Origin of the sequence: Edaphobacter sp. HDX4 (assembly GCF_036877565.1) — a bacterium.
Taxonomy (GTDB): domain Bacteria; phylum Acidobacteriota; class Terriglobia; order Terriglobales; family Acidobacteriaceae; genus Edaphobacter.
Map to the genome: position 1 here is coordinate 1 of NZ_JAEDXW010000021.1, position 57,671 is coordinate 57,671.

General features: G+C 58.1%; 51 protein-coding genes (1 of these 51 running past the window's edge). 23 read left to right on the top strand and 28 right to left on the bottom strand.

Annotated elements, in window-relative coordinates:
* Both JAO29_RS17920 and JAO29_RS17925 read right to left on the bottom strand, forming a co-directional pair.
* On the bottom strand, positions 1 to 1,702 hold a 1,702-nt coding region (locus JAO29_RS17920), incomplete at its 3' end, for a TonB-dependent receptor (protein WP_334269630.1).
* A 212-nt stretch (positions 1,703 to 1,914) separates the two neighbouring features.
* Complete coding sequence (locus tag JAO29_RS17925) at positions 1,915 to 2,334, bottom strand: helix-turn-helix domain-containing protein (RefSeq protein ID WP_334269631.1); 420 nt, start codon at positions 2,332 to 2,334, stop codon at positions 1,915 to 1,917.
* A gap of 393 nt (positions 2,335 to 2,727) precedes the next feature.
* Here JAO29_RS17925 and JAO29_RS17930 point away from each other — a divergent pair, with 393 nt between their 5' ends.
* From JAO29_RS17930 to JAO29_RS17965, 8 genes are all read left to right on the top strand, one after another.
* Entirely contained in the window at positions 2,728 to 4,176 is a 1,449-nt protein-coding gene (locus JAO29_RS17930) for a hypothetical protein (RefSeq protein ID WP_334269632.1), read from the top strand.
* Between the two features lie 42 nt (positions 4,177 to 4,218).
* Complete coding sequence (locus JAO29_RS17935; protein ID WP_334269633.1) at positions 4,219 to 5,310, top strand: ABC transporter permease; 1,092 nt, start codon at positions 4,219 to 4,221, stop codon at positions 5,308 to 5,310.
* A gap of 213 nt (positions 5,311 to 5,523) precedes the next feature.
* A complete protein-coding gene (locus JAO29_RS17940) occupies positions 5,524 to 7,125 on the top strand; it encodes an ArnT family glycosyltransferase (RefSeq protein ID WP_334269634.1) in 1,602 nt (533 codons plus the stop codon).
* 169 nt (positions 7,126 to 7,294) lie between these two features.
* The gene (locus JAO29_RS17945) at positions 7,295 to 8,380 is read left to right on the top strand and encodes an MlaD family protein (protein ID WP_334269635.1); all 1,086 of its coding nucleotides are present in this window, start codon (positions 7,295 to 7,297) and stop codon (positions 8,378 to 8,380) included.
* 108 nt (positions 8,381 to 8,488) lie between these two features.
* On the top strand, positions 8,489 to 10,549 hold the full coding sequence (locus JAO29_RS17950; protein WP_334269636.1) for a M13 family metallopeptidase: 2,061 nt from the start codon (positions 8,489 to 8,491) through the stop codon (positions 10,547 to 10,549).
* A 220-nt stretch (positions 10,550 to 10,769) separates the two neighbouring features.
* Positions 10,770 to 12,008, top strand: coding sequence for a lactonase family protein (locus tag JAO29_RS17955; RefSeq protein WP_334269637.1), 1,239 nt, complete (start codon positions 10,770 to 10,772; stop codon positions 12,006 to 12,008).
* A 120-nt stretch (positions 12,009 to 12,128) separates the two neighbouring features.
* On the top strand, positions 12,129 to 13,352 hold the full coding sequence (locus JAO29_RS17960) for a lactonase family protein (protein ID WP_334269638.1): 1,224 nt from the start codon (positions 12,129 to 12,131) through the stop codon (positions 13,350 to 13,352).
* 65 nt (positions 13,353 to 13,417) lie between these two features.
* Positions 13,418 to 14,683, top strand: coding sequence for a lactonase family protein (locus JAO29_RS17965; protein ID WP_334269639.1), 1,266 nt, complete (start codon positions 13,418 to 13,420; stop codon positions 14,681 to 14,683).
* A gap of 54 nt (positions 14,684 to 14,737) precedes the next feature.
* Here the strand turns inward: JAO29_RS17965 and JAO29_RS17970 are convergent, their stop codons facing one another.
* The 13 genes from JAO29_RS17970 to acpS form a co-directional block, all read right to left on the bottom strand.
* On the bottom strand, positions 14,738 to 15,877 hold the full coding sequence (locus tag JAO29_RS17970; protein WP_334269640.1) for an acyltransferase family protein: 1,140 nt from the start codon (positions 15,875 to 15,877) through the stop codon (positions 14,738 to 14,740).
* A 67-nt stretch (positions 15,878 to 15,944) separates the two neighbouring features.
* Positions 15,945 to 16,649, bottom strand: a complete 705-nt coding sequence (gene pyrH, locus JAO29_RS17975) for a UMP kinase (RefSeq protein WP_334269641.1) — start codon at positions 16,647 to 16,649, stop codon at positions 15,945 to 15,947.
* Between the two features lie 707 nt (positions 16,650 to 17,356).
* Complete coding sequence (locus tag JAO29_RS17980) at positions 17,357 to 18,202, bottom strand: M12 family metallopeptidase (protein ID WP_334269642.1); 846 nt, start codon at positions 18,200 to 18,202, stop codon at positions 17,357 to 17,359.
* Positions 18,203 to 18,382: 180 nt separating this feature from the next.
* Entirely contained in the window at positions 18,383 to 20,269 is a 1,887-nt protein-coding gene (locus JAO29_RS17985) for a RecQ family ATP-dependent DNA helicase (RefSeq protein ID WP_334269643.1), read from the bottom strand.
* 168 nt (positions 20,270 to 20,437) lie between these two features.
* Entirely contained in the window at positions 20,438 to 20,809 is a 372-nt protein-coding gene (locus tag JAO29_RS17990; RefSeq protein ID WP_334269644.1) for a hypothetical protein, read from the bottom strand.
* Between the two features lie 116 nt (positions 20,810 to 20,925).
* Positions 20,926 to 21,078, bottom strand: a complete 153-nt coding sequence (locus JAO29_RS17995) for a hypothetical protein (protein WP_334269645.1) — start codon at positions 21,076 to 21,078, stop codon at positions 20,926 to 20,928.
* Entirely contained in the window at positions 21,071 to 21,808 is a 738-nt protein-coding gene (ccsA, locus tag JAO29_RS18000) for a cytochrome c biogenesis protein CcsA (RefSeq protein ID WP_334269646.1), read from the bottom strand. The genes JAO29_RS17995 and ccsA overlap by 8 nt, the downstream gene beginning before the upstream one ends.
* A gap of 253 nt (positions 21,809 to 22,061) precedes the next feature.
* Entirely contained in the window at positions 22,062 to 22,982 is a 921-nt protein-coding gene (locus JAO29_RS18005; RefSeq protein ID WP_334269647.1) for a transporter, read from the bottom strand.
* Positions 22,983 to 23,088: 106 nt separating this feature from the next.
* Positions 23,089 to 23,751 carry a translation elongation factor Ts gene (gene tsf, locus JAO29_RS18010; protein WP_334269648.1) on the bottom strand — a complete coding sequence of 221 codons (663 nt, stop codon included), beginning with the start codon at positions 23,749 to 23,751 and terminating at the stop codon, positions 23,089 to 23,091.
* Between the two features lie 137 nt (positions 23,752 to 23,888).
* Positions 23,889 to 24,806: a 30S ribosomal protein S2 gene (gene rpsB, locus JAO29_RS18015; RefSeq protein WP_334269649.1), complete on the bottom strand. Its 918-nt coding sequence runs from the start codon at positions 24,804 to 24,806 to the stop codon at positions 23,889 to 23,891.
* 226 nt (positions 24,807 to 25,032) lie between these two features.
* A complete protein-coding gene (gene rpsI, locus JAO29_RS18020) occupies positions 25,033 to 25,428 on the bottom strand; it encodes a 30S ribosomal protein S9 (protein ID WP_334269650.1) in 396 nt (131 codons plus the stop codon).
* Between the two features lie 135 nt (positions 25,429 to 25,563).
* Positions 25,564 to 25,998, bottom strand: coding sequence for a 50S ribosomal protein L13 (gene rplM, locus JAO29_RS18025; RefSeq protein WP_334269651.1), 435 nt, complete (start codon positions 25,996 to 25,998; stop codon positions 25,564 to 25,566).
* A 536-nt stretch (positions 25,999 to 26,534) separates the two neighbouring features.
* Positions 26,535 to 26,924, bottom strand: coding sequence for a holo-ACP synthase (gene acpS / locus JAO29_RS18030; protein WP_334269652.1), 390 nt, complete (start codon positions 26,922 to 26,924; stop codon positions 26,535 to 26,537).
* An 87-nt stretch (positions 26,925 to 27,011) separates the two neighbouring features.
* On the opposite strand from acpS, the gene JAO29_RS18035 reads away from it, so the two are divergent.
* Positions 27,012 to 27,413 (top strand): hypothetical protein, encoded by a 402-nt coding sequence (locus tag JAO29_RS18035; RefSeq protein ID WP_334269653.1) that lies wholly within the window; start codon positions 27,012 to 27,014, stop codon positions 27,411 to 27,413.
* Positions 27,414 to 27,669: 256 nt separating this feature from the next.
* Here the strand turns inward: JAO29_RS18035 and JAO29_RS18040 are convergent, their stop codons facing one another.
* From JAO29_RS18040 to JAO29_RS18060, 5 genes are all read right to left on the bottom strand, one after another.
* A complete protein-coding gene (locus JAO29_RS18040; protein WP_334269654.1) occupies positions 27,670 to 29,013 on the bottom strand; it encodes a transporter in 1,344 nt (447 codons plus the stop codon).
* A gap of 71 nt (positions 29,014 to 29,084) precedes the next feature.
* Positions 29,085 to 29,786, bottom strand: a complete 702-nt coding sequence (locus JAO29_RS18045) for a C39 family peptidase (RefSeq protein WP_334269655.1) — start codon at positions 29,784 to 29,786, stop codon at positions 29,085 to 29,087.
* On the bottom strand, positions 29,786 to 30,229 hold the full coding sequence (locus JAO29_RS18050; protein ID WP_334269656.1) for a hypothetical protein: 444 nt from the start codon (positions 30,227 to 30,229) through the stop codon (positions 29,786 to 29,788). The genes JAO29_RS18045 and JAO29_RS18050 overlap by 1 nt, the downstream gene beginning before the upstream one ends.
* A 97-nt stretch (positions 30,230 to 30,326) precedes the next feature.
* A complete protein-coding gene (locus tag JAO29_RS18055; RefSeq protein ID WP_334269657.1) occupies positions 30,327 to 32,150 on the bottom strand; it encodes a hypothetical protein in 1,824 nt (607 codons plus the stop codon).
* Positions 32,151 to 32,602: 452 nt separating this feature from the next.
* Positions 32,603 to 33,205, bottom strand: a complete 603-nt coding sequence (locus JAO29_RS18060) for a hypothetical protein (protein ID WP_334269658.1) — start codon at positions 33,203 to 33,205, stop codon at positions 32,603 to 32,605.
* A 43-nt stretch (positions 33,206 to 33,248) separates the two neighbouring features.
* Here JAO29_RS18060 and JAO29_RS18065 point away from each other — a divergent pair, with 43 nt between their 5' ends.
* Both JAO29_RS18065 and JAO29_RS18070 read left to right on the top strand, forming a co-directional pair.
* Positions 33,249 to 34,013, top strand: coding sequence for an ABC transporter ATP-binding protein (locus tag JAO29_RS18065; protein ID WP_334269659.1), 765 nt, complete (start codon positions 33,249 to 33,251; stop codon positions 34,011 to 34,013).
* A gap of 35 nt (positions 34,014 to 34,048) precedes the next feature.
* A complete protein-coding gene (locus JAO29_RS18070; protein ID WP_334269660.1) occupies positions 34,049 to 34,675 on the top strand; it encodes a DUF2007 domain-containing protein in 627 nt (208 codons plus the stop codon).
* 9 nt (positions 34,676 to 34,684) lie between these two features.
* Here the strand turns inward: JAO29_RS18070 and JAO29_RS18075 are convergent, their stop codons facing one another.
* Positions 34,685 to 36,664: a M1 family metallopeptidase gene (locus JAO29_RS18075; protein ID WP_334269661.1), complete on the bottom strand. Its 1,980-nt coding sequence runs from the start codon at positions 36,662 to 36,664 to the stop codon at positions 34,685 to 34,687.
* A gap of 145 nt (positions 36,665 to 36,809) precedes the next feature.
* Here JAO29_RS18075 and JAO29_RS18080 point away from each other — a divergent pair, with 145 nt between their 5' ends.
* Together JAO29_RS18080 and JAO29_RS18085 are read left to right on the top strand one after the other, a co-directional pair.
* Positions 36,810 to 37,694, top strand: coding sequence for a magnesium transporter CorA family protein (locus tag JAO29_RS18080; RefSeq protein ID WP_334269662.1), 885 nt, complete (start codon positions 36,810 to 36,812; stop codon positions 37,692 to 37,694).
* A 112-nt stretch (positions 37,695 to 37,806) separates the two neighbouring features.
* Positions 37,807 to 38,082, top strand: a complete 276-nt coding sequence (locus JAO29_RS18085; RefSeq protein ID WP_334269663.1) for a hypothetical protein — start codon at positions 37,807 to 37,809, stop codon at positions 38,080 to 38,082.
* Positions 38,083 to 38,119: 37 nt separating this feature from the next.
* Here JAO29_RS18085 and JAO29_RS18090 read toward each other — a convergent pair whose 3' ends face one another.
* Genes JAO29_RS18090 through JAO29_RS18100 form a run of 3 tightly spaced genes read right to left on the bottom strand, consistent with a single transcriptional unit; the run spans position 38,120 to position 40,259 of the window.
* A complete protein-coding gene (locus JAO29_RS18090) occupies positions 38,120 to 39,037 on the bottom strand; it encodes a bestrophin family protein (RefSeq protein WP_334269664.1) in 918 nt (305 codons plus the stop codon).
* Positions 39,034 to 39,678: a carbonic anhydrase gene (locus JAO29_RS18095; protein WP_334269665.1), complete on the bottom strand. Its 645-nt coding sequence runs from the start codon at positions 39,676 to 39,678 to the stop codon at positions 39,034 to 39,036. Before JAO29_RS18095 ends, JAO29_RS18090 begins: the two co-directional genes overlap by 4 nt.
* An 8-nt stretch (positions 39,679 to 39,686) precedes the next feature.
* On the bottom strand, positions 39,687 to 40,259 hold the full coding sequence (locus JAO29_RS18100; protein WP_334269666.1) for a thioredoxin family protein: 573 nt from the start codon (positions 40,257 to 40,259) through the stop codon (positions 39,687 to 39,689).
* Positions 40,260 to 40,323: 64 nt separating this feature from the next.
* Here JAO29_RS18100 and JAO29_RS18105 point away from each other — a divergent pair, with 64 nt between their 5' ends.
* The 5 genes from JAO29_RS18105 to JAO29_RS18125 all read left to right on the top strand — a co-directional run bounded on the left by JAO29_RS18105 (position 40,324) and on the right by JAO29_RS18125 (position 48,574).
* Positions 40,324 to 40,611, top strand: a complete 288-nt coding sequence (locus tag JAO29_RS18105) for a Dabb family protein (protein WP_334269667.1) — start codon at positions 40,324 to 40,326, stop codon at positions 40,609 to 40,611.
* Positions 40,612 to 40,641: 30 nt separating this feature from the next.
* Positions 40,642 to 41,136, top strand: coding sequence for an HNH endonuclease signature motif containing protein (locus JAO29_RS18110; protein WP_334269668.1), 495 nt, complete (start codon positions 40,642 to 40,644; stop codon positions 41,134 to 41,136).
* A gap of 138 nt (positions 41,137 to 41,274) precedes the next feature.
* Positions 41,275 to 44,547 (top strand): hypothetical protein, encoded by a 3,273-nt coding sequence (locus tag JAO29_RS18115; RefSeq protein WP_334269669.1) that lies wholly within the window; start codon positions 41,275 to 41,277, stop codon positions 44,545 to 44,547.
* 489 nt (positions 44,548 to 45,036) lie between these two features.
* Positions 45,037 to 48,318, top strand: a complete 3,282-nt coding sequence (locus JAO29_RS18120; protein ID WP_334269670.1) for a vitamin B12-dependent ribonucleotide reductase — start codon at positions 45,037 to 45,039, stop codon at positions 48,316 to 48,318.
* A gap of 109 nt (positions 48,319 to 48,427) precedes the next feature.
* Complete coding sequence (locus JAO29_RS18125; RefSeq protein ID WP_334269671.1) at positions 48,428 to 48,574, top strand: hypothetical protein; 147 nt, start codon at positions 48,428 to 48,430, stop codon at positions 48,572 to 48,574.
* 328 nt (positions 48,575 to 48,902) lie between these two features.
* On the opposite strand, the gene JAO29_RS18130 is transcribed toward JAO29_RS18125, so the two are convergent.
* Positions 48,903 to 49,451, bottom strand: coding sequence for a hypothetical protein (locus tag JAO29_RS18130; protein WP_334269672.1), 549 nt, complete (start codon positions 49,449 to 49,451; stop codon positions 48,903 to 48,905).
* A 521-nt stretch (positions 49,452 to 49,972) separates the two neighbouring features.
* On the opposite strand from JAO29_RS18130, the gene JAO29_RS18135 reads away from it, so the two are divergent.
* Positions 49,973 to 50,560, top strand: coding sequence for a PEP-CTERM sorting domain-containing protein (locus JAO29_RS18135; protein ID WP_334269673.1), 588 nt, complete (start codon positions 49,973 to 49,975; stop codon positions 50,558 to 50,560).
* 18 nt (positions 50,561 to 50,578) lie between these two features.
* On the opposite strand, the gene JAO29_RS18140 is transcribed toward JAO29_RS18135, so the two are convergent.
* Positions 50,579 to 51,391, bottom strand: coding sequence for a hypothetical protein (locus JAO29_RS18140; protein WP_334269674.1), 813 nt, complete (start codon positions 51,389 to 51,391; stop codon positions 50,579 to 50,581).
* A 546-nt stretch (positions 51,392 to 51,937) separates the two neighbouring features.
* Here JAO29_RS18140 and JAO29_RS18145 point away from each other — a divergent pair.
* Both JAO29_RS18145 and JAO29_RS18150 read left to right on the top strand, forming a co-directional pair.
* On the top strand, positions 51,938 to 52,876 hold the full coding sequence (locus tag JAO29_RS18145) for a hypothetical protein (RefSeq protein WP_334269675.1): 939 nt from the start codon (positions 51,938 to 51,940) through the stop codon (positions 52,874 to 52,876).
* A gap of 212 nt (positions 52,877 to 53,088) precedes the next feature.
* A complete protein-coding gene (locus JAO29_RS18150; protein WP_334269676.1) occupies positions 53,089 to 54,405 on the top strand; it encodes a hypothetical protein in 1,317 nt (438 codons plus the stop codon).
* Positions 54,406 to 54,499: 94 nt separating this feature from the next.
* Here the strand turns inward: JAO29_RS18150 and JAO29_RS18155 are convergent, their stop codons facing one another.
* Complete coding sequence (locus JAO29_RS18155) at positions 54,500 to 55,000, bottom strand: hypothetical protein (protein ID WP_334269677.1); 501 nt, start codon at positions 54,998 to 55,000, stop codon at positions 54,500 to 54,502.
* Positions 55,001 to 55,303: 303 nt separating this feature from the next.
* On the opposite strand from JAO29_RS18155, the gene JAO29_RS18160 reads away from it, so the two are divergent.
* Positions 55,304 to 55,858, top strand: coding sequence for a DUF4142 domain-containing protein (locus tag JAO29_RS18160; protein WP_334269678.1), 555 nt, complete (start codon positions 55,304 to 55,306; stop codon positions 55,856 to 55,858).
* Between the two features lie 149 nt (positions 55,859 to 56,007).
* Entirely contained in the window at positions 56,008 to 57,498 is a 1,491-nt protein-coding gene (locus tag JAO29_RS18165) for a sulfatase-like hydrolase/transferase (protein WP_334269679.1), read from the top strand.
* A 57-nt stretch (positions 57,499 to 57,555) separates the two neighbouring features.
* On the opposite strand, the gene JAO29_RS18170 is transcribed toward JAO29_RS18165, so the two are convergent.
* Positions 57,556 to 57,671 carry the 3' portion of a glycoside hydrolase family 18 protein gene (locus JAO29_RS18170; RefSeq protein WP_334269680.1) on the bottom strand. It continues 1,021 nt past the right edge of the window, so 116 of the gene's 1,137 nt are visible here — the last part of the coding sequence; its start codon lies beyond the right edge, outside the window — the gene reads right to left on this strand; the stop codon is at positions 57,556 to 57,558.

Consider the following 57,671-nt stretch of genomic DNA (forward strand, 5'->3'; position numbering starts at 1 on the left):
CGACCAGCTTTGTCACATTCACAAAGATGTTGTGATTCTTGTTGTAGTCGCGGTAGGGCCCGTAGGTTGCGATCGCCGTGCCGCCGGTAAACGTGAGCCCCGGAACGCGCGGAAGCGTCGAAGCAAACGGAAGGTTGGGCTGGATGTCGGGTGAGTTGGCGTTGGCGGCGAGTCCCACCGGGTCGCTCAGCAGTGCGCCATAGGAGTAAGCGTAACCGCCGTCCAGCAATAGGCTGGGCGTCAGCGTGTAGGTCGCATGGGCGAGATAGATCTTGCCCGGCGCATTCGTATTGGTGGTGTTGACGCCCGGATAGCCGGTGCCCTGGAAGAGGCCGCCCGGCTCCTGGGTCGGGATCGAGTCGTGAATAAAGCGGAAGAAGACGTTCAGCTTCTGTCCTACCTGCTGGTCGATGCGAACAATCTGCTGGTTGCCGTTGAAGACGTTGCGCTGCGGTGGCGTCACCAGGGTCCCGGTCGTAGGATCGGGCTCCCCCACGTGAGAGTAGATGTCCTTTAGATAAGCCTGGGCAAGAGGGCTTGTGACTGCGACCGTCTTCGTTCCTCCGTTGGTGCATTTGCCCGTGGACTGGACCGTATTTGCTGCGGTGCAGACTGGCTGGGTAAAGATACCCCCGCGCTCGTTCAAACTCGGTACGCCCACCAGGGTCACCGGCTTGTAGGTGATTACGCGGCGCAGCTCCTGCGAGAAGAAGAAGTACGTCCCGTGTTTGCGGCCGTCATAGACCTTGGGCAGCCAAACAGGGCCTCCGATGGTGTAGCCAAAATCGTTATAGCGCAGAAGGCTGCGCGACGAGGTGGCCTTTGTTGCACCCGAGGGGCTCGTGGTCAGCTTGTTGAGGGTGTCGTTTGCATTGAAGATGTCATTCCGGACAAACTCATAAGCCGTGCCATGGAATTTGTCGGTTCCGGAGCGGGTGACAACGTTGACCTGTCCGCTTGCCGACCGGCCAAACTCCGCTTCATAGGTTCCACGAAGCGTCTTGAACTCGGCGATTGCGTCGACCGAAGGATAGGTCAGCAGGGTGTAGTTCGATCCACGGTCCACGTTATCAGCACCATCAACCGTCCACGCATTTCCGCTGGTTCTTGATCCATTGACCGAGAAGTTCACAACGTTGGTAGCGCCATTGGGGCTGGAATTACCGATGTAAATCTGGTCGCCGCCTGTATACGCCACACCAGGCTGCAGTCCGACCAGTTGTTCATAGTTGCGGCTTGAGAGAACAAGTTCACGCACCTGGGTCCCGTTGATCAGACCCGCCTGGGTGGCGTTCTCTGTATTGATCGCCAGAGCATCGGCCGTGACCACGACTTGCTGGACCGCTCCCGGATGAAGGTTGGCATTTACGGACAGAGCATCATTGACGTGGAGCACGACTCCGGTGATGACTTGATCGCCAAAACCTGATGCGGAAACGGTGATCTTGTAATTGCCTAAAGGAAGGGTGGGAGCCGCATAGTTTCCGCTGTTGTTGGTCGTAACTGTCCGAACGACCTGATTCCGATCGGTGTTCAGAATCGTGACCTTGGCTCCGCTGATAGCGGCTCCGCTTACATCAGTGACATTTCCGCTGATGCTTCCCAATACATTCTGAGCCCACATGTTGTGTGCGCCCAGTGCCGTGACTGTCACCGCGATGAGCATCATCGCGCGACAGGCAAAAAGCCTGAATCCCGTCATCACTGTCTCCTAAAAGGTGTACTGCGGATCCGGCTCATTGGCCGGTCCATTTTTCTACTAACTAAATAGGGCAGCGTGTGCGCGTTACCGCTAACGCCCGCTGTCTGACGTTGAGTTAATTCTTTGTAGCGGGCAATGTCAATGCTTGTTTGTCAAGAATCTTTCTTGTAATTCGCTGTCTGGCGGGGCTTTAGGGACATGACGGGCGGCATTTATAGGAAGATTCGGCCGTGGAGGACGAACTTCCATACTCCCCAGCCAAGCACGAATAAGGCGGCGATCATTACAGCGACGCCGAGCCAGCGCGAGTCGATCTGAGACATTGATCGACCGGAGCGGTTTCGCCGCACATTCTCAGCAAACTCGCTCCAGCCCTCCTGCTCGTTTGCAGGCACCGTCTCGCGCAGGGCCGCGTCGAACCGTTCTATCCAGCCGGACTCTTCCAGCCCGACCGCACTCAGGTAGCTGCGCAGGATTCCTTTGCGAAAGACTCCGCCGGGAAGGTCAGCATACCTTCCAGACTCGAGGGCCTCCAGATGACGAACCGAGACCTTTGTAACCTCACAAATGGTGTCCAGGGTAATCCGTCTTCTCTCGCGCTCCGTCCGCAGATCACAGCCGAATTGCTCCATTCCGCTCCGTTTCCCGTCAGAATTGATCTAATTCTTCCCGATATTCGCGGTTTTGGGCAGGATATTCCCCTGTTTTCCTGATGTCAAAGAAACTCGTGGCTTCTAGGTTACTGGAATCAAAGTGGTTAGAACCTTTGTACCAATTCGGGATCACTCAATTTGGCGGTTTTTACATCATTTTCCAGTTGTGAGCGGCTTTTGACGGGCCATTTAGCGAACCTCTATCATGGCTAAGTCCGTCCAGCATCCGCACCGGCCTCGAGTCTCATAGAGGGATTCGTCTGATGTCTTCCCTATATATGCGCAATAAGATCTCCTAAAGGGGCCAAGAGAACACGAGTGCGGATACCGTTCCCAGTTCATATTCCTCTTTCTCGAGTGACCATTTTCGCGATGCTGCTGTTCCTCGTGGAGGTCTATCAGGGAACATCACTAATCTTCGCGCTGTGCGCTCTGCTGTTTGTAGTTGTCGCGGGGGCCACATTCAATCTCGCTGGAGGTTTTTCGCGCCCCTCCGGATCCTACGTCTTCTTCTACGCAACTCTTGTCGCAATTGTCGGACTCGTCTGGAAGGCGGTTCTGGGCGAGCCGGCTGACTCCAATCTCACGAACCCGGTTCTGACGATGGAAGTCTACCTGGGCAGCATTGCCGCTATGTGGGTTGCCGTCGCCGTCAGTCGGAGGTTTACCCGCCGCCGCCCTTTCCTCGGTTCCTTCATCACGGACGCGAACATAGAACAGGCCACGTACGGTTGTATGTTGACAGGAGTGGCAATCACGGTTTTACTGTTCTCCTTCGAGTCGGCACCGGGGGGGCTTCTTAGCGCAGTGGGCCAGCTTAACCGGTTTCTGCCCATGACCATTATCCTGGGCGTGATATGCGCGGTGCGTCGCAGCGGTGGAAGGAAGAGCCTGAATCTTCCGGCATTGGTCGGAATGCTGGGTATCTTCATGCAGGGGATCCTCGGTTTTTCCAAGGAGGGACTCTTCACTCCAATTGCCTGCTGGCTGATTGCGGCTGCCTCTCAGGGCTATCGGTTCTCGCGCTTCCACCTTCTGGGTCTTTTCCTTACGTTGTATCTCATGGTTCATTACCTGGTCCCATACGCGCAGTACGGGAGAAACTTCTATGAACCCTCTCTCGCAGCACGCACCCGTATCATCGTTGATCTTCTGAGCGATCCGGAGGGGACTCGCACAAAATATGAGGAGATTAACGCAGATCAACTGGCCGAAGATCGTCACGGCTACTTCAACACTCCCCAGGGTTTGATGGACCGTCTACAGATGTTCACCGCAGATGACAATCTTCATGCATTGACCGAGAACGCAGGCGTTATCGGTACGCTTCCCCTGATTGTCGGCGTTGAAAACCTCGTCCCCAGATTCCTTTGGCCCGATAAGCCAACTATCAAATTCGGCAACCTTTATGCTCGCCAGATGGGGATGATCGCTGCGGATGACGTGACGACGGGCATCTCTTTCAGTCCATCCGGGGAGGCGTTTCACATCGGCCGGTGGTTCGGTGTCTTCTTCTGGCAACCTCTCATCTGGATTCTGCTCTTCATCGCCTTCGACTCCCTCTGCGGAGACACACGGAGATCGCCATGGGGGCTTCTTGTCACAGCCTATTTTGCCCACACAGCACCGGAATCTGGCCTCGCAGGACTCTTTTATTCCATCGGGTACGTCGGTTTCGGAGTTGTCTTCGCCGCACTGGCATCTGCCTATGTGATGCCTATTCTGGGAGTTCTGATCAGAGGGCCGCAACGGTCTCAGTTGCCACTTCGACCTGCAGTACGCCCTGTACCGCCTCGTATCCGTTCGCTGCCGCAGGCCTGACGCTGCCGGTAGAAGGCCTTCCTGCCATACACTAGGAAGTGCATGAATAAACTCGTCGTCGGCAACCTTGTTCACCGTCCTCTCCGATCTCTGATCAGCGCGCTTGCAATTGCGATCGAGGTCATCATGATCCTCTCAATTACGGCCATCCTGCTGGGCAAGATCAGCGGATTCAAGGCGCGTCAGAACGGGATCGGCATGGACATGATCGTTCGCCCGGCTACGACCAACAATTTCCTGGGAATGAGTGCGGCAGGAGCCTCCATCAAGGTCGCCGACGTTCTGGCGAAGATCCCTCATGTTGCGGTTGCAGCTCCGGTAAATATGACGCTCACCGGGTCGCTCGACAGTATCTATGGAATTGATTACAAGAGTTTTAATGATCTTCTTCCGTTTACTTATCTATCGGGCGGTCCATTCCAGGGGCCAGATGATGTGATCATCGACGACTACTCGGCTACCGGGAAGAAGGTTGGGGACACAATGAAGATCCTGAACCACGATTTCCGGATCTGCGGCATCGTCGAACACGGCAAGGGTGGACGGAAATTCGTTCCCATCAATACCTTGGGTTCGCTCAACGGAACCGAAGGTAAGGCCTCCATGTTCTATCTGAGGACGGACGATCCTCCGCGGTATCAGGAGGATGTGCGAAAAGCGATCCTCGCCACCCCCGGAATGAATCAATATGACGTGCGAACAGCCGAAGAATTTCTTTCAGCGATCTCTCCAACCAAGCTGCCTTACATGAGCACGGCCATCAAGGTCGTTGTTGGAATTGCACTTGTAATTGGTTTTCTGGTGATCTTCCAGTCGATGTATACAGCTGTGATGGAGAGGACGCGGGAGATTGGAATTCTTAAATCTCTGGGGGCTTCGCGCCTCTATATCGTCTCTCTCGTGCTTCGCGAGACGGCCCTGATCGCTGCCGCAGGAATAGCTCTCGGGGTGGCGTCAAGTTTCCTACTGAGCTCCGCCTTGAGTGCGCGTTTTCCAACCCTGGACTTTGTGATCGACCTGCCTTGGGTATGGAAGTCTATTGCGATTGCTTTTACCGGAGCGCTGCTGGGTGCGATCTATCCGGCATACAAGGCCGCCAGCAAGGATCCCATCGACGCGCTGGCCTACGAATAGTGCTGCCGTGAAGGTCACTTTCCTGCATCCTATAGATTTTCGATCCTCGGAGATGGACAGGTGACGGTACCGTGGCTAGAGCCGGTGGCCGGTGGTCCCATAGAGGAGCAAATTCAGCCTCAGGACACCACGTTGATGACACACTCCACAAACGATTCTGATTGTGGCTCTCGGTCAGGGCGCCCTTGGTCGACCGTTAACATCCTGGAAACGTTGCTGCTTGCAGTGGCGGCCGTCTTCCTGGCGTTGCATGCTCTCCACCTTCGTGCAGATTTTCCCAATCACTCGCCATGGATGGATTGGGCGAAGTACACCGATGAGGGATGGTATGGCGACGCGGCCATTCGTCACTTCCAGCGGGGCGACTGGTACGTGCCCGGCGACTTCAATCCGGCGGCAGCCCTTCCGGCCTGGCCAGTACTCGAGTCCGTCATCTTTCACTTCACCGGGGTCAATGTAATTGCTGCGCGTGGCCTCGCCGTAGCCATCTTCGCTCTGATCCTGATATCGGTTTATCTCCTGGTCCGGAGATGGCAACAACTGCAGTGGCCGGATGGAAGCAGGTCTTTGGCACCTGCAGGCGCCGTTCTTCTGCTGGCAGTCAGCCCCTTTTGCTATGCATTTAGTCGCATGGCAATCCTCGAGCCGATGCTGATTCTCCTCATGCTCCTGACCCTGTTGTGTATTTCGTACGCCCCGGTCCAGAGTGAGGTGGGATCCGGAAACCGTGGACGGAACGGAAGGTTTCTCGCGATTTTCACTCTTGGGATACTTCTGCCTCTGATGGTCTTCACAAAGACCACAGCAGTTTTTCTCCTTCCCGCTATAGCGTGGCTCCTGTTCGCTCGCTGTAGCTACCGTCTCCGCGCCGCGTTAGAGATGGTGGTTCCGGCAACGGTAGTCGGCATCTCGCTCTGGGCCCTGTACTACAGAATGGCTGTGCGGCCGCACTTCCTGGAAGATTATCGATATCTCTTTTCGGCGAACGCCTACACCGGAGTCACCGCTCAGAATATGTTCGAGGTCCTCCAGCAGAGCTTCGTCGATGGACTCTGGCTCGGGCAGATCCTTTACCCCTTGGCGATCGCCGCAACCGTATTTGCTCTCGTCATTCGACCCCGCCTTCTCAAAAATCCTCTGCTGCCGGCGCTGTTTCTTTGGGCGGCCGGATATCTCGCGTTCATCATCTATCACAACAACCTCCAACCCCGGTACTATCTCGTGATCGTGGTTCCGGTGACACTGATAGCTGTCATTGTCCTGGAGAATGCGCTTCGCGCTCTCAGTTGGAGGAGCTTCGCGGGAGCCTCAGCTGCTGCAGCCTGCGTCGCCGTTCTCATCACAATGGCCGTCTTGGATGCGCGGCAGACTCTCCGCTACGTCCTTCATCCGGAATACAGCTTTTCAGCCGCCGCCGAGCAAATTCGCCGGATCGTGGACTCCGACCGCACCCACAGCCCACTTGTACTCTCTATCAGTGGGTCGGACCTGTCCCTGATGACAGGACTGCCTTCCATCTGTGACGACTTCGGCACAATGGACCTCTCAGAGAGAGTGAAGGCATACCATCCGGGGTGGTATGTGGCCTGGAACGAGGTCGACGATGACAAGATGGATGCCCTGACCCCGCTGTACCGGCTCAGGCGTGTAGCTTCCTTCCCGGCAATGGATGATCCAGAACGGAATCTGATGATCCTCTATCGCCTCGACCCCCCTCCATCTGTACCCACTCCTCACCGGCCCCGCCATTCTGCCACGGAACTGGTCTCCACCGATTTCAACAACCAGGATTCCCCCCTTGGGGGCAAACGCTGAGAAGTTGATCTCCATGCCCCGAACTCCTGCATCCATGCCTTCAGACTCCGCATCCATGCTTTAGGGGAAACAGGTAATGTATCCTCTGAACTATCAGACATCTGTCATGCAAGTAGGTAGATGACCTCATTCATCGCAGGATGGGGAAGGCCGATTTTCAAGGAGAGCTATGCCGAGTCAGCAGGAGGTGAGGTGGTCACAACTGAAGGTGGGCCTGATCGTCCTGGTGGCTTCCGTAGTCCTGGTCACTCTTCTCTTCCTGATGACGAGTTCGGCAGGTCTCGGCATACTCTCGCACAAGCTCACCATCACCACTTACTTTGAGAACTCCGCCGGCCTGAAGCCGGGAGCAGCTGTAAACCTGCAGGGTGTGACCATCGGCACGGTCAAAACTGTCACAGTCATCGCAAGCCCTGACCGCAAGTTGACGCCGGTCAGAGTGGTAATGAAGTTGAACGAGAAGTACGGCGAAGAGTTGAAAAAGGATTCCAAAGCATCTTTGACCACCATTGGTGTCCTCGGCGATACGGTGGTCGATATCAACAGTCAGTTCGCTGTGGGGCCTCCGCTGCAGGACGGCGATGAGTTGAAGACGCTCGAAACGCCAAGTTTGACCGATGTCGTCAAGGCAAGCCAGGGAACCATCGAGAGCCTCAACGTTATCCTCGCCAAGATGAACTCGATCGTCGATAACCTTCAGTCGGGCAAGGGGTCTATCGGCCAGCTCATCAATAATCCCGATCTGTATAACAAGCTCAACGGCACCGTGGATGAGCTTCACAAGATGACGGTCAATCTGAACAACGGCAAGGGAACCATCGGCAAGCTCGTGAACGACGACTCCCTCTACAACCGTCTCAATGACACGACAGCCAAGCTCGCGAACATTGCGAACGACCTTGATCGCGGGAACGGTACGGCCGGCAAGCTGCTGAAAGATCCTTCGCTGTACGACAACCTGAATTCCACCCTGAAGCACGCCAACTCCCTGATGACCGACGCTGACGCTGGCAAGGGCGGCCTCGGCCTCCTGCTGAAAGATCCGAAGTTCCGGGAGCAGCTGGATGACACGTTCACCCAGGTCAATCATCTCGTCAGCGGCATCAACCAGGGGCGGGGAACTCTAGGCAAGCTGGCCACCGAAGATACCTTGCATACCAACATGAACAATTTGTTGACGAACAGCTCTGATCTTGTAACCGCCGTGCGGCAGAATCCCAAGAAGTATCTGACGATTCATCTTAAAATCTTCTAAGGGATAGGTTCAGCGGCAGCCATCTCCCGGTCGGCAGGTCTTCTTTGCTTTAAGCGGAGAGTAGTGTGGCGATGAATCTGTCATACCTGTGTCCTGTCGAGGAGAGCCATGATCGCAATTCGCTTTAAACTTCTGCTGCCCGCTGTGGCAATGCTCCTCTGTCTTCCCTGTGTGAAGGCGGAAGACATCTCCGGGCCAAAAGATGCGCCCAAGAAACCCGTGATCTTCGATCTCTCGGCCATCGACACATCGGCCGATCCCTGCGTGGATTTCTATCAATACGCCTGTGGCAACTGGCGCAAGAACAATCCCATCCCTGCCGATCAGACCCGCTGGGGTCGCTTCAACGAGCTGGCCGAGTACAACAATTATCTGCTTTATACCGATCTGAAGGCGGCAGCCGACGCGCCGAAGACGCCGCTGCAGAAGAAATACGGCGACTTCTTTGCCGCTTGTATGAACTCCGACCTTGCCAATCGCCTGGGTGCGAAACCGATTCAGCCTATGCTCCAGACAATCGCCGGATGGAACGATCGCAGCAAGCTTGCGACTTTGTTCGGCCAGATGGAGGACAGGTTCGCCGTCGGTTATCTCTTCTCCTTTGGGTCCGATCAGGACCAGAAGGACTCGACTCAGCAGATCGGCGAAGTCGATCAGGCCGGCCTCGGTCTTCCCGATCGCGACTACTACCTTAACCAGGATGACCGCTCTAAGAAGATTCGCGCTCAGTATCTGGAGCACATGACGAAGATGTTCACCCTGGCAGGGGATAACCCCGACCAGGCCGCAAAAGAGGCGCAGCAGGTTCTGGCCATCGAAACCGCGCTCGCAGAAGGCTCAATGTCTCGCGTGGATCGCCGCAATCCTGCCAACGTCTATCACGTGATGACAATTGCAGAGCTTCAATCGCTCACGCCCGACTTCGACTGGAAGGTTTACTTCACCGCCAAGAAGCAGGGCAGTCTCAAGACCGTCAATGTTGTAGCCCCCGACTTCTTCAAGGCCATGAACAAGCAGATCGACTCTGCTCCGGTAGACGCGCTCAAGAGCTATCTGCGCTGGCACACCATCCATCGGTATGCAGCTAATTTAAGTGATCCCTTCGTCCAGGAGAACTTTCAGTTCTATGCAGCGACCCTCGCTGGGCAGAAGGAGCTTGCACCTCGCTGGAAGCGCTGTACTCAGGCGACAGACCGAGCCCTCGGTGAGGCGGTAGGCCAGGACTGGGTAGCCAAGAACTTTCCCCCGGCAGCGAAAGACAGCATGGAAAAGCTGGTCAAGGCGCTCGAGGTTGCGCTCGATCAGGACATTCAGCATCTCGACTGGATGAGCGATGCCACCAAAGTCGAAGCCAGGAAGAAGCTCGACGCCTTCCGCGACAAGATTGGATATCCGGAGAAGTGGCGGGACTACTCCTCTGTGAAGATCGATCGGAATGATCCCGTGGGCAATGCGCAGCAGATCTCCGCTTTCAACGACCGCCGCGATCTGGCCAAGATCGGCAAGCCGGTGGACGAAAAAGAGTGGATCATGACACCTCCGACAGTCAACGCCTACTACAACCCGCCTCAGAACGACATCAACTTCCCGGCAGGAATTCTGCAGCCCCCGTTTTACGACTTCAAGGCTGATCCCGCGGTCAACTTCGGAGGGATCGGGGTTGTCATCGGGCATGAGATGACCCATGGGTTCGACGACCAGGGAAGCAAGTACGACCCGAAGGGTAACGTTCGCAGCTGGTGGACCGACGAAGACCGCTCCAGGTTCAACGAGCGCACCGACTGCGAGGTCAAAGAGTACAGCAGCTTCGAAGTCGCTCCCGGCCAGAACCTGAACGGGAAGCTGACTCTGGGAGAGAACACCGCCGACAACGGTGGCCTGCGTATCGCCTACCAGGCCCTGATGAGCACGCTCGCGGAACAGAATGCTTCAACCACTGCGAAGGTCGACAACTATACTCCCGCGCAGCGCTTCTTTCTGGGCTTCGGACAGGTCTGGTGCGAGAACACGACTGAGCAGGCTGCCCGGCTCCGGGCTAAGACGGACCCGCACTCTTCGGGACGCTGGCGGACTAATGGTGCGGTGCAGAACTTCGATGAGTTCGGCAAAGCTTTCGGCTGTAAAGTTGGCCAGCCGATGATGCCAGCCAATGCCTGCCGTGTCTGGTAACAAACCGCACTCGGGCGAAAAGCCCAGTCACAAACTGGCTGGGCTTTTTGTTTTCTGCGGGATTCCGATCCCCCGGAAGTGGCACAAAGTCGCCTCACCTTCTACAATGTCCTAAGGAATTTATCCCTAAAGATTTGCTCGCAATACGCGGCATCAAAGCATTCGATGCCGGCGAGAATTAAGGAAACGCATGAGGTTGAGCAGCATTGGCCGGATATCAATGGCCTTGGTAGTGTCCGTTGCAATGGGTCTGGGCATGACGGCGTGCGGTGGCGGCACGGTGGCATATCTTTGGGTGCTTGGCACACAATACAACCAGGTCGCAGGATTCAAGGTCGATAACTATTCGGGCAATCTGACCCAGGTGGTGGGATCGCCGTTCAGTTCCAACGGTACCAACCCCATCTCGGTCGCCCTCAAGCCGGGCGGAAGATACCTCTATGTCATCAATAAGGGTGTCGTAGCCAACGGCACAACCCCTGCGACACCTGGAAATATCGCGCTCTTCAGCGTCGGTGGTGATGGCGTTCTGACTTTCCAGCAGAGCTACACCAGCCGGGGAAATACTCCGGTATGGGCTACGGTCGACAGTACGGGCAACTACCTCTATGTGCTCGACTCGCTTTACCCTGATAACCCGGAGTACCCGAATCCCAACCACCTTGGTGACATCACGGTATTCGCAATCGACCCGAATACAGGCCGCCTGCAGTTGGTTCCCAACCAGCAGATCAAGGACAGCAACCAGACGCAGCTGACCTTCTTCCCGGTTGGCCCTGCGCCCACCATGCTGCGAACCTCTGGTAGCTGCGTCTTCACGCTGGATACAGGCGACCAGACCGTCTACCCGTATGCGGTCGGAGCCAACGGGCAACTCACGATCACGGCGAACTCCACCATCGCCACCGGCGCCGGCAATCTTACGTCGATCACCGCCAACGGGACTTATGTCTATCTGACCGATGCTGCTGCAACCTCGGATAGCCCTGGCGGCAGGATTCTTCCCTACACCGTTGGCACCGGATCCTCGGCCTGCTCGCTCAATACTCTGACGGGAGGCCCGGTCAACAATCTTCCGCTGACCTCGAACCCGGTCTACTCCATGGTCGACAACAAGGGCAAGACGCTCTACGTTCTCAATCGCTCATCCCTCGACCCGAACAACAAGGCGAGCTCAATCTCGGCATTCACGATCGATCCCACCACTGGAAAGCTGCAGTTCCTCGGAACTGGTGGCAGCCCGGCAGCGGGCAATCCATATGCGGTGGGTGCGGGACCAGTCTGCATGGTGGAAGATCCCACCAACCAGTGGGCCTACACCTCCAACAATATCGATGGAACGATCACAGGTAAGAGAGTAGATTCGAACTCCGGCGAGCTAAGAGAGTTGCCGAGAAATTCGACATTCCCGACGGTGGGGCAGCCAACATGTATGGCTCTCAGCCCGAACGTCAATTAGCCGGCACCCGTTGTCGGCCCACAAGACCGACCTGCTCTCGCTCATCTCGAGCGGGAGCAGGATGAGATTACCGGTTCTTCTATCTTGGAAATCGGTTGGCATTTGGAGTAAGGGAAGCGCATGAGGTTGAAGAAGATGGGCCGCGGAGCATTAGCCTCAATCGTGTCTTTGGCAATGGGGCTGGGCCTGACGGCGTGTGGCCGCGACTATACCGTCGGCTATGTCTACGTGACCACCGCATCAGGAACCTCTGGTCTGGTCAACGGCTATAAGGTCGACTACCAGCAGGGTTACCTTGTTCAGCTCGCAAACTCTCCTCTGCCTTCTGGAGGAAAGAATCCTGTAACGGTAGTGGCGTCCCCCGATCATAGAAGCATCTACGTCATCCACCGTGACGACTCCAATGTCGTGCACTTCCTTATCGGTTCCGACGGAAAGCTCTATCCCCAGAAGACTTATAACGTCACTGGAAGCTTTCCGACCGATGCCTCTATCGATGCTGCCGGAAAGTTCCTCTACGTCACCTACACGTACCAGAACACGATTCTTCCGGATGGAAGCCAGCAACAGCTCTATACACCGGCGAATCCTGGACCCGGCGGCGTAACGATCTTCCCCATCAACTCGGATGGCACTCTGGCTGCACCTGCAACGTTCAATCTGGGACGAAGCCCGGTAAAGATCTCCGCGACCAGCCCGAATCATTTCGTCTATGTCGTCGCTCAGGACGGAGAAACCTCGGCGAACCTCTTCGGATTTGCGCAGAATCCAACCAGCGGAGCTTTGACCCCGCTACCAGGAGTCACGATCAACTCCGGCAATGTAGTCTCGACAGGCTTTCCCTCTGGCGGAACTCCGGCCGGCATTCTGGCGGACAGCTCGGGAACTCATCTCTACGTCACAGACTTGGCTCTGAACGACGTGATGGCATACACCGTCTCTTCCAGCGGTATACCCAGCCTGATTGCGACGGCAAGCACCGATGCGAGCCCTGCAGGAATGACTCTTGACCTGACTGGCAAATATCTCTACGTTGCCAGCTCCGGTGCGGGTGCGATTGATGGATATACTCTCGGGACCAATGGCGAACCGATCCGCTCCACGGTCTCCGGAACGGTGCAGGTCGGCACCGGCCCAACATGTATCGGCATGATCGGAGCTCCCAGTACGGGTGATCCAGTTCATGCGATCTATGCCTATGCCTCCAATGCCCTGAGCAACAGCGTCTCCGGATTGCAGATGGATGCCTCCGATGGTCGACTCAGGCAGGTTCAGAACACCCCGTTTGGCGCGAATGCTTTACCTTCCTGCCTGGTGGTCGTGCCCACGATTCCAGGGCGCTAATTACCGTTTGGCTGTGAAGTTAGAATGATGCAAGGCGGTGCGATCCCGCCGGATGAAGGAAAAGGATGAGCTTGACAGGAAAGATCTTTGATTCGACGCCCGGAGAGAAGACCGCCGCGTCTTCCAGAAAGTCTTCGGTGATTTCACGGATCGCTTCGGCGTTGCTGCTGACCGGTGCATTGGGCCTAACTGCCTGTACGCGTGACTACACGGTCGCATACGTCTATGCAACCGCCGCAGGTGCAGGCATCAATGAATATGGTGTGGACTACCAGTCCGGCGCTCTTGTTCCGATCGCCGGATCACCAGTCGCCGCCGGTAACAATCCGGTTAAGATCATTGCTTCCCCCGACGGTCTCAATATCTATGTTCTCAACCAGAACGACTCCACTATTCAGCAGTTTGTCGTTGACTCAGGAAGCGGCAAACTGACGTCGAAGAACACCTACGCGACGGGATCCCATCCGACGTCGATGGCCATAGATCCGGCCAGCAAGTTCCTCTATGTTACGTTCACCTATCAGGCCGGATATTCGGCTCAGAATCCCGGGCCCGGTGGTGTAGATATCTTCCCGGTCAGTTCCGATTACTCGCTGGGCAATCCCACTGTCCAGGTGCTTGGGAATAACCCCGTCGACGTAAACGTTACGAACTTCAACCAGTACGTCTATATTCTCGATGCGGAGCCGGCTACCACCTCAGGTTCTGCCGTGGGATGGATTCTGGCGTTCTCCGAGAACAGCAGCACAGGCGGCTTGACTCCCATCGGGAACACTAAACTTTCAGTGGACAGCACCGGAAAATCCGTTGCGACTGGATATGGAGCGGGAACCAGCCCCAGCGCTATCGCCTCTGATCCGGCATCACGCTTTCTCTACGTGACCGACCGTGCGACCAATCAGCTCTACGGCAACATCATCATCTCGGGTGGTCTGCTGCAGCCCATGCAGAACTCTCCGTTTGCGACCGGTCTGCTCCCGGTTGCGGTGACCGTTGATCCACGTGGAAAGTACTTGTTCGTTGCAAACTACAACGCAAACACCGTCAGCGCGTATGCGATCGACCAGCCAACCGGTGCCCCCAGCGCCTCCGTCGGATCCAGCTCTACCACAGTAGGTACCGGACCGAACTGTCTCTCGATCGAGCCGGCACTTGGCATCTACATGTACAGCGCTAATAGCCTGGACAACACGACGAGCGGCCTGAAGCTTGACTCACACAATGGCGGACTGCAGAACGTGCAGAACACGCCATTTCCGGCCAGCGGAACTCCCACCTGCGTCGTAGCAGTTGCCAATGGATCGCACGCAACCCAGGTCGTGAATCCCTAGCAGCATGTAGGACAATTCACAGCAACAGGCCTCGCTTCGGCGAGGCCTTTGCTTTCAAGCGGCCTTCTGACGCGAAGATGGAGGGAAGCGGTCGAGGATCGCCCTGCGAACGGGGTTCTCGAAGAACTTGTAGATGACAACCGAGATCGCAATGAGAGCCGCATAGGAGATCCACGGATCGAAGGCGGCAACGTGAAGACGCTCCGGCAGATGATGATCGTGGATCAGAAGGTAGACATTGAAGTGAAGCAGGTAAAGACAGTAGCTGCTCTCTCCTACAAGCAACAGCGGGCCCCAGGAGAAGATCCTTGAGATTGCATGCCGTCCGCTGAGACCGAAGACCAGGGCGGCGAAGAGCGGTAATAGAAGTCCGCCATGCAGAATCAGGTACGGAACTCTCTCAGACATCAGAAAGAAGAACAGCCCCAGCCCGCTCAGCGCAACCGCTGCAATCAACATCCGTCTGCGCTCCGAGAGGACAGTCGTTAGCTGCAGGCGCGATAGCGCGATTCCAGATAAGAATGTGGGCGCATAGGGCAGCGGAGTGTACTTCAAAAATCGGATGAACGTTGTTGACGTGTATCGGTCGACAGGGCCGGAGAGATGATCCGGGTTCAGCAACAGATAAAAGACGACCGGACTGAGATCGACAACCCAGAAGACAAGGATCGTGAGGATCAGGCGCGACGGCTTGCGCGGCCACGGAAGCAGGATCAGCCAGGGAAAAAGGAGATAAAAGGCCATCTCGCACGAGAGCGTCCAGGCGACGGTGTTCCAGAAGGTCGCCAGCGACGGACTCCATCCCTGCAGCAGCAGCGGGGTCAGGATGAGACCCTGCCAGAACTCTGTCGGGGATCTCGAGTGCCATTCCAGCTGGAGCATCGGAAACGAGATCAGCAGGACGAGCAGATAGACAGGATAGAGCCGCGAGAAGCGAGCCATCCAGAAGTCCCGCTTTACGAGACTACGACCGCGATCGAAGTAGTTATAGGAGAGAACGAATCCTGAGATCAGAAAGAATACGTTGACGAAGACAAACCCATGTTCGACAAAAGGCCGAAGCGGCCCGAGATAGGGCGGTGTGAAGTGGAACAGGACGATGTTGAAGGCGAGCAGGGTGCGGATACCCGTAAGCGCCGGCAGGGGAGGTTTGCGTGCTGGTTTGACCAGCGGTGTCGCTGCTGTGGAGGCCAAAGTGTCGAAGTCCTGTTTGTTGGAACGCGATTCCGAGGCATTTGATGCGGAAAAAGCGGAGCTGGCCTCAGGCCGTGACCAGGGAACCGATCTTTTCTCCGGAGACAACCTTCACGATATTGCCCTGCTCGCGCATGCTGAAGACCATCATCGGCATGTTGTTGTCGCGGCATAGCGAGACGGCGGTCGTATCCATCACGCCCAGGTTGCGGCGAAGAATGTCGTTATAGGTGATCTGTTCGAAGCGGGTCGCTTCAGGATCTTTTTTAGGATCGGCTGTGTAGATGCCGTCGACCGAGGTGGCCTTCAAAAGAATGTCTGCCCTGATCTCCATGGCGCGCAGGGCGGCAGCAGTATCGGTCGAGAAATATGGGTTTCCGGTTCCGGCGGCGAAGACGACGATGCGGCCTTTCTCAAAGTGGCGGATGGCGCGACGGCGAATATAGGGCTCGCTGACCTGGTGCATCTCGATGGCGCTCATCACGCGACAGAAGATTCCGCGCTTTTCGATGGCGTCCTGCAGGGCGATTGCGTTGATGACGGTCGACAGCATTCCCATGTGGTCGGCGGCGACGCGATCCATGTCGATGGCCTGCTGGGCGACTCCGCGGAAGAAGTTTCCTCCTCCGACGACGATCCCGATCTGACAGCCGAGAGCGTGTACGGCTGCTATCTCTTCGGCTACTTTGTGGATAAAGACCGCATCGATACCGAAGCCCCGGCCGGCGGCCAGAGCTTCTCCTGAGATTTTGAGGAGGACTCTTTTGTACATGTCAGACTCAAGTATCGCATGCTGGGGATGACGCCAAGGAAGCACGCATCATGGCTGCCGCTGGCTCATCCGTCCACGGCCACACCTCCCATACAAATTTGTGCAATATCTTCCAACGAAAGGACTTAGCCTTGGACCTCTTTCGTAAAATATTGAAAGTAAGGTATTTACCTGTAAAATATTCATAATGCGGGGCTTAGTTGCCAGATACTTCCGTAGTTATTACTCAACTCACTTTCTTTTTCCAGCTACATTTAGGGTAACAAGAGGGCGAGAACAAATCGGCACTGCTAAGCCGCTCATTCTGAAAGAGATCCTTCCATCTGCTCCTTGACAGAACCAGAGTCTTAAATGTCCTGCTTCATCGTGACCAAGGCTCCCAGGAGCAACAGGATCAGCGCCGCCACCAGAAATCCTGCGATGGGAAGCAGGGCGTAGGTGCTGGTCCAGAGCATAAAGTTTTCTCCGGAAGGCAGATCTACCTATACGCCACGTGCGATTGTCCTGGAATGTGGAGGACATGTGCGAGCGAACTGCAGATCCTTCGACTGCGCTCCTCGCCATAAAGCTGCGAGAGGGCTTTCGCTCAGGGTGACACCTCCAGTCCAGACTAGACAGTCAGGCCTCGAGTGGTCGTGTACCGGAGGCCCGGAAGCGCCTTTCGTAAGTTCGTTCCCGAGCCTTAGAACGGTCTGCCGCAGGTGGAATTATGTCTTCGGGTACATCTCGGAGATCATCTTCTTATCGCTCTTCGAGAGTGCTGTATTGAGCTGAGTTCCTTTGTGGTCGGTGAAGAGGGAAGCATCGAACTGGTAGAGCATGATGGATTTCGGATCGAACATCGTGGCGCTGATCCCTTTGGGTGAGTACTTCTCAAGGATGTTGGAGTCGATGTCGGCCTTGCTCCAGTTGTTGGGCGGACCGGAGAAGGCCTTGTAGACGGCATCGATGTTCCACTTGAGGTCTTCCTTCGGGCTCTGGTGCTCGTGGATGCAACCGAGGGCGTGGCCGAACTCGTGCACGACGACACGCTCATACTCCTGGTCGTCGGTGATGTCGGTGAGCCAGCCGTAGTTCATGGTGGGCTGGTCTTTCGGAAAGTAGCCGGTGACGAGGCAGTCCTTCCCTACAGCAGACCAGGAGCCGGGGTCGGCTTTGAAGGAGATGCGGATCTCCGCGTCTGGATCGTTGCCGAAGTTGACCTTGACGTTGGCATACTTCTCCCACAGCTTGGCTTTCTGCTGGACCTTGGATCGCTGCGTGGGAGAGCCATCGAGAAAGCGACAGCGCAGGGTATGGCCGTTATCCCACTTTTTGAGGTTGATGAGCGCCATGCGTGTGCGGTGCACGATCTCGTTGGCGTCCAGATCCGGACGAGCGCCGAAGGTCTCCCGGTTGGTGATGTGGGCTCCGGTGGGCTGGCCTTTGGCTTCGAGGTGCTTGCCGACTGCGGCAGTGAACGCAGACATAGCGGCGTGGTGGGCTTTGCCCCCGTCGGGCTGCTGCTCAGGAGGAACGATGCGGTCGAAACAGATTTTTGGGTGGGTGCTCATGGGGTGCCTTCCAAGACTGACATTGGGGCCGGACGCCATGCGCAGGTAGGAGGTGCTGCGATGAGAGTTCGTGAACCGGGAGGCTAAAGCACTGGACGCTGCCGGAGAGCAGCGCTGGCGTCAGAGAGAATCTACTCCCCGCGACGGTAGGCCGGCAAGCGGATATCGGCGCGGAGAGATTCAGCGTGCAGCAGAGAGGAAGCTGGTGCGGATGCGCTTTTTTCCGGCCTTTGCGAACTGGACCAGAACGTCGTCCTGGTGAATGTCGATCACTGTGCCTGTGCCGAAGCGACGGTGCCGCACGGTCTCTCCTGGATGAAAGCGGGGAGGAGCCTGGGGCGTGGGAAGAGTCTCGGGTGCTGTGGTGACGATGGTCCCGAATTTGGTCTCGATTTCGGTGATCTGCTTTGCCGGTTGTGACTGCGTCTCTGCGGCTTCGCTGGGAGTGCTGGAGCGAGTTGCCGTAGAAGATGTCTGGAGATTGCGGTGGCAGTTGTCACATCGCTTGCAGGGCTCTCCCTCCGGATCTGCGAAATAGCGACGGATGGTCTGGGTACGACAGTCAACCGTCTCGGCGTAGTGCATCATGATGGCGAGACGGTCTTTGTCGTTAACTGCGCGTTCTTCGTAGCTGCGGAGAAGATCTTCGAGCGCGGTATCGGAGGGTGGCTCCGCTGCATTGCCGAGGTAGCCGCGACGCGAATGACGAACGAGACCGGCTTCGCCGAGAAGATGAAGGATGACCTGGGTTCGACGCTGGCCAACCCCGCTCGCCTCAGAGATGGCGGCGACGCTGAGAGGCTGGTGAGGAGCTTGCGAAGAGTCGTTGCCGTGGCGCGACGGTAGAGCTTCCATTACGGAACGAAGCTCCGCTAGATGAGGATAGCGGCCGGAGAGGAAGTAGCTCTGGATGCGCTTGTCCTCAAGCCGGTAGAGGAGGACGGCGCGGCTGGGAAGGCCATCGCGCCCGGCGCGACCCGCCTCCTGAAAGTAGGTCTCGAGAGAGTCGGGGAACTCGAAGTGAAAGACGAAGCGGATGTCGGGCTTGTCGATTCCGAGGCCGAAGGCCTTCGTAGCGATCATGACCTTGTGATCGCCGCGCATGAACTCTGCCTGCAGGCGTTCGCGCTCGCGTGTGGGCATCTTGCCGTGATAACGAGCGACGGAGATATCGCGCTCTTTGAGGTAGTCGAACAACTCGTTGGCGCTGCGGACGCTGGCGGTGTAGATGATGCCGGAGCCTTGTTCTTCGCCCACCATCGACAGGATGCGGGCGAGCTTGGCTTCATTGTTGACGGTAGGGATGACGGCGAGAGAGAGATTTTCGCGCTCCGTCCCCTCGTTGATGACGAGCGCGTCGGGTATGCGGAGGTTGCTCAGGATCTCATCGATGACGGACTGTGTGGCTGTGGCGGTGAGGGCGAGCACGGGTGGGTCGCCGAGGACTTTGCGCGCCTCGCCGATGTTGAGGTAGGCAGGACGGAAGTCATGTCCCCATTGCGGAATGCAGTGAGCCTCGTCGACGACGAGCAGGCTGATGCCGCCGGCGTTGTTGAGAGAGTGGAGGAAGTCGCGATCCTCAAGTCGCTCGGGCGTAACGTAGATGAGCTGGGGGATGCCCTCGTCGATCATCTCGGCGGCCTGCGCTGCCTGCGAAGAGGTGAGGGTGGAGTCAAGCTTTTCGACGACGATCTCGGCCTGCTCGGCCTTCTGCTGCTGATCCTGCATGAGAGAGATGAGGGGAGAGACGACGATGACGGGGTGCGGAAGCAAAAGAGCGGGAAGCTGATAGGTGAGGGACTTGCCAGAGCCGGTAGGCATGAGGCCGAGCGTGTTGCGGTCGCGAAAGACGGCCTCCATGATCTCGCGCTGACCCGGGCGAAAGCGGGTGATATTGAATCGGTCGCGAGCTTCGCGGGCGATGCGCGCCCAGGGAATGGTAAGAGCGTCGTTACCGGTTCTCCCGCGATGGTGGTCTCCGGAGGACTTTCGAGCTCTGCGTACCTTGGGGCGGCTGGAGAGTGAGGTTGAGGCTTTGACGGAGGCGGAGGGGCTGCTGCTGTTCATTCGAAGAGATCCATCGGTAAGGGTTCAGAGATACCTGAGATGCATTGGTGCGCAAGGAGAGAAACGAAAGGCAGAGAGCTGATGCTCTCTGCCTTCGGGATGTGTCTGAGGAAAGCCAGGGTCTACTGATCGCAGGCGGGTTCGCCGCATGAATCAGGAGCAGAGGATCTACTGGGGCTGCGCGTCTTCAGCCTTCTGCTTGGCGCGCTTGGCGTTGTCCTTAGACTCCATCTTGGTCTCGCGTGTGCGATCTTTTGCCTTGGTCTTCTTCTCGGCGTCGGGATCTACGACCTTCTGGACACCCTCTTTGCTGCGGTCGTAGGCCTTGACCGATGTCTCCTTGGTCTTGTGGGCGGCGACGGTTCCGCCTTCCTTGGTCTTATCGACAGCTGTGTCGGTGCCACTCTTGGTCTTGTCGGCCGCCTTGACGGTGCCTTTTTTGACGGCGTGCCCGGTGTCCTTCGCCGCATTCTTGGTCTCGTGACCGGCGTCCTTTGCGTCCTGCTTGGCGGTCTGAGCGGTGGACATGACTGGCGACATGATCATCGCAAGGGCTAAGGATGGGATGAGCGACGATACTGCGCGGAAGCTTTTCATATTTTTAATTAGTGGCGGAAGAAGGGAAATGGGTTGTTTCAGGCGAGCTCGCTACAGCCTCAGTCGCCTTTACCGCTTTTGATCCAACGGCGGACGGTATAGGCGCCGTATGCAAGTTGAGCCAGCCAGACAACTGAGTAGATCAGCACCAGATTCCGGTGTCCAAGAGGGGTATCAATAGCGGGATCGAAAGGGATGATGGGATTAAACATGGGAGCTTTCCTCGAGAGGGGAGCTCTCGATGAGACGCGTGGCCTCTTGTTGCTGCCGCAGCTGTGTCCTCAACTCGGCCAGGTAGCGGATCGCGACGATGAGAATACCCCACGCGACCCATGCGGCGACGTTCCACAGGGTTGGCTTAAGGATGCTGCCTGCGACGCCGGAGCCCTCGCCACCTCCGAAGACGGGAGCTGGATGCTGGGTTCGCCACCACTGGGTCGACATGTAGACGATGGGCATGTCCGCGAAGCCGAAGATCGCGAGGACAGCGCAGATCGTGGCGCGGGAGCTTCCGGCGAAGAGGTGGCGGGTCATGAGATAGGCGACATAGATCAGCGCCAACATCAGGGTCGTGGTCAATCGCGCGTCCCACGTCCACCAGATACCCCACTCCTCGCGGCCCCACAGTGAGCCCGTGACCATTCCGAGGGTGCAGTAAAGAACACCCATCTCGGCTGTCGCTAGTGCGAGGGCGTCGGCCTTTGTGGCGAGCACGCTGTTCCGATTGCGAAACGTGAGATATGCAATGGAAGCGAGCAGGTTGAGAGGGAGGAAGATCCCTGCGCCGATCCAATTGGGGAAGTGGTAGTAGAAGGCGCGGATCATGTTGCCCTGTTGAGCGTCGGGCGGCGAGGCATAGAGTGCGACAAACAGCCCGTAACCTAGAAGACCTAGTGTGATCAGGAACCATACTCCCAGAAGCAACTTCGCAGTCCGGCTCATATTCACTTTCCTTCGCTATCGACGATAGAGAAAAATGCGCGGAAAAGAAATGAGCCGGGACGCGTCTCAATCGTGGCAGTCATCGCAGCGAGTACAACCTTTCCTCAAACTGAAAGACAGCCGGTCAGAATACTGGTGAACCGGCCAGAGGCCAAAATGTTTCAGCGGCTTTATACAGAAGCGGAGTTAAAGTGTCGATGGGCAATGGTTTGCAAACATACATGTGCCAGAGAGAGGGATTTGGAAATGGCAATCAGGGGTGACCGAACCAAACATACTGCCACCCGCCGGAGATGGTTTTGAACTTCGATCCGACGTTGCCAGTCACGCCCGAGCTATAGCTGACTTTGAAGGAATGTCCTTTGGCGAAGGGATAGGAGAAGGTTGCGCCCAGACGGGAGCTGTTCTGCCTTTGGGTTGGAACTCCGCCGTTAACGGTTGCTGCGCCTCCGGTATACCATGTACCGTCGATTGCCGCCCAGAGGCCACGGCGAATGGTGTAACTCGCGTGTCCCTGAAGTGCCGGGAGAGGATCCTGCGACCGGCGGGAGTGTCCGGGATAGAAGCTTTCATTGGGCGTAAAGAACCAGGCTGCTGCATAGAAATCGAGATCAACTTTTTTGATCGGGTAGGAGATTCCGATCTCCGGTTTGAAGGACCAGCGATTGGTTCCGAGATTGATCAGCTTGGCATTGTTGTACTGTCCTGACGGAGAGGTCATGGTCAGACTGGTGCCGATGATGAAGCGTCGATGCGGACGGCGCGCGAATTCCGCCATCGTCATCGCGGGACTGCCTCGAAGATTGACAGAGAGGCGAGTTCTCACATCTGCGAGGCCTGATGGGGAGACGCTACGTCGCTGATCTCCGACGTCGCCGGAGGCGTTGCCCCAGGCGTATGGGAGCGTGGCGGCGAACAGTGCCTGCTTGCCGAATATCCCGAAGGTGTGCCCCAGTCCGAGAGCAGGCATGTAGAGGGTGGCGTTTGCGTTCGCGATGGGAAGTGTGGGATCGGCAGCGATATCTCCGCTTGACCGGCCGAATCCGATGCCAACGAAGTTTGTGCCGATGGGTGACGCGGAATAGGCACGAGGTTCAAGGTCCTGTGCGGCAGCGGCCGAGATGAGCATCGTCCAGGTGAAGAAGATTCGCGCCGCGTGGACCGAAACGCTCATGCGGAGAATATTCGCACAGAAGCGCCAGAAAACAGACAGCGATGAAGGCGCAATACAAAAGCCCGGACTATAGTCCGGGCTTTTGTGCTTGTTGCTGTGATAACGGTTAGGCGGATGCCTCTTCTGTCGCGCTGGGTGCGGTGGTGGCCACGGTCCAGTTTGGATCGCCTACCTTGAAGCGCGCGAAGCGGCGGACCGAGATGTTCTCGCCGAGCTTGGCGACGCGGGTGGAGATGATCTGCGCGATGGTCTGGGCCTGGTCTTTGATGAAGGGCTGGTCGAGCAGGCAGACCTCTTCGTAGAACTTGCCCATCTTGCCCTCGAGCATCTTCTCGATGATGTTGGCCGGCTTTCCGGACGAGGCAGCCTGGGCGCGGTAGATCTCCTTCTCGCGCTCGATGTCCTCAGGGGTGACGTCCTCGCGGCGAACATAGCGCGGATCGGCAGCGGCGATGTGCATGGCGATATCGCGGAGCAGCTCCTGGAAGTCAGGGGTGCGGGCGACGAAGTCAGACTCGCAGTTCAGCTCGACCAGAACGCCGATCTTTCCGCCTGCATGGATGTAGGTTCCGACAGAACCCTCGTTCGTGGTGCGCGAGGCCTTCTTGGCGGCCGATGCCATACCGCGCTTGCGGAGAACGACGAACGCCTCCTCCATGTCGCCCTTGGCCTCCTGCAGTGCCTTGAGGCAGTCGCCCATTGGGGCGCCGGACTTCTCGCGGAGTTCCTTGACGAGTTTTGCATCAACTTTTACGGCAGTCTCAGACATTGATTGTTCCCTTCGTGGTGTACAGCGTGATTCAGAAAGAGGGGGCGCGGGCTCAATGGACCCGCGCCCCCTTGATGATTCCAGATGGCGGTTACAGCACTGCAAACGCGCGGCTTGAAACCGACCAACTGCGGGGTTTAGGCTCCGGTCTCGGCGACGGCCGTGTCAGGCTCGTCGGCGGAGGCAGCGGCGGGCGCCTTGCGGATGTTGCCGCCAAGAACGGCAGCGAGATCGACGTTTTCGTCCTCGTCGGCGTCGGCAGCGGAGATGGAGGCCTGAACCTCGTTCAGCTCGCTTTCCTCGCCAACGAACTCGGGGGCGACTTCTGCCTGCTGCACGTCGGCCACTTCTTCAGAGAAGGCTCGCTCGGAGACCATCTGAACACCCTCGAAGGCGGAGTCCGCGATCTTGGTGGTGAACAGGCGGATCGCGCGCAGCGCGTCGTCGTTGCCGGGGATGACGTAGTCGACCACGGTCGGATCGCAGTTGGTATCGACCACAGCGACGACCGGGATACCGAGCTTACGGGCCTCGGAGACGGCGATGGCTTCGTTGTTCGAGTCGACGATGAAGAGGGCGTCGGGCAGGCGCTTCATGTTCTTGATGCCGGCAAGATTGGTCGAGAGGTGCTTGCGCTCACGCTCGAGCTTGATGACTTCCTTCTTGGTGAGCAGCTCGTAGCGACCGTCGGTGGACATGTCGTCGAGCTCCTGCAGGCGCTTGACCGACTTCTGCACGGTGACCCAGTTGGTCAGCAGCCCGCCGAGCCAGCGCGAGTTGATGTACGGCATACCGGCGCGGTTGGCTTCCTCAGCTACCGCATCCTGCGCCTGACGCTTGGTTCCGACGAAGAGGATGAGCTTGCCCTGCGAGGTGAGATCGGTGACGAACTTCGACGCGTCCTTGAACATCTTGAGCGTCTTCTGCAGGTCGATGATGTAGATTCCGTTACGCTCGCCGAAGATATATTCCTTCATCTTCGGGTTCCAGCGCTTGGTCTGATGCCCGAAGTGAACGCCAGCTTCGAGCAGTTCTTTCATAGTGATGGTAGCCAAATGAATCTCCTTGGTTAAGGTCTCAGAACGGAGTGCGACGTTTGTTGCCGCAGACCGGGGACCCGGATTTATCCCCCGTAGGGGAGATTGGACTCCTTGCTGCAGGCGACGAACTTCCTGCAGGTGGTGCGAACGGGAGCCGGATCGAGTCGATCAGGCTCCCGCCAAAACTGGGGTTCTCGAAAGAGCGAAGAGCAAAAGGCAAAAGCCTTCGCTGAAGAGCTTTTTATCGCTTCGAGAACTGGAACCGTGCGCGAGCGCCCTTCTGTCCGTACTTCTTGCGCTCCTTGGCGCGCGAATCACGGGTTACGAGGCCTTCGCTCTTGAGCGCCTTGCGGAGCTCGGGGTTGAACTGCATCAGAGCGCGAGCGATGCCGAGTTTGACCGCGTCAGCCTGACCCATGACTCCGCCACCACGAACGGTGGTGATGACGTCGAAGGTCTCGCCGATGTTCTCAATGCCGAGCGAACGCTTGGCGGCAGCGCGCTGCTGCGCTGTGACGAAGTAAACGTCAACGGCCTTCTTGTTGACGATAAAGTTTCCGCTGCCCGGGCGCAGAAAGACGCGCGCGATCGAGCTCTTGCGGCGGCCGGTGCCATAGTACTGGACGAGATCTGCCATATATCCTCTAAATCCTTTTGAACCTCAGGGGCTAAAAGCCCTCTGGTATCGTTCGAACTTTTCCGGCAAGGCTCAAAGCCATGCCCTTAACTCAAAGCCAAACTTCAAAGACCAAACCGCATACGCGGTGCAAGCCTAGGCGGTTGCCTCGAGCGGCTCAGGCTTCTGGGCCAGGTGCGGGTGCTTGTCGCCCTTGTAGACCTTCAGCTTGGTAGCCATCTGGCGACCCATCTTCGACTTGGGCAACATTCCCTTCACTGCCTGCTCGACGATTGCCTCGGGGCGGCGCTCCAACAGCTTGATGAAGGACTCTTCGCGAAGACCACCGGGGAAGCCGGTGTAGCGGCGATAGAGCTTCTGATCAGCCTTAAGGCCCGTAAGAACGATCTTCTCGGCGTTGATGATCACGACATGATCGCCGGTGTCGATGTAGGGCGTGTAGAGCGGGTTGAGCTTGCCGGACAGCACATTTGCTGCCTGGGTGGCGAGGCGGCCAAGCGTCTTGCCGCTGGCATCGAGGAGAAACCATTTGCGCTGAATCTCTTTTGCGCTCGGAATCCTGGTGGACATCGTCTAAGTACTCCTTACTTCTGCCGTCTTCCTTGGTCGGCGTGGTGCGGAAGAATCGTGGAACGGATGGGTACTGCACAGTCTTGTACAACGTGTTACTCAAACTGAGTTCGAGTGAACCGGAAATCGTGTCCAGACACTGGGAGTCGCGAAAGGAGAAGATCTCCCCAAACACGAAAAATCGATCGCCTGGGATTGCGCACAGAGCCTGGTTCGGGGGCCTGAGGTGTGGGTTCTTTGGGGGCAATTATCTGTCCGCCCCGGGTGGATCCACCACGATGTCTCGCCGCTCACTGCGGATAACTGACTGCAGACGTGCAGACGCGAGACTGCGCGAGCTTTTAGAATAGCTTAGGTCTGGAGGGGCGTCAATGACGTTCCTCCGGGAATCCAGCGGGGACTCAGGACAGATTCAGGGAGTTTCCGGCCTGTCCCATCCCCCATGCAGGCACATCCTGGAGACGAGAGGGTATAAGCCGGATCGAACGCCGCCGGACCTCCAGCATGGGGGTTACGGCTCTGCTGATTATAAAGGATTAAGCGGCTCCATCCTCAGCCACCACAACCGCAAAGGCCAGGTCGCGGCCATGGGTCAGGCTCAGCGACAGCTGGCCTATCCCCAATTGACCGGCGATCTCAAGGGCACGCCCTGAAAGGTGCAGCGTCGGTCGTGCCCCGGGACTTCGCCGAACCTCGATCTCTTTCCAACTGATGCCGCGACTGATCCCGGTTCCGAGAGCCTTGGCTCCGGCCTCCTTCGCGGCAAACCGAGCTGCGAAGCTCTCGGCAGCGTGCTTCTTCTTCTGCTGGCAGTAACGAATCTCTCCGGAGGTGAAGATGCGGTCCAGGAAGCGGTCTCCGAATCTCTGGATGCTGTCTTCGATTCGGCTGATCTCGATCATGTCTGTTCCTACGCCAACAATCATCGTCCCGTCCCGATCGAATCCATCGTCACATGACCACCGTACCGCGACTGGCATCACGCTACAACAATTTGATTCCGATGAGAGGGTATGACCTGTTGCTACGGTCGAGGATTGAAGGGACACATGGAGTCGCTCGACATCTTGGGATTCAGCTATGACGAACGCGCTGACGTGCTGCCAGGCCTGCTGGTTGCTCTTGCCGACTGTGGAGGCTGGGTGCTGGACCGGAGGGCGCTGACGACCAATCTGATTGAGCTTCGTGTTGAGGTGCAGCTACGGTCGATCCTCGAACTCTACAGTTCTATTGTAGCGGCCGGTCTTGAGCTGACGCGATCCTCGCATCTGGCTCTAACGGATCTATGTACCTGCCGGAGAAATGTGGCGGATGCGACCGATCTGGGACACGTGCTCACGGTGAAGATGAAGATCAATTTTCTAGAAGAGGTCTCGCTGCACTCACTGCTGGAATCGGGAAGGATCTCGGCCTGATGGAAAAAAGCGGCGATGGGGATCGCCCAATCTAGCCCCATCGCCGAGGCCGGCAGATCGCCGGAGCTACGGGTTAATTTCGGCCTTCCAATGCGCATGGAAGACGTGCTGTCACTCTAGGTTTTTCGCAGGCTGGAGTTGTCATAGAGATGTCATCGGATTGTGATTTCCGTCCCTCATACATCGCCTATCGGAGGCAAAGCAATTAGAGCTGCACGACAGAACAGCGTTCGCCGACCTCGTAGTGCTCGGCTGGTCAGTGAACGCTGTTCTTCGGCCTCCAGAGAGCTCGCCGAATAGGCAGGCCCACGGAGAACTGAAGGTTTGGGGTGTCGGGGGTGAGGCCGACACCGAAGCTGAGGTCGAGGGTTCTGCCCGGAGCATAGAGATAGGAGGCTCCCAGGCGCAGCGAGCCTTCGACCAGGAAGGACGCGGGAACCGTCTTTCCGTTGAGACTGGTGGCGCGGGTAAACCGCTGGTCCCATCCCACGGTCATCGAGGTCTCCGGATTCAGCGAGAGGATGGACCCCAGTTGGAACCCGACGGAGTCGCCGGGCTGGAAGTGTCCAGGGATCATCAGGCCGGGGTTGTCCGGATCGTTGGCCGGGATGGAGTGGGTTCCGTTGAGATTCGCCGTATACGAGAGGTTCCCGAACATGACGACCGGATCGTTGGACTTCGCTGCGGTCAGGTTTCCCTGGACGGCGTAGAAGCCTGTACCCAGGGCCGTCTGACTGCTGTTGAGATTGAAGCTGTCGATCCCGGTGGTGGTCTTCAACCGAACATTGGCCAGAAGGTCGGGAACCCGGCCGTGCTCAAGGGCCAACTGCCGCGAAAGGCCGAAGGTGACATCGCCGAGTCCGAAGGTGCTCTGGGAGGTCTGGGTGCCGTTAACGTCGACGGTGCGGTTCAGCTGATAGCCGTAAGGAATGTAGGTGTCGAACTGCAGCTTGTAGGGAAGACCTAACCGTGCCGAGAAGGTGGGCAGCAGAAGGTCCTTCCGAACGCGCTGGGAGGCGATGTCTCCGACGACCAGAATCGGCAGCAGGGCAAAGCCGTCGATGTTGATGCGATCTGAGGTCGAGCTGAAGTAGGAGGTCGTGTTGTCCAGTTCAACCGTACCCGGGGGCAGCAGCAGACCGCCGCGAACAATAAGAGCCTGATCGAGCGCCTGGCTGGCCTGGCGCTCCTCAGCGTCGTAACCGCTATTGGTCACGACGGAGGTTACGGACGCCGCTGCCCCGAGGCGCGGAGCAGGTGTTGTTGGTGCGGCGGATGAGGAAGAGGAAGAGGCGGAAGGAGGCGCTGCGGAGACCGGCTTTGCAGCAGCGAGATCTTTGGGAGAGGTGGTGAACCCTCCGTTCACTCTCCACTCCAGCTCCTGCACGCGTTCCAGCAGATTTCGAATGATGGCGTCGCGCTGGCGCAGAGAATCGTTGAGACGCTGATTAACGGCTGCGAGCAGCGATTCCTGCTCTGACATGGCGGGTCCGGGTTGCGGCGGTGCCTGCGATGTCTGCTGCGGCTGGGCCGAGGTGCTGTGTTCCTGGGCCCGGCCCGTAAGTGAGGAAGAAGCAAGGCAGCAGCAGAGAAGCGTCATGCAAGTTTGTTTCAACGGAAAAGTGTGCATCGATCTGGCCTTTGATGTCGGTAGAGAGGGTTCAGTGGATGTCAGTAGAGATAGTTCGGCGGAATCGCAATGCCGATCTCGCGCTGGATCATGCTGGGATCGGGAATCGAGCGCGACGCGATGGTTGGCCTCTGGTCAGTCAGCATCAGATCGGTGGGCGGGTGAACGATGAAGGCGATGCCCTCTTTCCAGAGACCCTGAAAGCGGTCGACCCGCATGGTGAGATTGCCAAAGCCGGGATCCGCGATGATGACCCTTCCATCTGCGATCCTGCGGACCACGATGAAGTGATCGAAACCTTTAAGGCGGATGGGAACGATGACCGCGGTCTTCTGCGAAGCCAGTTCTTCCATGGACATTCCGGCGTAGCCCTCAGCGTGATAGCCGCGCGCCTGGGCGAAGCGTTTGAGATCGAGGAGCGAGAAGCCGCCGCGCGCCCGGACCTTCACAGGATCGACGCGGTGGAGGATCCACACCACGATGGCTGTTTCCGGGGTGTTGTCCTTGAACTCGTAGGTGAGCAGTGTGCTCAGGGCCGCGGCTCCACAGCTCATATCCCACTTCTGGCGGACGACGCCCTCGCCTCGGATTTCCTTGAGGCTGCGGATTTTTTTACCCCCCTGTGCATCTGCGTCGTCCCTGGTTTGAGAGAACGCAGATGCGGACGGGAGAAATAGACCGCTCGTCAGAATAAGCACGAGCGCTCTAGACCAGAATCGGAACCAGACAGCAGGGAGGGACATCAGTGTTTTCCATTCAGATTCGCCTGCGTCAGGGTTCCCACAGTCGAGTTGATGTTGACATTGAGATTCAGCAACACACTGATCGTTGAGTTCACGGCATTGATGTTGACCAGTGAGTTCAGATTCTGTTCCGCATTGCCGCTGAGGTTGAGAGTTCCCATCGTGTTGCCGCCGATGGGTCCGCCCTGAAGAGCGAGCGAACCGGTGCTCGACACCAATCCGTTCGCGGTGGGTGCCTGCCCTTGAAATCGCACTACGCCATCAGAGATTCCGGCAGAGACGGTTCCTGCCGTAACCTTGTCGAGCGCAGCATCGCTGAGAGGCTTCGCCTTCGTCTCAACTTTGTCCTTTATCCCGACATGCGCCGGCGTCTGTGCGCCAGCCATTGCCGGGGCTGCTGCACCAAGCGCAGACAGAACCGCTATCACAAGAATTCGTCGCATACCTTACTCCATGAATCCAGTGAAGGAGCGGGCGGAGCGTTGCGGGATCCTGCTTGATAGGAATCGACCGGATCCGCGCAAACCGCCTGCCCACTTGTTAGCGGATCTGGCTGACCGTGTTGGACTGCATGATGACAGGCGCCGAGTTCATGTTCGACGTCCGTGCGACGTTGACACCGTTCGCAACCATGCCACCGGCCGCGTTGACGATGTTCAGGCCGCTTGCATTCTGCAGCGCGCTGCCTGCAAGCGCAACGGTATAGGTGTTGGTCGCCGATACCGTCGATCCATCAACCGCGACATACTTTCCGCTGGCGGAGTCAAAAGCGACGGCGCCCTGCTGGTCATAGGTCAAGTCGAGGGACTGAACCGTGTGGTTGGAGGTGGAGTTCGACTTCGATTTTGCCGTGCTGGTTGCAAGCGTGGAGCTCTTGCTCGCGCTGGCGGTAAGGCTGTCGTCCACTGCGTGGTTCTCATTCATGCTATCCGTCTTGGAAGAGGACTTGCTTGCGTTGAGAGACGCATTCGCCGAACTGGAGGTGTTAAGCGAGTTTGCTTTGTTGGACGACTTGCTGGCAGAGGCATTGAGCGAATTCGAGTTGCTGGAGGTCTTGTTGCTGGACGCGCTAAGCGAATCCGTATTGTTGGAGGCCTGAGCGTTTGACGAGTTCGAGGCATCGGCGGTATTTGCTGCGTTGCTGGCGGAAGCGGTATTCGCTGCGCTGGCGTTATTTGCAGCGTTTGTCGAGGCCGTCTGGTTCGCCGAGGAGCTCTGGTTCGATGCCTGGTTGGCGCTGTTGTTGGCAGTCGCGGAAGTCGTACCGGAGGTGGTATTGCTTCCGTTCGTTCCCGATCCACCATTGGTTGCGGACATATTGTGCGAGGTCGTTCCATTGGAAGCTGAGTTACTGCCTCCACTGGTGGCGGTGTTGTTGTAAGCGGTGTTGCCGGAGTTTCCGGCAGTACCGCTGGGTCCGGTCGCAACGGAGTTACTGGTGCTGTTTGTATTGCTGGTCGCGTTGTTCGTCGCCGCATTGGTAGCTGCAGCGGTTGTATTCGCGGTATTGGTGTTTGCAGTGGTGGCGTTCTGCGATGCGGTGGCTGCCTGTGTGGCATTTGCAGATTGAGTGCTGTTGGAGCTCCTGGAAGAGGTTGCGTTGGCTGCCTGGGCAGCGTTCGCGCTCTTCGACGCTGTGGTGTCGGTAGAGAGTGTGGCAGCAGCGCTCTTGGATGAGTTTGCGGCCGTCGAAAGGGTCGCGTTTTGGCTCTTGGCGGCAGAGCTCGTGGATGTGAGCGAGTTTGACTTGCTTGCAGTTGCACTCAGCGTCTGGTTCTTGGTGTTGCTGGAAGTCGTCGCGAGGCTGTCTGTCTTGGTGTGACTGACATCCAGGCTTTCGCTCTGCGTCTTCGAGGTATTCAGGGAGTGGTTGTAGCTGCTGCTGCTTGTGTCGCTGGTCGTTACATCTGAGGCGGCGGACAGGTTGAGAGAGGTGTTCGCCCCACGACTGTATCCGGAGATGGTTCCCATCTGCGCGCTGCTCTGTGTGACGTCATTGCTTTGGGTGACATTGGCTCCGCTGTTATTTGCCGGCGACGTAAGGGTGCCGCTATAGACGTTGGCTCCATTGCCAACCAGGGCGTCGGAAGAGCTGACGATATTGATTCCGGAAGCTCCATTGAGAGCGCTGCCGGAGAGGTCGACGGATCCGGTGTTGTTGACATTCACTGTGGAGTTGTTCGCTGCTACGGCAGTATTCTCTTCGCCGGCAGCTGTGACATGATCCATCTGACTGTCCCGGAGAGCGCGGGTCTTCGCTTGCTTCTTGTCGCTCTTGTCCGATGACTTGTTCGTATTGCTCTGGGCATACGCCTGTCCAGAGACGACTAAGGCTGTAACTAGAGTTGCTGCAATCGTTTTCACTTCTTCCTCCACAACGTTGTTAGGAATAGTTCACCGTCTACGCAGGACATGCTGCATAGGGGGCCAGAATTTGACGTCAGCAGGACCTTGCCTCTCATCGGAGAGGACGATGCAGACGTCGCCGTTTTTTGGGGGTCCCTATAGCTTCCAGAGGGAAGCAAGTTCGCAAAATCGCCTACCGTAACGGTGCGCAATTCAGAGCAGCCTTACAAAAGGCGAAGAAGAGCCCAACAGCTTTACGCGGTTTTTAAAGTCATTTCCACATCATCTCGAAATCGAAGCGTGTGCAAAGAGGGCCGTAACACGGTCTGGAACAGGTGCAATCTTCGTACCAAATGCAAACCCCCGAAATACGGTGCAATTGGCACAGTCAGTCGAGAGTGGTCGCAACCCTTTGCAGGAAAAGGTGAAATCTCAGTATGAAGGTTCGACTACTGGATGAATTTCGACTGCTAGCGCGGCAGGGTAACGCTGATCAGTGGGTGCAACAGGCTGTCGCGGTCTGCCAGCAGAAGGAGGTTGGGCAGTCTCTTGCCGCGTGTAAACACCAGGCGCAGATGTTCGGCATCGCCGGCAACCTTGAAGACGGGAGTGCTGATGACGGAGTCGCCGGCAGCAACGGGTGTCGACAACCGTACTCCCTCGAGACCGGGAACTTCGTCCCAGCGCCGGTTGCGGGAGTCGAGAATATAGGCTGTCAGATGCTTGTCTCCAGGATTTCTCTTCGACGAATGGTTGGCGATGCGAACCGAGACCCGCACGACCTTCTCCCCATTTCTTGCGAGATAGCCGGGAATGAGGTCTGCTCCGGTTGTGGTGAAGCAGAGCGAATCGAAGCATTGCTGCTGCCCCAGGCTGACGGAGCGCGGTTTGGCGATGAGGGAGGTCGCCACCAGGATCGCGAAGTAAAGCAGCCAGATTCCAGCAATCCACGCAAGATTGCGCCGCCCCTGGCTTCGCTCGCCACGACGGTGCGACAGGTTGACTCCCAGGAACCCCAGCAAGGTCCAGCCGACCAGGACCAACAGCAAAAGCTCAGCCCAATTTATGCTCATTCCCATGGAGAGGTCCCAGACACGATAAACTCAAAGGTAACTCATGGTGAATCCTTCTACCTCTTCTTTGGAAACGGCAGTCACAGATCGAGCAATTATTGACGCCAGACATCTCGGTAAAACTTACCGCTCCGGAAAGCTCGAAGTTGCGGCACTGCGTGATGTAACGCTGAGTGCCGCTCCTGGAGAGTTTGTGACCATCGTGGGGCCATCGGGATCGGGGAAGTCGACCCTGTTTTATATTCTGGGCGGGCTGACGCATGCTACCTCGGGAACGCTCTATATAGACGGGGCGGAGTTTTCGCGGATGTCCGACGTGGAACGCACGAGGATGCGCAGAGCCAAGATCGGGTTTGTCTTCCAGCGATTCAACCTTCTGCCCACGCTTTCGGCGATGGGGAACATTGAGATCGCACATGACATCGCCAACCTCGGAGCGTCGGAGAAGAAGCCTCTCGACCGTGTCCTGCTCGACCACCTGGCCGATCTGATGGGGATCAAGGGAAGGCTTGAGCATCGTCCCAACGAGCTCTCCGGAGGCGAGCAGCAGCGTGTCGCCATTGCGCGCGCGCTGATCTCACGCCCTGCGATTGTGCTGGCGGATGAGCCGACAGGCAATCTCGATACGAAGAACTCGGAGGCTGTTCTAGAGATGCTGCGGCGCTCCAGCCGTGAGCTGAATCAGACCGTGCTGATGATTACGCATAATCCGGAGGCCGCGCAGATTGCGGATCGGATCATCCATATGCGCGACGGCGAGATCAGGAGCATCGAAAAAGGAATGGGAACTCTCATCCGCGAAGTGTAAAGAGGTGTCGTCGGCGCTGCTATGATCTTTTGGGCATGGCCAACGTCTCCTTTCGTGAGTTCTATCGTTCGCTGTCTGATGCTGAGCTTCTTAGGATTGTCGAAGACTGGCACTCTCTGGTTGATGATGCTCAACCTGCTCTGAAAGCAGAGTTGGCGCAACGGGGGATCGACTTTCGTGAGCCTCCCGCTCCCGGCGTGAGCGACCCGGCGAGTCAGTATCGTGATCTCGTCACCATTCGCCGGTACCGTGACCTGTCCGAAGCGATCATAGGTCGTGGTGTGCTTGAATCTGCCGGGATCTACTGCTTCCTTAAGGATGAAAACTTCGTCAGGCTGGACTGGCAGATGTCGAACCTGATTGGAGGCATCAGTCTCCAGGTCCCTCGAGCAGATGCGGAAGTCGCGGAGACGATCCTTCAACAGCCGGTTCCTGAGACGATCCCACTTCCTGACCAGCCATCCTTTGACCAGCCGCACTGCCCGCGCTGCAACTCGATCGAGATCCTTTGGGAACGGCGGGGAAGAAAGGCGGCGCTGCTGTCGCTCTACCTCTTTGCGCTTCCGGCTCCTCGCGGCTCTGAATCTTGGTACTGCAGCAATTGCGGCCTGCGATGGATCGAAGAAGACGATCCAGCACAGGCCGCAGGTGAGCAACTATAGGTGAAGAGGTTATTCGGCTGACTTCGTGTTGTTGCTGCGATCGTCGTCCGGAAGCTTGTGATCCGGATCGATCGTGACCGAGGCGATGGGTTTCTTGTCGTCGGAGGACCAGGTGTACTCACCCTTGCTCAGCCACGTCTCCCACGGCAGGCGGAAGCGCTCGGACGTGCCGTCCTTGAACTTCACCTCGACCGTGGCCGGAAGCACGAGCTGATCTTTGTTGACGATGGTCATGGTCGCGCCGTCGATCTTGTCGACCGCAAGATCGAACTTCCAGTTGTTCTCGTACCAGCCCCGCCAGAACCAGCCCAGCTCTTCTCCGCCTTCACTCTGCATGGCGCGGAAGAAGTCGGAGGGGGATGGATGCTTGAAGGCCCAGTCGCGAATGTACTTGCGGAAGGCCCAGTCGAAGCGCTCCGGCCCGAGAATCTGCTCACGCAGAAGCACGTTTCCGTAGGCGCCTTTGAAGTAGCTGACCGGATGCCCGAGGCGACCGGGGTAGCCATCGGCAGGGAAGAGGACCGGAGGCGCGGCGGGATCGTCGATGACCTTGAGGATCGTGTCCGGTGGCTCGCCTCCGGCGGAGTATTCTGAGTCGCGCTTGGGGCCATACTTGCCTGCGGCGTACTCGTCAGACTCGAAGATATCGATGAAGGTGTTGAAGCCCTCGTCCATAAAAGCGTTGCGACGCTCGTTGGAGCCGACGATCATGGGGAACCAGTCGTGGCCAATCTCATGCGCAGTCACCCAGAAGAGGAAGGCGCCTTTATCGGGGATACCGTCAAAGACGATGCCGGGATACTCCATGCCGGTGGAGAAGCCCGCAACATTGATGGCTGCGGGGTAGGGATAGGGATACCAGCGTTTAGAGAAGTTCTCTACCGAGTTCTTCACGTATTCGGTGGACTTCGTCCAGGCGTCGTCACCTATGCTCTCAGGCGGATAGACGCTCATGGCGAGCGACTTCTTGCCGTCCGGCAGGTTGATCTTTGCGGCGTCCCAGACGAAGACCGGAGATGCGCTGAAGGCCACATCACGGGTGCGGTCCATGTGGAAGTGCCAGGTCAGGGTTCCGTCCTGCCTGGGACGGCTCTCCGGCTTGCCGACCTCTTCCGGCTTGAGGATCATGACGGTCGCGTCGCTGTTTTTGGCCTGTTCAAGCCGCGCTACTTCCTGGGAGGTGAGAACCTCTTTGGGATTCACCAGCTCGCCGGACCCGGCGACGATGAAGCTTGAGGGAACGGTGACGTAGTAGTCGAAGTGGCCGTACTCGAGGTAGAACTCGCTGCCGAGATAGGGAAGCGTGTCCCATCCGCGAAGATCGTCATAGACGCACATGCGCGGGTACCACTGCGCCATGTCGTAGATCTCACCCTCCTTTGCCTTGCCCCAGGAGGTGCGGCCGCCCCAGATGCCGGGAATCTGATAGTGGTACTTGATATGGATCTTCAGCTGTCCCCCATGAGGCTTGAGGGGCTCGGCCAGGCGAATCTGCATGCGGGTGTCGGAGATCAGATAATCGGCCTTGGTACGCTGCTTACCCGACTCGATCTCGACCGAGTCGAAGGCATAGCCGTCTGACGAGGGGGGTGGGCCGGCCTGTTCAGGGCTATTGCGCCTGCGCGAGCGGACTGCACCGCCTGCGAGCCGTGAGCGGGAGTCCTTACGATAGGTATTCTGCTCCACATGCAGCCAGAGGCTGGTGAGCAGATCCGGGCTATTGTTGGTGTAGGTGATCGTCTCGGTCGCGCTGAGCTGCTTGTTCGCGGTGTCAATGTTGGGATGCAGGTCGTAGTCGGCCTCGTTCTGCCAGTAGCTCGGTCCGGGAGCGCCATTGCTGGAGCGGTAGGCGTTGACCGGGTCGGGCATGGTGAACGGCGCAAAGGTCTTGACAGGGTTATACGTCGGCGAGGTCGAGGGACCCTGGGTCCAGGCGAATGGTCCAGCGAAGGCAAGAAGAAACACGAAGGCGCGACAGCGATTGAACATCTGGGGCGTTCCTCTTTCAATTTTGGGCTGAGCTCTTTACTGAACTATACGTCCAAGTGGGTACGATGGACGCAAAGGATTTCTTCCAGCTGGGCCTGTGACGGCTTGCAGAAACAGACGAACGGCGAACAGGAGAGAAGCTTCCATGCCCTGGTACCAACTCGATGATCCCCACGATGCCAGGCTCGACGAGCTGGCCCGCCAATACAATCTCCACCCGCTGCACGTCGAAGATGCGCGCTGCGAAGACGAAAGCGTCAAGGTCGATTCAGGACTGACCTATACGTTTGCGGTCTTCAAGCCTGTCTATCTCAAGCCTGATCCCGACGCCCCGTCCGAGCAGATGCCGACGTTCACCACCGTCGATGTCTTTGCCGGGAAGGATTTCCTCATCACGATCGTCGATCCCGCGTGTCCGGCGACGAACGATGCTCTGGAACGGGCGCGACGCGATGGCGATGACGAACATCCTGCCCGGCTTCTCTATCTGATCCTGGATACAATCGTCGATCATTACTTCCCTGCGATCGATCACTTCGATAACCGCATCGATCAGTTGGAGGACGCTGTCTTCGATCGCCCCTCCCCGGAGGTGCTGGCCCAGATCTTCGCGATCAAGCGGGAACTGATCGATCTGCGTCGCGTTCTGGTCAATACGCGCGACGCCTGCCTGCACCTGCAGCGGGATCCCAATACGATCATCGACACGGAACACCAACTGTACATCCGCGATACCTACGATCACGTGGTGCGGCTGTTGGACTCCGTCGAGACGCAGCGAGACCTGTTGAACAATACGCTCGACATCTACCTTACCTCTGTCTCAAACAGGACCAACGAGGTGATGAAGGTGCTCACTGTGCTCGGTACGATCGCGTTACCGGCCCTGGCGATCTCCGGAATCTATGGCATGAATCTCAAGGGCCTCCCGTTTGAGGATTCACCCCATGGCGCACTCTTCGTTGCATTCCTCACTATCACGTGTACGGTGTTGCTGCTGTACACCCTTCGCAGGATGAAGTGGCTCTAGTGCAGCCTTTGGACTTATGCGCGGGCTCCCGGCTTTTTGAAAAAAATATGCCTGCCATCCTTTCACGAGCATTGCCGGAAGCATCTCTCTTACGACAAGGAGATGATTTTCCATGACTGATTACCGTGTAAACAAAGGCGAGGCTCGAGAGGATCAAGTCACTGCAGCCATCGAAAAAGTAACGTCCCAGATTCCCTCCAGCGCGTATCTGGCTGCGGCACTCGCATCGATGGTCGCTTCACTGACCTTCAAGGCTTCGAAGAAGGATCATGCGGCACTTTTCGTCGGACAATGGGCAGCACCCTTTCTTCTGATGGGAATCTACAACAAGCTCGTAAAGCTCCACGGGTCGGATGCGGCAACCGGCACGGCTTCGGAGCAGATCTAAAGACTCACTCTAAAGCAGGGCGCGCAACCACGACCGTCTACCAGAGGATGTCATTAACCGGCACGATCGGCTGCGGCAGCTCCGACTCGCCGAGCATCTGCCGGAGGTTGATCTCGATGGTCCGCGTGATCGATATGAGTGGAAGGTCATGGATGGTGTTGTCGAAGGGATCTTCCAGATCGCGCCCGATCTTGTCGAGCGAAAGGAAGATAAAGCCCACGAGGGTTGATCCCAACGGTGTAAACCAGCCCATGCTGGAGACCATGACCAACGGCAGCAGGAAGCAGAACATCTGGGCAAAGAGCTGCGGCAGGTAGTCATACTGCCGCGGCATCGGCGTATTCTTGATCCTTTCGGCGCCGCCTTGTGCGTCGACCAGATCGTCGAGGCTCTGGTTCATGGCGTGCCACTGCGCGAGGTCAATCCACCCGGCGTCCAGCGCTTCCTGTAACAGCGTGCTTTGTCGCTGCTGAATCGCAACAGGGACATTAGTCTGGCCGCGGAACTCCTCAATCTCTTCTGCGGGAAGAATGCCCGCGATCTCACTTAGAACATCCAGCTTCCGAAGATGCTGCCGCAGGGCATGGACCCACGCGATCTGGTAGTAGATCATCCGGATCTTCATCGCGGTCAGTTCAGGACTGTTGTTCTTCTCCTTCTGCCGCATGGTCGTCGTCACCAGGCGTCCCCAGCTTCGGGAGTTGTTGACGATGGTACCCCACAGCGTCCGCGCCTCCCACCAGCGCGCGTACGATGTGCTGTTGCGGAACGCCAGAACGACTCCGATCGCAGAGCCGAACAGCGACAGAGGAATCTGCTCGAGGGCAGCCCACTGCAGATATCCCAGCTTGTAGATGGCGACAATTGCCACGTCGTAGGCGAGCAGACCGGCGAGCGGCAACCCTAGATATCTGAGGGTATGCAGGACGAGCTGCCTCGTACGGGGAACGATCATGCGTTGGCATCTCCGACCGTATGAAAGTGGCGATCGCCGTCCTCGGAGATGCGTACGCGGCCTGTGCCGATGTCGTACACCCATCCCGACAGGCTCAGATCCTTCCGAGCGATAGCGCCTGCAACGGAGGGATGCGTTCTCAAATGCTGCATCTGCAGCAGAACATTCTCCTCCGTCAGCCGCTTCAGCCGCTCGGGATGACCTTCTCCATCGGGAGCGAGCGAATCCGCTACGCTGAGAGCAGCCTCCGCATTGCGCATCCAGTTCTTCACGCTGGCCAGGCTATCGAGGCTCGCTGGATTGAGCAGTGCCTTCATCGCGCCGCAGTCGCTATGGCCACATACTGCTATGTGCTTCACCTTGAGCGCGCTCACCGCATATTCGATCACGGCACTGACGCCGCCCATCATCTCGCCGTAAGCCGGAACCAGATTGCCGATGTTACGTGTGACGAAGATCTCGCCCGTTCTCGACTGGGTGATCAGCTCTGGGTCGATGCGGGAGTCGGCACAGGTCACAATCAATGTTGAAGGCTGCTGCGGCGCGGTGGCCGCCTTCTTGTACTTCTCCGCATTGGGCGGGTAAACCTCGGTCTGGAAGCGAAGAATCCCCTCTTTCAGCTTTTCAAGAACCTGATCCATACGTTCTCCTATTCCTTCCATTTGATGTTGCAGCCAATGGAAAACTTCTGATTCGGATCGGGACGCTTGCCCGCGAGCACCGCGTCCATGGCTGCACGCAGGTCTTTGCCCGTGACCGGAATATCGTTGCCGATGTCGCCGCGCTTCGGACGACTATCGTCAATCTGGCCGCGATACACCAGCTTCATCTCTCCATCGAAGAGGAATAGATCAGGAGTGCAGGCAGCGTGATACTCCCGGGCGGTCTCCTGGGTCTCGTCATAGAGATAGGGAAAGCGGAAGTCCAGACGCTCGGCCTGCTTCTTCATCTCTTCCGGAGCATCCTGCGGATGGGTGACGACATCGTTCGAGCTGATCGCGACGATGCCGATCTTGCCTTCATAATCTCTGCCGATCCTCGCCAGTTCCTCTTCGATGTGCTTCACATAGGGGCAATGGACGCAGATAAACAGCACCAGCAATCCCTGGCGCTCGGCGGCAACGTCATCGCGTCCCACCGCCTTCCCTGTAATCACATCCTGCAGCTCAAAAGCAGGAGCCACCGTTCCAAGCTCGACCATGGTCGACTGTGTTCTCGACATAACCCTCTCCCCGCGCAATATCTTCGTCGAACCATTCTAAGCGGTGCGGGTTAAACTACACCTCATGATCGTGCATACCTTTCTCTTTCGCTGGAAGCCTGAAGTCGATGAAGCCCAGAAACAGCGCGTCATTCAGGAGATTCAAGGCCTTCAGGGACAGATCCCCGGCCTCGATGAGACTCTCGTCGGCGCCAACATCTCTCCGCGCTCTCAGGGGTACGAGCTCGCCGGGGTGATGAAGTTCTCCGATCGTGCCTCCTACGAGGCGTACAACGATCATCCGGTCCATCAGAAGCTACTGACCTGGCTGATGCCGCTGATCGATCCGGTCGAAGTAGACTTTGAAGCTTGAGGCATCCTGAGGCTACTCTGAGACAGGTCCATGCTTCCTACACGTACACTCGCCGGCGGTCGTGCCCATCGTGACGAGCTGCCTGTCGGTCCGAATGGCCTTCCGCTGTGCCGCTGGTGTCAGCTTGAGATCATTGCAAAGCGACGCCGGACCTTCTGCAGCGACTATTGCGTGCATCAGTGGCGTCTTCGTACCGATGCCGGGTATATGCGCGAACAGGTCTTCGCACGCGATCGCGGGCGGTGCTCCGCCTGCAGCATCGATACGGTCGCGGCCTATGCCGCGCTCAAACGGGCCAGGGGAGCCGCTCGCGAAGCCGGCCTGCGTCTTTACGGCATGAAGCGAATCTCCAGCCGCCGCAGCCTCTGGGACGCTGACCACATCGTTCCGGTCGCAGAGGGCGGAGGGCAATGCGATCTGGACAACATCCGGACGCTCTGCCTTCTGTGTCATCGCGCCGCAACGGCTGAGCTGCGGGCGCGCCTCCGGGATCGAGCACCAGCTGTTGCAGCCATCGAAGGCTGACCTGATATCGGTGCTCTGATTTCTCTGTGTAAGTTTCGTCTCCTCTGATATTGTTTTCTCCATTCCGGGCCCTGTCGTGCGTTAGAAGCTCTTCGATTGAAGTAGTGCTGACGTCATCTTTGTTTCCCGGAGCCCCAGATGGCCATGTTCGGCAGGCGTCGTTCTGATCTGCTTCTCAAGGAGGCGGAACTTCGCGATGGAGCGGCGCAGGCCTATTGCATCCGCCTGGCCCAGCAGATTCAATCGCATCAGGCGTCATTGACAGATCAGGAGCAGAAGACTGCCTTTGCGGAGTCGTGGCGCGCCGCCTTCAAGATGCCGGTCCCGGAACTGGAAGTTACCGACACGGCGCATATGGCAGAGCTGCTCCATAAGCAGCCCAGGGCACAGGCACGAATGGCCACGCTGACCGACTATCCCCCGGGCAAATGGCTGCTCGAGCAGGAACTCGCGGCCAAGGGTTATTGGCCTCCCGCCGATCCGCAACAGGACGCCTACGCCGTCGCCGACGGTCTGCAGCTTACGGGAATCTGCTTCTCAGGGGGAGGCATCCGAAGCGCCACCTTCAACCTTGGAGTGCTGCAGGGATTGGCAGCTCGCGACCGCATCAACTCGTTCGACTATCTTTCGACCGTCTCAGGCGGCGGCTACATTCATCAGTTCTTCGCTTCGTGGATCTCCTGCGAGAACATCGAGAAGGTAAAACGGCAGCTGCAACCTCTCCCCGGCCCTCCATCGCAACGTACCTTCTGGCCGGAGCCGCTGCGCTGGCTGCGTCGATACTCCAACTATCTCACCCCTCGCGTAGGGCTCTTCAGCGCCGACACCTGGGTTGCGTTCGCTGTCTGGCTGCGCAACACCTTTCTCAACCAGATTGTCCTTGTCTCGTCGATCATGCTGGTGATGCTGCTGCCGCACTTTTATCTCAGCTCCCGTGGCCGTATCGCTCACTTCCTTCTCGACAATGGCATCTTTACAGCGAGTCTTATCTTCGCCGGCTTTCTCTTCGCCTCTGGCATCATCTTCTTCACTCAGCTCATCCATCCCCCGGCGGATCACTGCCACCCCGTCGAGGAGGCCGGGTTCGGACAGACCGGCGTGCTTGGACTGGTCTTTCTGCCCATCCTGATCTCTGTCCTCGCCCTGTGTCCCTATCTCTATCGCTCTTCCTTCTGGGCGGGAAATCCGCTGCCCCAGAAGGTGCCTCATACCGCGAGAGAGATACGCCACAGCGACCGCGTGCATCGCGTGAAGAATATCGTGGACTGGCCCGAAAACACCGGCATCGTGCCCGGCAGCACACGCATCCACATCAGTCATCTTCATTGGCTTTCGAAGAGGAGCGTAGATCCGGCGCATACTCCCAATCCCGCAACCACCGGCGGCACACCCGCTGGCAGGGTTCCCACTGCGCCTGCGGTCGAGCCCGATGCCATCGATAACCTGCGAGCCTGGCAGTCGGCCTACTCCTTCCGCTGGTGGAAGCCCCTGACCGGCTTCGACGACGATACCTCCACCTCGTGGGTGTTTACCTCCATGCTTGCGGGCATCGCCCTGCTGGTCCTCTCCGCGGCACGCGCAATCCCGGCAGACTGGAGGCGGTTGATCGTCCTGCTTGGCATGGCGGGCGCCATTGGCTGCGGCTATGTGCTGCTTAACCTCTCTCGGCTCGTCATCTTTTTCGCATCCTTTTTTCTCCCGCTGGAGGACGTGACCCGGACGGCCATTCCGCTGTTGCCGTGGCTGGGCCTGACGGTCGTCTTTGTGTCGATCGAGATCGCCGGGGGCCTGGTCGGAAATCTTGTCGACGGTTCTGTGCGCGAGTGGTTCGCCCGGCTCCGGGCATGGAGCTTCCTCTTCGGTCTGTCCTGGTTTGCTCTCACCGCCAGTTCGCTGCTTGGCCCTACGTTGGTGTCGTGGCTCTTCCACGTAGCCCACCTTGGTAAGCCGCTGTGGATCGGCTGGATTACGACGACCCTCGGCAGCGTGCTGGTCGGCAAGAGCTCTCTGGTGACGGGCGGTCCGAAGGATGAAAAGACCAAAACAGCCGCTCTGTTGAACATGTTCGTTATGATCGGGCCGCCGGTCTTCATCGTTGGGCTTGTGCTCAGCCTGTCCTGGATCATCGAGAAAGCTCTGATGACCATCCAGTCGCAGATTGGCGATGGTATGATCCCCCACTCTGATTTCCTCAGCCTGCTTGGACTGCTCGCTGCTACCGCTGTCCTCTTCGGCTGGCGCATCGATGTCAACGAGTTCTCGCTCCATTCCTTCTACCGCGACCGAATCGCTCGTTGTTATGCCGGTGCCAGCAATCCCGATCGACGCGCGAATCCGTTTACCGGCTTTGCCGGAAGCGATAAGAAGCTGCGGCTGATTGATCTTCTCCCTACACGCTTCAATCACTCCAGCTCGAAAGAACTGTGGGCGAACGTCTGTGGTCCGGACTTCTGTTCCCTCGAGCCTCAGCCGCCAACGTATCAGGGACCCTTTCCGATCTTTTGTACTACTCTCAATCTCTCGTTCGGCCAGGACCTCGCCTATCAGGAGCGCAAAGGCGCAGCCTTCTCCTTTACGCCGCTCTACTGCGGTTACGACGTGGGATGGACGGAGACCGACAGCGATCGCGTCCAGTTCAACGGGTATGCGCCGACCCGCAGCTTCGCCTATGTCGATGGTGGTCCTCGGGTGGCCACCGCCGTGGCGACCTCAGGCGCAGCCATGAGCCCTAACTGGGGCTTCCATTCCAGCCCCACCATGGCCTTTCTGCTCACCATCTTCAACGTCCGGCTGGGTCTGTGGATTCGCAATCCACGCCACAAGCGCTTCCGGCTGCGGGGGCGTCACAGCAATCCTCCCTCACCCTGGTTCGGGCTGTTCTACCTTCTGGCGGAACTCTTCGGCCTGGTGAACGACGAAGCTGCATTCGTCTACCTCACCGACGGTGGACACTTCGAGAATATGGGGCTGTATGAGCTGGTGCGCCGCCACTGCACCATCATTGTGATCTGCGACTCCGAGCAGGACCCGGACCTGTCGTTTCAGGGAATCGGGATGGCCATCCGCAAATGCCGGATCGATCACGGCGCCGAGATCACGCTGGATCTCACCCAGCTGGAGCCGGCCGGAGACACCCTCGCCAGTCCGTATCCTAGCGTGCAGGGAACCATTCGCTACTCCAACGGTACTGTCGGCCAGATCCTCTATCTCAAATCCGTATACACCCACGATCTTCCCGCCGACCTGGTCAACTTCCGCAGGGAAAACCCGACCTTCCCAAATACCTCGACTGCCGACCAGTGGTTCAGCGAATCCCAGTTTGAAAGCTACCGGCGTCTTGGCCAGCATTACGCCTCCTCCGACCGGGTCGGCACCTGGCTTGACCGGCACCTTCCTGTGCGTCCCTCCTGACCCTGTTTTGGGGCGGAGAAGCCTCCCTCGCCGACGATCCGCGAGTACAACAAAAGTGTTAAGCCCCGCGGCTCGGACCCCGTCCGATTTTGAGCCTCCAGCACCACTCGCAGACGGCAGATTTCCGGACTTCCACAGCTAAATCTCTGATTTCCACCGGCCTCGGTGCGATACCCTCGCTTAGTCAGGGTATTGCCTCGCTCAGCACAAGATGTTGTGCTTTATACTTGACATACCCTATAGGCGGCGGTACTTTCACCACTGCAAGCAAGACGTGAGACCCGAGTGAGTCCACGCCAGGTTCTTTAGCTCCGCACGACTTCAGCCCGTTTGCCCCAAAGGTTGCGCCAGCCGTTTTGGCCGCCTCGATGGGCTATCACTGGAGCCTTCCAGATACCCGCCCCGCTCACCTCGTCGTGAGTCCGGGCCAGCACCGCTCGGAGATCGAAGCTCCGGGAACAAATTAAGCGCGAGAAGGAGTTACTCCCCATGGCAACGATTTCCAAGAAGACGGTCAGCCCCGTCACCTCTGAACAGAACTCTGCGGTTGCATCCGGCCGCACCCCGGGCCTCACCTTCTCGCGTCACTTCACCCGCCCCGGCGTCTCGCCCTTCGACGAGGTCACCTGGGAGCTGCGCGACGCCGTCATTCAGGACTTCAAGGGCAAGACCATCTTCGAGCAGAAGAACGTCGAGGTTCCCTCCGACTGGTCGATGACCGCGACCAACATCGTCGCCTCCAAGTACCTCCACGGCCAGCTGGGGACCCCCGAGCGTGAGACCGGTGTCCGCGCCCTGATCACCCGCGTCGCCGAATCCATCCGCGACTGGGGCATGGAGGGCGGCTACTTCGCCTCCGCCGAAGACGCCGAGGTCTTCTTCGCCGAACTGAGCCACCTGCTTTTAAACCAGAAGGTCGCCTTCAACTCGCCCGTCTGGTTTAACGTCGGCTGCGATCGCCTCGAGCCGAACTCCGACGCGCAGAACTGGCACTGGAACCCGCACACCTGCGCCATCGAGTTCTCCGTCACCGGCTACAGCAAGCCGCAGTGCTCGGCCTGCTTCATCAACTCGGTGAACGACTCGCTCGACTCCATCCTGACCCTGGCCAAGACCGAGGGCATGCTCTTCAAGTGGGGATCGGGAACCGGCTCCAATCTCTCGAACATCCGCGGAAGCATGGAAACCCTCTCCGGCGGCGGAACCGCCTCCGGCCCGCTCTCCTTCATGCGCGGCTTCGACGCCTTCGCCGGAGTCATCAAGTCCGGCGGCAAGACTCGCCGCGCCGCCAAGATGGTCATCCTCAACGTCGACCATCCCGACATCATCGACTTCATCGAGTGCAAGCAGAAGGAAGAGGCCAAGGCCCACACCCTCGTCCGCGCCGGCTACGATGGCTCCGGCCCCGACTCCGAGGCCTACAGCTCCATCTTCTTCCAGAACGCCAACAACTCCGTCCGCGTCAACGACGAGTTCATGCAGGCCGTCGAGGCCGACTCCACCTTCGTCACCCGCACCGTCAAGGCCCGCACCCCGGTCAAGGAGTATCGCGCCCGCGACATCATGAACAAGATCGCCGAAGCCACCTGGCTCTGCGGCGATCCCGGCATGCAGTACGACACCACCATCAATCGCTGGCACACCAGCAAGAACACCGGCCGCATCAATGCGTCCAATCCCTGCTCCGAGTACATGTTCCTCGACGACTCGGCCTGCAACCTTGCCTCCTTCAATCTCCTGAAGTTCCTCACCCCGGGGGGGCAGTTCGATATCGCCGCCTACCGTCACGGCATCGCCGTCGTCACCACCGCGATGGAGATCATCGTCGACGCCGCCGGCTACCCGACCGAAAACATTGCGAAGAATTCGCACGACTACCGCCCGCTCGGCCTCGGCTATGCCAATCTCGGCGCCCTGCTGATGGCCTTCGGCCTGCCGTACGACTCCGACGCCGGACGCGACTTCGCCGCCACCGTCACCTCGATCCTCTGCGGCGATGCCTACTGGCAGTCCTCGCGCATCGCTGAGCTCTGCCCGGCGCTCGGCGCCGCCACCCCGCTCACCCAGCAGGCGCACATCGAAGGCGGAGCCTGCCCGGGCTTCTACGTCAACCGCGAGCCCTTCCTCGACGTCATCCGCATGCACCGCGCCGAGGTCAACAACATCGGCAAGTCCAAATCCTCAGCAGAACCCTTCATCGCCCCGCAGCTCGATGAGCTCATCGCCGCCAGCAAGGACAGCTGGACCGGCGCGCTCGCCCACGGCGAGAAGTTCGGCTACCGCAACTCCCAGGTCACCGTCCTCGCACCCACCGGAACCATCGGCTTCATGATGGACTGCGACACCACCGGCATCGAGCCCGACCTCGCCCTCGTCAAGTACAAGAAGCTCGTCGGCGGCGGAATGATCAAGATCGTCAACAACACCGTTCCTTCGGCACTCTTCAAGCTCGGCTACACCAACGCCGAGGTCGATGCCATCGTCAGCTACATCGACGCCACCGGAACCATCGAGGGCGCGCCCCACGTCAAGGCCGAGCACCTCGCCGTCTTCGACTGCTCCTTCAAGGCTTCGAAGGGTACCCGCTCCATCCACTACATGGGCCACATCAAGATGATGGCCGCCACCCAGCCCTTCCTCTCCGGAGCCATCTCGAAGACCGTCAACCTCCCGCAGGACGCCAGCGTCGAAGACATCGCCGAGGCTTACATCGAGTCCTGGCGTCAGGGCCTCAAGGCCGTCGCCATCTACCGCGACAACTCCAAGGGCTCCCAGCCGCTCAACGTCTCCGCCTCCGACGGCAAGGCCCAGAAGGAGAAGGACGCCGTCTCCGCTCCTGCCGCAGGCTCTATCGAGATCGAAGAGGCCGTAGCCGCCGCCAAAGCAGCAGCAAACGTCCGCATCTCCACCCTCGAGCAGCAGATCAAAGCCATCACCGAGGCCGCCAGCAAGAACTCCGACGCCGTCGACGCCCAGTCTCCGCCCCGCGCCGTCCGTCACCGCCTCCCCGCCGAGCGCGCCAGCGTAACCCACAAGTTCGGCCTCTCCGGACACGAGGGCTACATCACCGTCGGACTCTACCCCAACGGCCAGCCCGGCGAGATCTTCATCCGCATGGCCAAGGAAGGCTCCACCGTCTCCGGTCTGATGGACTCCTTCGCGACCGCCGTCTCCCTCGCGCTCCAGCACGGCGTCCCGCTGCGCGTCCTCTGCGAGAAGTTCGCCCACACCCGCTTCGAGCCCTCCGGCTGGACCGGCAACGAGCAGATCGGCTACGCCAAGTCCATCATGGATTACATCTTCCGCTGGCTGCAGATCCGCTTCCTCTCCGGGCAGCAGCTCTCGCTCTTCGCCGGACTCGCCCCCCGACCCGCAACCGGACAGGCCGTACCCGTCGAGGGCACCGTCCAGGGAGCAGGTAGCTACGTCATCCCCTCACTCGCAGCCTCAACCTCGTATGAAAGTGTCATCCCGACCGGAGCCGCAGGCGCAGTGGAGGGATCTGCTTCTCTACCGGGATCGTACGCACCGGAGGAGACCTACCCCGGAACCACCCCACCCCGTGAGGGAATCGCCCCCGACCCGACCTACACCGCCAACTCCGGACCCCTCTCCATGGAAGACCGCGGAATCTACCACGCCGCCGACGCCATGAAGAGCATGTACGACATGGGCGACGCCCCCAGCTGCGCCACCTGCGGAGCCATCATGACAAGAAACGGCTCCTGCTACCGCTGCATGGAGTGCGGAAGCACCAGCGGCTGCAGCTAGGTCCTACGCGGACGGCGAAACGCGCTTCGCGCAAAGGCTCAGTCGTGAGGCTGGGCCTTTGTTAGCTCTAATTGTGGCAAATAGTAGCAGTTCTAAGTGGAGGACGTGCGTGAGTTCAAATAATGCTCCGGTGAACGATGCGATCATCGTCGCGCTAGCGGGGCTTGTAGATGCTCAACAGCCACTCGGGAACCTAGTCACTCAGATTTGGAGTTCCATGTGGGAATCGTCTCAGGGCTACTCCTCCGCACTCTAAAGAAAAGTCCCTAGGGGACAACGTAGATGTGTCCATTCATTCGAGCTTCAGCTCGAACGTCTCGTTAAGGGCATGGCTTCAGCCGTGCCACAAAAGTCGCAACAGAAAGAGCGGCTTCAGCCGCTGCCGTACGAACTGTACCCTCCCGGAATCGGATACTTAGGGTCCCACCTTGTCGGTCTACCGTCCGGTGAATTGCTGCCCTTTCCGCGGACCCATTCGCTTGGGGTCAAGGGGGCACCAGGTTTCCACCCTGCCCTTTCCAGGAGCCCGGAGCAGGGACGCTGCCATTCGGGTTTGGCGTTGGGTTCTGCTGTTGGGCCGAGCTTTACTGCGTTTGGCTAGCCGGGCGCTTCACCTTCGCGCCCCAACGCGCGAGAGCATCGAGCATTGATCGCTCTCGAGATGAGTCGCGATAGCTGATCCAAACAAGATCATCGTGAGAATATTCGACAACATGTGAACCCGCCGAAGGAATCAAATAGGTGTCCCATCCGAAAAGCATCACCTGCCAAATGATCGCCGCCAACACTGAGCGATCTTCCGAACCAGACAGAAGTCCTGGTTTTTCCGCCAGACTCGCGATTCTTGGCTCTGAATCTACGACACGCAGCCTGGTAATCACAGTTTCGCCGAGTTCTCGGTTCAACTCTCCCCATCTGTCCCAGTCACTGACCCAAACAAAATCTCCATCATTTATATCCCCCCCGAGCAGGACCAAATCGATCGCTAATGCCATTCGAGCATTCGCGGACTCGGGTACTTCAACAACTATCCAACGTTCAAACATCTCGCCGGGAAGGAGCTTCCGCCCGCGCCTACTAATTCCGCGCGTTGCACACCATTCGGTAATTTCTTCATTTCCAAGGAGCTTCATAACATCTCCTGAGACAGTCCGCGATGTAGATCGAATGCACTATTGATTGTCGCACCGCTGTTTCTTAAGACGTTCAGGCACGGCTAAAGCCGTGGCGGGTGGCCCATGCATAAGATTGAGGCACTAATCTGGGTGCCCCATTCATGCGGCGTTATCGCATGAGTGGGCTCATTCGAGCGTCAGCTCGAACGCCTCGTTAAGGGCACGGCTTCAGAGCCTGTCCTGAGCGTAGTCGAACGGATGCCACAAAAATCGGAACAGAAAACGCAGCTTTGGCCGCTGAGGTATGCCTTACAATCGCCGCATGGCGATGCCGAGCCGCACCGCCATGCACGGCACCTCCTTAATCACGACAGCCACTCGCAACCCATCGACCACTATCGCCTTAGCTTGACTGACGTCCGTCCGGACCGAGCTCGGGGAGATCTTGATGCCCCAAAATACCTGCTTTCCGCTTGACATTGCTGATTGGCGGTGCCAATCTCTTGCCGGACGTCTCAGACGCCCTTACGTGGTGCAAAATGCGAGTAGCTCGTTTACTTCTCCTCTGCGTTGTATCGTCCTGCTCTTCTCTGGTCACTCATGCCGATACGGTGAACTTCAAATACGACGGCGGACTATATACCGGAACGGGCGACTTTAGCTACGCTTCCACCTCCGGCAACATCACCCTTGCCGACCTCACAGCGTTCAGTTTCAATCTGGTGGCCCTCAACCAGGAAGATCCATTGAACTACTATGCCGTCTTCAGGCCTATGACCCTCGCGTCATTGCACACCTTTTCCGCTACCGTAGACGGTCAATCGCTGATCTCACTGTTCACGGATACTGCCTACACAGATCCAATCTCTTCTTATTGCGGAGAGGGATGCGCCTTTGGAGACGAGCAATTCCACGCCGCCGCACTCCACGCCTATACCTGTGCTGTCTGCAGCGATCATGACGGAGAGACTCTGATTGCCTCTTCCGGGCCTGTCACGCAGACGGGCTTTGTGCCATCTGCTCCTACGCCTGAACCGGCCACTCTCGCATTGCTGGGCACGGGTGCCGTTGGTTTTATGCTTATTGGAACGGCGAGACATAAACTCCGCCGTCGTGTTCGCTCATAGGCAGAGGAAAGCCACCTGCTACAGACGCTTTCCGAAGACCAGCCCTATCGTAGTGCCGACACTCGCTGAATGATCCGTTAAACCAAACCGCATGCCGCCATTGATCCCGAAGGCATCGGTGAATTGATGGAAGAGGCCGGTGAAGAAGTACGTTCCCGGCGGCGCATTCGATTGCGGTACATTCTGGCCAAAGACCTCCGCGTAGAGTCGCGTCTTCTTTTGCAGACGGTAAGCCATGGCAATCGATTGCTGGCCACCGTAAGTGCATCCCTCTCTCGTCCGGCAGTCAGACTGGATCATCGAGCCGTTCACAATGACGTTGAACTTGCCCTCTTTGCCATAGTGGTGATTGAGAATCAGAATGATCTGCTGTCCATAGCCCTGAAGGCTGCTCTCTGAGGCGGTAGGAAGCTCAGCCCCATACTGCAGTCCAAGGGCAGGGAAGCGGGGACGGTCTTTCCTTATCTCTATCTTCCCTCCAACTCCGATCGTTCCCACGCCGTTCGTTGCCTCGCCGCCGCTCTCCCGATGGTTCCAGCTGGACCATCCAAAATCCAATCGGAGCCGTGTCAGCGGCGTGTAAGTAAGTGTTGTGTCGAAGGTCTGGCTATTGCCGGGAATCTTCTGTGGAAAGGCATCATAACCGGTCTCGATCTGGAGGACCCTTCGGTTTTGCATGGTAACGCTATTGGCAACCGTCGGCCTGGTAGGACTCAGATTTAGATCTTGTGCCAACAAGCACGCATTTGAGGGAAAGATGGCAACGCTCATGAAGACAGGCATCCACGCTATGCCTCCACGGATGGAGGCGGAGAGAGTCTGAATCTTCATTGGAGCCAATATCAACCTAACCCTCTCATCGATGTACTTCTTATGCTTTGATCGCCTTTATGATCTATCCGACCCATGGTCTCCCCTGTCAGTCACTTAGGCCGGTGGCCATAATAATGGTCACGACCTCTTCCCGGTCAACACTCGCGTCGAGAGCCTGTTGAATCCTGTCAAGCTCCCAATCTACGTATCTCCATGAATCCAGAACAGAACCACACCGCCAGTTAACTCCCGCCACCTCGCTACAATTAAAGAGACATAGGGAGCAGAAAGTCCCCGATCCTCCGGGGGCTTCGACTTTGGAGCTGACTGGAGACGCAGCCAGACCGAGGTCCGGACCTAAGTCCAATCTTTGGAAGATTTTGCGCGAAATACGGGGGGTGGGGGCATGTGGCCTTAGTCACGGCCTTGGCGCCCCGATTGGAACGTTCGAACGTGAGCTCCAAACGGGCGGGATCATCCTTGGCGAAGCTGTATCATGAGTCCCTGCAACATATCTACGTGTTTCTGACCTGAACCGAGCACGATATGGAGGAGACTACGTCGATGCCAGCCAACGTAAAAAGGCTTCTTCGCCACGGAGCCAGTGTGCCTGCCCACCTGGCCTTCCAGTCCCTAAACCTGCCGCCCGTCGAAAGGCTGCTTTACCGTCGCCACATCCGGGCCAAGGAAGCCTACATGACCAGACTTCCTGAACTCTCACCGCTGGAGAGCCAGATCACCCGCGAGATGATCGGGAAGGGCGTCGCCATAACCTCTCTTGCAGATCTTGCCATGGAAGGAACAGAGGAGATGCTTGCCGCAGGAGCTGGGATCTCTGCTCGACTCAGCACTCCTCTAACCCGTTCGCAGGATCCCGCACGAGCGACAAATTACCGGAAGCTCTTCGCCTGGGGTCTTGACCTGAGCTTGCTTCGGATCGCCGAGGCATACTTCGGTCTGCCCGCGGCCTACGATGGACCTAAGGTGGTCTACACTCCAGCCGACGGTCGCCAGAGAGGGACACGGCTGTGGCACCGCGACCGCGAAGATCGCCGAATGATGAAGATCGCCATCTATCTGACGGATGTGCCGGAGTCGGGAGGACCCATTCAATGCATTCGGCATGAGATCTTCGATGGTCCAATCGATCGCGACTTTCGTTATCCCGTTCTCAGTCATTCTCAGCTGGAACGAAAGCTTGGAAGACCCATTGGCGACAAAGACATCACCTCCTGCACGGGACCGTCAGGAACGGTCGTCTTCATGGATACCGCGCGCCTTTTCCATCGAGGCAAGCCTGCAGTCTCGACGGAACGGATAGCGATATTTCACAGTTACTTCTCCAGAGCCCCACGACATCCCTTCTTCTGCGAGCGCTCAGATCTTTCCCGCTCAGAACTCGCACAATTTGCGAAGAGCATGAAGCCGATTCAGCAGGACGCTGTTATGTGGCGAACCACGCTTAACCTCCCAATGAGACTCGTTCCGAAGAGCATCACCTAGATAGAGCCCACTGGAAAGACCTTCAACCCTTCACGCCGTATGTTCGTCCCGAGCTATCTCTGACCCCGCCCTCCGGCGGGGTTTTCTTTTCACCCGCTGGTCGGGACAAACTCCGGCGGCCGGTCATTCTTGTGCATCTCTGAACCGCGGACTATAGTGGCAGTTCCGGCCCCGGGCCTTTCCCTCCAAAATTCAATTGAGGTTGGAACGTTATGACGTTGCCGACGAACCGTCGAATCTCCGCGCGGCTCTTTCTGGCGCTCTTCTGCGTCCTGGCTCTCTGCCGCGCGACCTATGCACAGCTTGCCCTTCCCGTGACTCTTGGCTGTTCGTGGCCCTTCAAAACCACGCCCGACACCCTCAACGTCATGTACCCGGACGCGAACGCCATCTACTGGACCACACCCTACGTTCTGCTCTCCAGCAGCAAGATCGAGATCAAGGGCGACTTCTTTCCCACCCGCTTCCTCTCCATCAACACCTATAACACTCTCGGAGAATCGCTCTCCTCCACCTACGACGTGCAATTCGTCCTCGACAGAGGCAGCCAGAATCCCTTCCTCGATCCCACTGCCAAAGGCGGCAGCTTCCACGCCACCATCGTTCCCAGCCCCGTCGCCGGAACTCCGGCCCCGCCTCCGCCGACCGGCAGCGATATCGTCTACGGTCCACGCATCAACCAGTACGGCTTCTCGCAGGGCTACGTCGTCATCCGCTCCTACATTCCAAATGGCCAGGTCTCGCAGAGCGAGCTCCCCAAACTCACCATCTCGCTCGCAGGCCACGTCATCACCACCGTCGCGCCCTGCCGGACGCTCTCGTCCAGCCTGCGCCTGCTGCTCTACAACGCCCTCATCCGTTACTGGAACGGCCAGATTAATCCTCCCGGAGCCACCGAGCCCGACCAATTGATGTTCCGGCCGCCGCTTTCGAGCCAGGCAGGAGGAGCCTTCCCCAACGACTACAACAAATACGTCGTCACCGGGATGAGCTACCAGAAGGGAGTCATCGCGGTCGTGCGTGGCCGCGCCGCCACCGTCCCTTCTTTCGGGGCCAACGGTTATCCGCTGCTCCAGGGTCAGGAGCTGCGGTATTGGTCGCTCTGCAACTACGACCATATCTTCCCGTTTCCCGTGGTCGAGCAGTCCGGTCAGGCTGGCTGTGCCGCCGATGATCAGACCGCGCTCGACGCCAATGGCTACTACACCTACGTCGTGGCCACGCCCGGTGATGTTCCGGCGAACGCGAAGTCCGACAAGACTGTCACCGTGCTTCCATGGGGGAGAACGCAGTTTGAGAAGGCGCTCATCTTCCGGAACATGCTCCCTGACGCCAGCTTCACCATGACATCCCAGACCGCAAACCTCAAATGTGCCGATCCCAATCAGTCCATCGAGCAGAACGCGACCTGCACGGCGAACGTCATGGGACCCTACTACCCTGAAGCGACCTACTGCCAAAAGACCGTCTATGAGCAGGGCGGATGGCAGGCCTGCTTCCAGAGTCCCGTGACGGCCCGGAGACAGTAGACGCGTCGAGTGTGTGCCGGTGCTGCGATTCCTGACATGACCGGCGCAAGTGCCTTGAGCAAATTCCAACACGGAGCCGTTGCTGCTGTCCTGTTCACCGGGAGTTGGCAAGGCATTTGTTTTGTGCCGCGAGGGCATCGGACAGGCACGTGTCAGGAACGTAAGGTTGACCGGGAGCACGTTGAGGCGTTGCCCGCGTCCGGCAGGCCTGTTGCTGTTGCGTATAGGTCGCCATGCAGGTGGCTGCGTCTGTCCGATTAGCTTGCGATGACGAAGCTGCCGATCCGCTGCTGCTGGTCTCAGAGCCCTTGTAGCACGACTCGAAGATAGACTTCGCGGCGTTCTTGCAGGTTTTGCCTTCATCGGGCGAAGGACATGCCCTTTGCAGATCTTCGCGAATGCTCTTGCAATGATTTTTGTCACCTGTGGGCGGCACCAGATCGCTCTGCGCAGACTCGCTCGTCGGATCGGTGCAACGGAACTGCTCCTTGTTCGAGTCCCAGGTCGGTTTTGTACCCGCCTTCGGGCATTGCCCCACGCAGGCGACAGAGAGAGTCGTGAGCACAAACGGCAGGACGAGCTGTTGAATCTTCATGGTGGCCTCCGGATGGAAGCGCTGGGGTCAAGCCCCGATTTAAGAAGCGGGCGTGGTCTCAGGAGCGACCTGATCATTTGGATGCATAATTGCGGTGCTCCGTGAGCTCATACGTGGGCAGCCCCACTCCGGCGACCATACTAAAGTCCAACGATAGGGCCGGAACTTCGCTCGCGGAGTATGGTCTTCAGTCAAATTCGTTGCATCGGTAAACCCTAACCCGTCACGCCCCCTCTTATAGGCAGGCGTCGTTCATGCATGTCTGCGCGCTTGATCGAATCGATACCAGTAAAAGGAGGAACCATGCGTACGTTTGCGTACATCGCGAAGTCTTGTTCGCTGGCGATTCTCGTCTGCGCCAGTACCTTGCCCGCCGCGGCTTACCAGTCCAGTGAGGCAGGATCAGCCCAGGACAAACAATTCGTCATGAAGGCGTCTGAAGGGAGCCTCGCCGAGGTGGAACTCGGCAAGCTCGCTCTCAAGAAGTCCCAAAACCCTGATGTCAAACAGTTTGCTCAGAAGATGGTCGTCGATCACAGCAAGCTGATCAGCGACATGAAACCCTGCGCGGATCAACTGGGAGTAAAGCCACCTACAAAGCTGGATGCGAAGCATCAGCAGCTTGCCGATCACCTCAAGTCCCTCTCCGGGGATGAGTTCGACAAGGAGTACATCAAGGCGATGGTGGCCGATCACCATCACGATCTGGGCGAGTTCATCGCGGAGCAGTCAAAGGCCTCCGATCCGACCCTGAAAGAGACTGTCACCAAGGGCACCGAGGTTATCCGGGAGCATACCCAGATGATCGACGAAATCGCGAAAAAGAATGGCCTCCCCACACCCCCGATGGCGTCCTGAACACGGTAGAGGACCGGATGCCCACCGCTGCGATGCTTCAGAGGTGGGCATTTGTCTGTCTCAAAGTGCGGGTACAGAGGCTCGATTTGAGGAGGGCGGTAGGATAAGGACGGACACGACATCGCTTCCGCAAGAAACGAGTACGGCACTTGAACAGAAGAAAATTTATTGGTCTGGGTTCCTCGGTAGCCCTTGCGGCTGTGCAGCCGCTCGAGGCTCATTCGCTTCCATCTGCCCCGGCCGATCAGCGCCCTAACTTCCTCTTCATCATTGCGGACGATCTGATGTTCCGCACGATCAACTCCATCAACAATCCTGAGGTACACACGCCGAACCTGGACAAACTGGTCCGATCAGGCAGCCACTTCACTCACTGCTTCCACCAGGGAGGATGGTCCGGGGCGGTGTGCGTTCCCAGCAGGACCATGCTGAACACCGGGTTATCGAGCTTCCGCGCCAATCGCAGCGACTCCGATAACCAGGCGATCGACACCCCAGTGTGGGGCCAGACCCTGCGCGAGGCCGGCTATGACACCTACATTGCAGGCAAGTGGCACCTCGATGCAGTGATGCTCCAGCGCTCGTTCAGTGAGATGGGGCCGGTCGCTCCCGGGTACCTGGCATCGACTCCGGACATGTACAACCGTCCCGCGCCGGGTAACAACTGGCAGCCGATGAACAAGGCGCTCTTCGGACACTGGCTCAAGCGAGGGCTATGGCTCAATGAGCGCAGCGACGAGACCATCCAGCATTCGAGCGAGCTCTATGCCGATGCAGCGGTCGAGCACCTGACCAAAGCCGTGCCTGGCAAGACGAAGCCTTTCTTCATGTACGTCGGATTTAACGCTCCACACGATCCGCGACAGGCGCCCCAGGAATATCTAGACATGTATCCGGTGGAGAAGATCGCCGTTCCTCCTAACTTCCTGCCGGAACATCCCTTCGACCAGGGCCAGCATAAGACCCGGGACGAACTGCTTGCCCCGTTCCCACGCACGGAGCAGGACATTCGCGTCCATCGCCGCGAATACTACGCCATCATCACTCACATGGACGCGCAGATTGGCCGGATCCTCGACGCGCTGAAGGCCTCAGGCAAGGCCGATAACACCTACGTGATCGTCACCGCTGACCATGGACTTGCCGTTGGAGAACACGGTTTGATGGGCAAGCAGAACCAGTATGAGTGCTCAATGAGGATGCCGCTCATCATGATGGGACCTGACATCAAGCCCGGCAAGCGGGTGGACGAGATGGTCTATCAGCACTCGATGTATGCCACGACGTGCGATCTTGCGGGAGTTCCGATTCCGAAGCACGTCGAGTTTCCTTCGCTCGCGCCGATGCTCCACTCCGATCATCCGGAACCCATCAACGATGCGATGTATGGGAGGCTGACTGACCTGCAGCGCTCCATCCGGACCAAGAGCCACAAGCTGATCTTTTATCCGCCCCTCAACCGTTACCAGGTCTTTGACCTCGAGAAAGATCCCTGGGAGATGCACGATCTTGTTGATGATGCCGCGTACGCTACGGTGAAGCAGGATCTCATTCAAAAGCTCAAAGCCAAGCAGCAACTACTGGGAGACCCACTGGATCTCGATCATCCTTCGGAGTCCTCTGCTAAAGGCAGCGCATAAGAGATTTGGCGCGAGGAGCAACCTGCATCTGGCGCTCCGGTCTGTCGATCCAATCGGTTACCTGGAGAACCCGGCAGCGATTGCATTCAGCAGCGCATTGCTGGAGTCGCCGCCGTACTGCCAGAACATGATTCCGCCCAGGCCCATCTTTCGGACATAGTTTGTGCGGGCGG

Coding starts and splice junctions, on each gene's coding strand:
- JAO29_RS17925 (WP_334269631.1), bottom strand. CDS start 2,334: ATGGAGCAATTCGGCTGTGATCTGCGGACGGAGCGCGAGAGAAGACGG.
- JAO29_RS17930 (WP_334269632.1), top strand. CDS start 2,728: ATGCTGCTGTTCCTCGTGGAGGTCTATCAGGGAACATCACTAATCTTC.
- JAO29_RS17935 (WP_334269633.1), top strand. CDS start 4,219: ATGAATAAACTCGTCGTCGGCAACCTTGTTCACCGTCCTCTCCGATCT.
- JAO29_RS17945 (WP_334269635.1), top strand. CDS start 7,295: ATGCCGAGTCAGCAGGAGGTGAGGTGGTCACAACTGAAGGTGGGCCTG.
- JAO29_RS17950 (WP_334269636.1), top strand. CDS start 8,489: ATGATCGCAATTCGCTTTAAACTTCTGCTGCCCGCTGTGGCAATGCTC.
- JAO29_RS17955 (WP_334269637.1), top strand. CDS start 10,770: ATGGCCTTGGTAGTGTCCGTTGCAATGGGTCTGGGCATGACGGCGTGC.
- JAO29_RS17960 (WP_334269638.1), top strand. CDS start 12,129: ATGAGGTTGAAGAAGATGGGCCGCGGAGCATTAGCCTCAATCGTGTCT.
- JAO29_RS17965 (WP_334269639.1), top strand. CDS start 13,418: ATGAGCTTGACAGGAAAGATCTTTGATTCGACGCCCGGAGAGAAGACC.
- pyrH (WP_334269641.1), bottom strand. CDS start 16,649: ATGTACAAAAGAGTCCTCCTCAAAATCTCAGGAGAAGCTCTGGCCGCC.
- JAO29_RS17980 (WP_334269642.1), bottom strand. CDS start 18,202: ATGAGCACCCACCCAAAAATCTGTTTCGACCGCATCGTTCCTCCTGAG.
- JAO29_RS17985 (WP_334269643.1), bottom strand. CDS start 20,269: ATGAACAGCAGCAGCCCCTCCGCCTCCGTCAAAGCCTCAACCTCACTC.
- JAO29_RS17990 (WP_334269644.1), bottom strand. CDS start 20,809: ATGTCGCCAGTCATGTCCACCGCTCAGACCGCCAAGCAGGACGCAAAG.
- JAO29_RS17995 (WP_334269645.1), bottom strand. CDS start 21,078: ATGTTTAATCCCATCATCCCTTTCGATCCCGCTATTGATACCCCTCTT.
- ccsA (WP_334269646.1), bottom strand. CDS start 21,808: ATGAGCCGGACTGCGAAGTTGCTTCTGGGAGTATGGTTCCTGATCACA.
- JAO29_RS18005 (WP_334269647.1), bottom strand. CDS start 22,982: ATGAGCGTTTCGGTCCACGCGGCGCGAATCTTCTTCACCTGGACGATG.
- tsf (WP_334269648.1), bottom strand. CDS start 23,751: ATGTCTGAGACTGCCGTAAAAGTTGATGCAAAACTCGTCAAGGAACTC.
- rpsI (WP_334269650.1), bottom strand. CDS start 25,428: ATGGCAGATCTCGTCCAGTACTATGGCACCGGCCGCCGCAAGAGCTCG.
- rplM (WP_334269651.1), bottom strand. CDS start 25,998: ATGTCCACCAGGATTCCGAGCGCAAAAGAGATTCAGCGCAAATGGTTT.
- acpS (WP_334269652.1), bottom strand. CDS start 26,924: ATGATTGTTGGCGTAGGAACAGACATGATCGAGATCAGCCGAATCGAA.
- JAO29_RS18035 (WP_334269653.1), top strand. CDS start 27,012: ATGACCTGTTGCTACGGTCGAGGATTGAAGGGACACATGGAGTCGCTC.
- JAO29_RS18040 (WP_334269654.1), bottom strand. CDS start 29,013: ATGACGCTTCTCTGCTGCTGCCTTGCTTCTTCCTCACTTACGGGCCGG.
- JAO29_RS18045 (WP_334269655.1), bottom strand. CDS start 29,786: ATGTCCCTCCCTGCTGTCTGGTTCCGATTCTGGTCTAGAGCGCTCGTG.
- JAO29_RS18050 (WP_334269656.1), bottom strand. CDS start 30,229: ATGCGACGAATTCTTGTGATAGCGGTTCTGTCTGCGCTTGGTGCAGCA.
- JAO29_RS18060 (WP_334269658.1), bottom strand. CDS start 33,205: ATGAGCATAAATTGGGCTGAGCTTTTGCTGTTGGTCCTGGTCGGCTGG.
- JAO29_RS18065 (WP_334269659.1), top strand. CDS start 33,249: ATGGTGAATCCTTCTACCTCTTCTTTGGAAACGGCAGTCACAGATCGA.
- JAO29_RS18070 (WP_334269660.1), top strand. CDS start 34,049: ATGGCCAACGTCTCCTTTCGTGAGTTCTATCGTTCGCTGTCTGATGCT.
- JAO29_RS18075 (WP_334269661.1), bottom strand. CDS start 36,664: ATGTTCAATCGCTGTCGCGCCTTCGTGTTTCTTCTTGCCTTCGCTGGA.
- JAO29_RS18080 (WP_334269662.1), top strand. CDS start 36,810: ATGCCCTGGTACCAACTCGATGATCCCCACGATGCCAGGCTCGACGAG.
- JAO29_RS18085 (WP_334269663.1), top strand. CDS start 37,807: ATGACTGATTACCGTGTAAACAAAGGCGAGGCTCGAGAGGATCAAGTC.
- JAO29_RS18090 (WP_334269664.1), bottom strand. CDS start 39,037: ATGATCGTTCCCCGTACGAGGCAGCTCGTCCTGCATACCCTCAGATAT.
- JAO29_RS18095 (WP_334269665.1), bottom strand. CDS start 39,678: ATGGATCAGGTTCTTGAAAAGCTGAAAGAGGGGATTCTTCGCTTCCAG.
- JAO29_RS18100 (WP_334269666.1), bottom strand. CDS start 40,259: ATGTCGAGAACACAGTCGACCATGGTCGAGCTTGGAACGGTGGCTCCT.
- JAO29_RS18105 (WP_334269667.1), top strand. CDS start 40,324: ATGATCGTGCATACCTTTCTCTTTCGCTGGAAGCCTGAAGTCGATGAA.
- JAO29_RS18110 (WP_334269668.1), top strand. CDS start 40,642: ATGCTTCCTACACGTACACTCGCCGGCGGTCGTGCCCATCGTGACGAG.
- JAO29_RS18115 (WP_334269669.1), top strand. CDS start 41,275: ATGGCCATGTTCGGCAGGCGTCGTTCTGATCTGCTTCTCAAGGAGGCG.
- JAO29_RS18120 (WP_334269670.1), top strand. CDS start 45,037: ATGGCAACGATTTCCAAGAAGACGGTCAGCCCCGTCACCTCTGAACAG.
- JAO29_RS18130 (WP_334269672.1), bottom strand. CDS start 49,451: ATGAAGCTCCTTGGAAATGAAGAAATTACCGAATGGTGTGCAACGCGC.
- JAO29_RS18135 (WP_334269673.1), top strand. CDS start 49,973: ATGCGAGTAGCTCGTTTACTTCTCCTCTGCGTTGTATCGTCCTGCTCT.
- JAO29_RS18140 (WP_334269674.1), bottom strand. CDS start 51,391: ATGAAGATTCAGACTCTCTCCGCCTCCATCCGTGGAGGCATAGCGTGG.
- JAO29_RS18145 (WP_334269675.1), top strand. CDS start 51,938: ATGCCAGCCAACGTAAAAAGGCTTCTTCGCCACGGAGCCAGTGTGCCT.
- JAO29_RS18150 (WP_334269676.1), top strand. CDS start 53,089: ATGACGTTGCCGACGAACCGTCGAATCTCCGCGCGGCTCTTTCTGGCG.
- JAO29_RS18155 (WP_334269677.1), bottom strand. CDS start 55,000: ATGAAGATTCAACAGCTCGTCCTGCCGTTTGTGCTCACGACTCTCTCT.
- JAO29_RS18160 (WP_334269678.1), top strand. CDS start 55,304: ATGCGTACGTTTGCGTACATCGCGAAGTCTTGTTCGCTGGCGATTCTC.